Source organism: Ensifer sp. KUDG1, assembly GCF_050434285.1.
Taxonomy (GTDB): Bacteria; Pseudomonadota; Alphaproteobacteria; order Rhizobiales; family Rhizobiaceae; genus Ensifer.
On the sequence record NZ_JBNDIG010000007.1, the window covers coordinates 1 to 55329 of the forward strand.

A 55329-nucleotide genomic window follows, 5' to 3' on the forward strand; every position below is an offset into this window, starting at 1 on the left:
TCTCACCCGCCTGCTTCGAGGTGATCACACGCTCCGACTTGTACAACCCGGCCGTCTTCAGGCCCTCGAGTTCGCTGCGGAGATGGGACAGGAAGGCTGAAGTCATGGCGCTCTCGCTTCAAGAAAACATCGCGTGGCTGACGAGTATCATGACGGCTTTTGACTTGCAGCAAAATCCGGCGCTCGGCCGGATCCAGCGCAAAAACGACAGGGCATTTCACGCTGCGATGGCGCAGCGGAAATAATGTGTCGCCAGCAGCGGAACAAGCGACGCTTTCTTTCCGGTGACGACAGCCATGTCTGCTTCCCTCGCGCCGCGTCGGCGGCGCGAGAGACCATCAATTACGAAACCACAGTCGCTTCAGCCGTTTGCGATCGGGAAGCTGCGCGAAGGGACGATCGTGAATGCGACCGCCCTTAGCCGTCGAGATAGCCGTCGATGACCGCGAGGAATGCCTCGCCGTAGCGTTCGCGTTTGCTTTCACCGATGCCGGGAATGTCGAGCAGTTCGTCGAAGCCGCGCGGGCGCTCCTTGGCAAGCGCAATCAAGGTCGCGTCGGGGAAGACGACATAGGGCGGGACGTTCAACTCCTTGGCGATCGAGAAGCGCTCGGCGCGGAGCAGTTCGAAGAGTTCGAGATCGGAACCGGCGAGATCGGCGCGCTCGCGTTGCGCACCCGACTTGGCACCGCGCGCCGCCTTGCCCGAGGTCGGGCGGTCCTTGCGGAAAAACACCTGGCGCTCGCGCTTGAACACGGCGCGTGCGTCCGGTTCGAGCTTTATCGCCCCGAAGGCGGCATGGTCGACGCTGACCAGGCCTGCCGCCAGCAATTGGCGGAAGACCGATTGCCAGGTGCGGGCCGGCAGGTCCTTGCCGGCGCCGAAGACCGGCATGTCGACATGGCCGAAACGCTCGGTCTTCTCGTTGACCGTGCCCATCAGCACATCGACCACATGACCGGTGCCGAAACGCTCGCCGGTGCGATAGACCGCCGCCAGCGCCTTGATCGCCGCTTCCGTCCCGTCCCAGGTCTCGACCGGTTTCAGGCAGGTGTCGCAATGGCCGCAGCGGCCGGGATGGGCCTCGCCGAAATGCGCGAGGATCGCCTGGCGGCGGCAGCCGGCGGTCTCGCAGATCGCAAGTAACGCGTTGAGCTTGCCGCGCTCAATGCGCTTGATGTCATCCGCCGCGCCACCCTCGTCGATCATCCGGCGGCGCTGCAAAACGTCGGCCATGCCATAGGCCATCCAGACCTCCGACGGCTGGCCGTCGCGCCCGGCGCGGCCGGTCTCCTGGTAGTAGGCCTCCACCGATCCCGGCAGATCGAGATGGGCGACATAGCGCACGTCCGGCTTGTCGATGCCCATGCCGAAGGCGACGGTCGCAACGAGGCAGAGGCTCTCTTCTTTCAAGAAAGCGTCCTGGTGCTTGTCGCGGAGCGTCCGGTCCATGCCGGCGTGATAGGGCAAAGCCCTGATGCCCTGCGCGTTCAGCCATTCGGCCGTATCTTCGACCTTGGCGCGCGACAGACAATAGACGATACCGGACGAACCCTTGAAGCGGGAGAGAAAGCGCAGCAATTGCTGCCGTGGTTGGTCGCGCTCGACGATTTCATAGGCGATGTTCGGCCGGTCGAAGCTGGTGGTAAAAACCTCGGCATTGTTGAGCGCCAGCCGCTCGACGATGTCGTCACGCGTATGCGGGTCAGCCGTGGCGGTGAGCGCGATGCGCGGCACGCCGGGGTAACGCTCGGCAAGCAGCCCGAGCGCGCGGTACTCGGGGCGAAAATCATGGCCCCACTGCGAAACGCAGTGCGCCTCGTCGATGGCAAAAAGCGCGATGCGGGCATTGCCGATGAGATCGGAAAACCCGTCGGTCACGGTCCGCTCCGGCGTCACATAGAGAAGGTCGAGCGTGCCGTCGTGGATCTGGCGCCTGACCGCAATCGCCTCCTCGCGCGTCAGCGACGAATTCAGCGCCGCCGCATTGACGCCGAGCTGTTTCAGCGCCTCCACCTGGTCGCGCATCAGCGCGATCAGCGGCGAGACGACGACACCCAGCCCGGGGCGGCAGAGCGCCGGGATCTGGAAGCAGAGTGACTTGCCGGCGCCGGTCGGAAAGAGAACGACCGCATCGCCGCCAGCGGTCACATGCTCGACCACTTCCTGCTGCTTGCCGCGAAAGGCGGAATAGCCATAAACGCGCTTCAGCACGTCGAGCGGTGCCTGACCGGCTTCGTCGAAAAGCTTGCTGGCAGCGCTTCTTGAGGGCGTCGCCCTTTCGACGAACTCCATCACATCTCCTTCGGGAATCAGCTTAGGCCATCATGGCCACATGCGCAGGCAATGCCATAGCCGTTGCCGCAACTGAAGAGACAAGGGCTGTTTTTCCCCGAAGGCCCTGCTGCGCTTCATCGGGGATTGCCCGGTTTGCCAGCTTGACCTTGATAACACATCAGTACTTTAGTGACCCGCAAAAATCAGGAAGTCACCATGGCGAACATTCTTGCGGCGAGCGGCGGCGTCAAGCAGGTCATTTGCATCAACTGGGGTACGAAGTACGGCGCACCGTTCATCAACCGGCTCTACGCCATGGTGGCGCGCAACATCACCCCACCCTTCACCTTCACCTGCTTCAACGACAATTTCGAAGGGTTGCGTCCGGAGATTCTCTGCGAGGACCTGCCGCCGCTGGACATCGGCGAAATGCCCAAGAACACGCCCGGCATCTGGCAGAAGTCGCGGCTCTGGGGGCCGAAGCTCGGCAATCTCAAGGGCCCCGTCCTGTTCCTGGACCTCGACCTGGTCATCGTCGGATCGCTCGATGGTTTCTTCGAGCAGGGGGAACCGGACGACGTCATCCTCGCCCGCAACCAGACGACGCCGTTCGAGCGCCTCGGCCAGACCTCGATTTTCCGCTTTCCGGTCGGCAAGCTGGTGCCATTGCAGGAGAGGTTCCGCGCCGACCCGCAAGGCATTGCAGACGAGTACCGTTTCGAACAACGCTTCGTCACGCGCAATGCGCCGGGCGGAGCCAAACTCTTCCCCCGCCGCTGGGTCCTGCATTTCCGGCAGGACTGCCGCCGGCCGTTTCCGCTCAACTACTTCCTGGCGCCGCGCCTGCCGAAGGACGCACGCGTCGTGCTGTTCCCGCGCAACATCCTGCCGCAGCATGCGATCGAGGGGCGCTTCGGCAAGAAGGACAAGGTCTCCACGCCGCTCGGCCATATCCTCGGACTGTTTGCATCCGACCGATACGAGAAGAATGCGTTTCGCTACCTGCGCCACTACATTCGCCCATCGCCGTGGGTGGCCGAACATTGGCGCGAATAATCGAAAGCCCGTTAAGAACAGGCCTGCTTTCGCCGTGCGGGCCGGAAAAACCCAGCTGCTAGCGCGCCGCCGGCCCCTTCACGCGGCCTGACAGCACGCCGAAGCCCTCGATGATCGCTTCCTGGTTTTCAAGCCGCGTCACTTCGTGCTGCACCTCCTGAAGCGTGCGCAAAAGCTGCGGCACGGCTTCGAGGTCGCCCTCCTCGGTCGCATAGGCCAGTTCACGTTCAAGCTCGCGCACCTGCCAATGCAATGCCTTCGAGCGTTGGTGCAGGGCCAGCGCCTGCAGATAGCCTTCGCGGGCGTCCTCAGGCGCGGCCGCCGTCGTCGCGGTCCAGAGCCTGGCATAGCGGATCTGCTGGTCGATCGCGCCGATCAGCGCGCCAAACCCCTCGCCCTGCAACTGTTCAAGCAGATCGTCGCGGTTGAGCCGTGGCCCCTGCGCGGCCGCAGCGTTCAACACCGCCGCCCAGCAGCGCTGCAGCTCGCGGTGATCGAACTCGATCGTCGAGATCTCGTCATACTCGTCGAACAGCAATTGCGGGTGGTTGACGATCGTAAGCGCCAGCACGCTCTCTCTCAAAAGCGGGGCCACCTGTTGTCCGCTGACCAGCGTCGAACGCGCCAGCCGATCGGAGATCGCCGTCGGCCCGCTCGCATTCGGTCCCCGTGGCTGACCGGCGCCGCGCGCTCCGCCGCCGCCCTGCCTGCCGCCACGCTCGAAGGGACGCCGCTCGCCCCGCCCTGCTCCTGACGATTGCAGGAAGGCGTGCAACCGGTCACGCATGTCCTGGCCATAGTGCCGACGCACGCTTTCATCGGCGATCACGGATGTCACCTGCTTCAGCCGCGCTTCAAGCTCGGCGCGCTTTTCCGGCGTATCGAAGGCGCCGCCCTGGACCTCGCGCTGCCAGACCATCTCGGCCAGCGAACGGGCGTTGGCAAGCACCTTGTCGAAGGGCCCGCGGCCCTCCTGGCGCACGAGATCGTCCGGATCCTTGCCATCGGGAAGCATGGCGAAGCGGACCGAACGGCCGGGCTTCAAGTGCGGCAGCGCCAGGTCGACGCCGCGGTTGGCGGCGCGAATGCCTGCGCCATCTCCGTCGAAGCAGAGCACCGGCTGCGACGTCATCTTCCACAACAGATCGAGCTGGTTTTCGGTGAGCGCCGTGCCGAGCGGTGCCACGGCGTTTTCGACGCCTGCCTGGTGCAGCGCGATCACGTCCATGTAGCCTTCGACGGCGATGATCGTTCCGGCCGCATCGTCGCCGCCGGCGTCGCGGGCGCCGCCTTGCGAAGCACGGCGCGCACGGGCGAAATTGTAGAGAACGTTGCCCTTGTGGAAGAGCTCCGTCTCGTTGGAATTGAGATACTTGGCCGGCGCGTCCGGCGACATGGCGCGACCACCAAAGGCGATGACCTTTTCGCGCGACGACAGGATCGGGAACATGATGCGGTCGCGGAAGCGGTCGTAGGAAACCGGCACGTCCGCCCCGTGCACGACAAGGCCACAGGCCTCGATCTGCTCCTTGGCGACGCCCTTGCCGGCGAGATGTTCCTTGAGCGCATTGCGGCTGTCGGGCGCGTAGCCCAAACGGAAGGTCTCGATCGTGCGCCCCGTAAGCCCGCGCTCGCGCAGATAGGCGCGCGCCTTGGCGCCACCCGCCGTCTGGAGCTGGTCCTCGAAATACGCGGTCGCCATTTCCATCACGTCGAGCAGGCTCGTGCGTTCCTTCTCCCGGCGCTCGGCCTGCGGATCCGGCTGCGGCATGGCAACGCCCGCCATGTCGGCGACCTGCTGGACGGCTTCCGGAAAGCTCAGGCCTTCGAGATCGGTGAGAAAACGGAAATGGTCGCCCGAGACACCGCAGCCGAAGCAATGGTAGCGGCCCTTGCGGTCCTCGCAGTGGAAGCTCGGCGACTTCTCGCCGTGAAAGGGGCAGCAGGCCCAATAGTCGCCGCGCGAGACGTTGGTCTTGCGCCGGTCCCAGGTAACGCGCTTGGCAATCACGTCCGAAATCGGAACGCGATCGCGTATCTCGTCAAGAAAGGACTGTGAAAAGCGCATGGATACCTCTGGTCGATCCTCCATATAGGCGGCATGGCCGGCGGGCGCTACAACGGTGATCCTGCTTGCACGCTATTCACAGGAGCGAAACGGGAATCGCACGGCGAATCACCAATCAAAAGTTGTGTATGAATATTTTCTAAAGACCAAAAGTAGCGCTTGACACCCCTTTGACGAAAAGGATCAATTCGCCGTCTCGAATTGGATCACTTGCCATGGCCGTCTCCGTCAAAGTGCTCGCCTCCAGTCCGGCTTTCTTCAGCACGGTGCTGAGCTATGCGCGCGGCATGGTGGAGATGTATGCGGCAAACCCGCGGCTCGCCTCGATCTTTGCCTCGCAGCAACGCTGGCTGATGGCCCAATCCGGCCTTGCGCTCTATCACGACCGCGATCCAGATGATCCCTCGAGCGGCCTCTACAGCGGCCGCTTCATCAACTATGCCGTCATGCACGGGATCGCCAGCCGCAACACCGCAGCATCCTTCGTGCAGGAAATGGTCGCCTACCGCTTCGCCCGCTACATCACGGTGCAGCCGGACAAGCGCAGCCGGCCGCTGGAGCCTACCGAGGCAGCACTCGACTATGTCTGGAAATGGATGCAGTCCCATCTGGCCATCCTCGACGCCTTTGACGGCCAGTCGCGTCTGGCGCGGCTTAACGAAGAGCACGACCGGTTCGGTCGGCTGCAGGCCGCGGTCGCCCAAGCGCTTGTGGGCAACGACACGGTCCGCCGTCCAGGCCCGACCTTCGACCTCTTCACCTGGGTCAATTCCGGCGGCGTGGTGATGGATGATCTCTTCTCGCGCATCGGCGACTTCGACCCCGAGGCGGAGCGCCACGCGATCGGGCCGGTTTCGCCGAGCGATCTCAGCGAACGCTTCATCATCTCCAAGACCCACCTCAAGCGGATCTTCGACAAGGCAGCGCTTTTGGGAAATATGGGGTGGGAGCGGACGCCCGGACGCGGCGCGGTCTGGCTGTCGAAAGCCTTCATTCGCGAATACTGGGATTACCAGGCAGAGAAGTTCGCCCTGATCGATCGCGCATTCGAGGCGACGTTTCCGGCGAAAGCCGAGGTGGCGGCGCCCGTCCTATCGCGACGGGCGCCGGCACTCACTTGAGCGGAGCTACTTGAGCAGTTCCTTCACCAGGCCGGAGGCCTTGGCGAAGTCCATCTGGCCGGGATAGCGCTCCTTGAGCACGTTCATGCACTTGCCCATGTCGCGCAGGCCATGTGCGCCGGTTTCGGCGATGACCGAGGCGCAGAGTTCCTTCACCCTGGCTTCCGGAAGCTGGGCCGGCAGGAACCGGTTGATGATGACGATTTCCTCACGCTCCTGCGCGGCAAGCTCCGGCCGGCCGGCGTCGTCGTAGATACGAGCCGATTCTTCGCGCTGCTTGATCATCTTTGCGAGGATCTGCAGGATGTCGTCATCGCTGACCGGGTCCTTGCCGAGGCCCCGATTGGCAATGTCCCGATCCTTGATCGCCGCCTGGATCAGCCGCACGGTCGAGGTACGCCGTGCGTCCTTGGCTTTGAGGGCTTCCTTCAGTGCGTCAGCGAACAGGTCGCGCATGTCTATACTCCATGTCGAAACCGGCCCGCGGTGCTCTGCCCGGAACCGGTTCGAAACCATTATTGTTGTCGCCGTCTTAAACCAGTGTGACAGGTGCAATCAAACGGAATACGCAACCGCTTGAATTATAAGGAATTTTATTTCCAGACAATTCACAGCGGCTGGTTGACCCGGCTAAGCGCTTTGGGTATTTTCCCGCACCTGCACAACATCGGCATGAGAGCACTTTTCCGCGGGGTCTCCGCGCGTCCATGCCTGAGCAAAGAAATGGCGATCGACTGCCGGGCTTTCAAGCCCCCGCGCTCCACGCCGCAACGGGATAGGAACGATGACCGCGACACCCGCATGGACCACTGAAAAACCAACCGCACTGCTCGTTCTGGCCGACGGCACCGTGATCGAGGGCAAGGGCATCGGCGCGACCGGCAAGGTGCAGGCGGAAGTCTGCTTCAACACGGCGCTGACCGGCTACCAGGAAATCCTGACGGACCCCTCCTATCTCGGCCAGATCGTCACCTTCACCTTCCCTCACATCGGCAACATCGGCGCCAATGACGAAGACATCGAAGACCTGACGCCGGCAGCACGCCACGGCGCGGTCGGCGTCATCTTTAAGGCCGACATCACCGAACCGTCGAACTACCGCGCCGCCAAGCACCTCGACGTCTGGCTGAAGGCCCGCGGCATCATCGGCCTTTGCGGCATCGACACCCGCGCGCTCACCGCCTGGATCCGCGAAAACGGCATGCCGAACGCCGTCATCGCCCACGATCCCTCGGGCGTCTTCGACATCGACACGCTGAAGGCCGAAGCCAAGGCCTGGAGCGGCCTTGAAGGCCTCGACCTCGCCAAGGTCGCGACCTCCGGCCAGTCGTCGCGCTGGGACGAGCAGCCCTGGGTCTGGAACGAAGGCTATTCGACGCTCGGCGAAACCGATGCGGCCTACCATATCGTTGCGCTCGACTACGGCGTGAAGCGCAACATCCTGCGCCTCTTTGCCGGCCTCAATGCCCGCGTCACGGTCATGCCCGCCACGACCAGTGCCGACGAAGTGCTGGCGCAGAAGCCGGACGGCATCTTCCTGTCGAACGGCCCCGGCGACCCGGCAGCAACCGGGAAATACGCCGTGCCGGTCATCCAGGACCTCTTGAAGACCGATATTCCGCTCTTCGGTATCTGCCTCGGCCACCAGATGCTGGCGCTGGCACTCGGCGGCAAGACCGAGAAGATGCACCAGGGCCACCACGGCGCCAACCACCCGGTCAAGGACCACACCACGGGCAAGGTCGAGATCGTCTCGATGAACCACGGCTTCGCGGTCGATTCGAAGTCGCTGCCACAGGGTGTTGAAGAGACTCACATTTCGCTGTTCGACGGCACCAATTGCGGCCTGCGCGTCGATGGCAAGCCGGTGTTCTCGGTGCAGCACCACCCGGAAGCCTCCCCCGGCCCACAGGACAGCCACTACCTCTTCCGCCGCTTCATGAACCTCGTGCGCGAGAAGAAGGGCGAACCGGCGCTCGCGGAGCGCTAAGCGACCGACCGACACAAGCTTCCAGGGCCCGCTTAGAGCGGGCCTTTTCTTTTCAAGCGTGCGCCTTCGTTGCCGCCGAGCTCACCCTTCCTGCAGATGCGCGACGATGAAGTCGACGACGGCACGGACCGACGGCAGTTGCCCACGCCGGTGCGGCATCAACAGCGTCGTCGTCACGTTGCCTGCCTCCCAGTCCGCAAGCACGCGCACCAGACTTCCAGCTTCGATTGCCGCCCGACAGATCTTTCTCGGCAACGCGGTGATGCCAAGACCGGAGACGGCAGCCTCGAGCAACACGTTGGATTCGTCCGCGAGGAACCGCGGCATTGGCCGAGCCCTGACGACCACGCCCGCATCGTTGCGCATCGTCCATCCCTCTGTACTCAACGAGGCGAGCAGCCCGTCGTGACGCGAAAGGTCGCTGGGCTCGCGCGGATGCCCGCTGCGTTCCAGATAGGCCGGCGCCGCCACCAGGAGGATCGCATCCGTTGCCACCCGCCGCTGTACCATGCCGGAATCGGGCAATGGCGCGAAGTGATCGCGCACCGCGATATCGAAGCCCTCCTGCACGACATCGACGAAACGGTCCGTCGCGTGCAACATCACCTTCATCTTGGGATAGGTCTTCGCCAGCGGCGGCAGCAGCCCTGCCAGCATCATCTGCGCCGTCGGCACCGAGGCGGTGATCCTGACCGTGCCGCTCGGCTCGGCAAGGCGGCCCTTGACGATGGCTTCGGCCGCCTCCGCCTCTATCAGCATCGCCGAGGCATGCCGGTAGAAATCCTCGCCTATCTCCGTCACGGTGAAGCGGCGCGACGTTCGGTTGATCAGCCGGACGCCAAGTGTCTTTTCCAGCTCGGCCACGCGCTTGCTCAGCGTCGATTTGGGCACGTTCAGCGCCCGCGCCGCCGGCGCGAACCCCTTGTGATCAACCACATGGACAAAGACGATGAAGTCGTTGAGATTGCGCATCGCGGCTCCCAATGTCTGCAAATGTGAACGATACATCCACATTTGCCCGTCTTACGCAACATCGTCCATAAAATTATCTTCCTCATCGAAGCCTGATATCGAAGGAAGAGAGACAATGGGTATCTATCAAGACAAGAAAGCCGTGATCATCGGCGGCACGCATGGCATGGGCCTGGCGACGGTCGAGCGTCTCGTCAACGGCGGCGCCGAGGTGCTCCTGACCGGAAACAACGAAGAGAACCTCACCCGGATCCAACAGCGCTTCGGCGACCGCGTTCATGCCGTAAAATCGGATATCGCCGACCTCGGCGAGATCGCCGTGCTCGGGGCGACGGTCGGGCAGAAGCTGGGTTCGATCGACCTCCTGCACGTCAACGCCGGCACATCGCTGCTCGAGCCGTTCGACCAGGTGACGGAAGCATCCTACGATCGCCAGTTCACCATCAACACCAAGGGCGCCTTCTTCACCGTCCAGCGGCTGGCGCCTCTGATCCGCGACGGCGGCTCGATCGTCTTCACCTCGTCGGTTGCCGATGTCGGCGGCCATCCGGGAATGGCGGTCTATAGCGGCAGCAAGGCGGCGCTGATCTCGTTTGCCTCCGTCTTTGCCGCCGAACTTCTGCCGCGCGGCATAAGGGTCAACTCAGTCAGCCCCGGCTTCATCGATACGCCGACCAAGGGCGTGGCAGGCGTCACCGACGCCGAGCGTGCCGAGTTCAAGGCGCTCGGCGATGCGATCACGCCGATGGGGCGCAACGGCACGGCGGACGAAGTCGCCCGCGCCGTGCTGTTCCTCGCCTTCGACGCCACCTTCACCACCGGCGCCCGCCTCACCGTCGACGGTGGCCTTGGCCAGCACTTGTCGCCTGCCGCCTGACGCGGCCCGGAGCGGAGAGACAACATGTCCAGATCCATCTCGATCATCGGGCTCGGTGCCATGGGCGCAGCCCTCGCCGGCGCCCTCATCGATACGGGCAATGCCGTCACCGTCTGGAACCGCACCCCCGCACGGGCAGACGCCCTCATTGCCCGTGGCGCCCGCCGGGCGGCAACGGTCGCCGATGCGATTGCGGCCAGCGATGTGCTCGTCCTGTGCCTCACCGACTACGCCGCCGTCGAAACAACGCTGGCGGACGTCGGCGCAGCCATCGCCGGCAAGACAGTCGTCAACCTCACCAATGGCCGTCCGGACGAGGTCCGGGCGATCGCCGCCCGGCTTGATGGACTTGGCGCGCGCTATCTCGACAGCGGCATCATGGCAACGCCGCCGATGATCGGCACGCCGCACGCCTTCGTTCTCTATAGTGGGGACAGCGCTGCATTCAGGGATGCCGAGGAACAACTCGCTGCCTTCGGCCAAAGCCACTATCTCGGCGAGGATCCTGTTCTCGCCGCGGTCAGCGACCTCGCCTTGCTGTCGGCGATGTACGGTCTCTTCGGCGGCTATCTGCACGCAACCGCGCTCGCCGGCAGCGTCGGCTTCACCGCCAAGCAGTTCCTGCCGCTGGTCGAGCCCTGGCTTGCCGCGATGATGACGGCGCTGCCCGATTACGCCGAACGGATCGACAGCGGCGACCATGCCCGCGACGTGATGTCGAACCTTCAGATGCAATCGGTAGCGATCACCAACATCGTGGCCGCAAGCCGCAGCCTGGGCATCGATCCGGCTTTCATGGAGCCGATTGAAAGGCTGGCGAAAAAGCGCCTCGCCGCCGGCTTTGGCAGCGACGAGGCCTCGGGCCTGATCGAGGCGATGCGGGGCAAATAGATGCCGTCGGAGAGGTCTGGATGCGAGTACGCGCCGATGGTGCTCGCCAAGCAAGCGACATGCCGATGGCCCGCGGTCGAAACGTCGCGGGCCACCGGCTTGTTGTTGACCCTCGGGCGCCCTTCGCGCATCCTCACCGCAACTGGAGGTGACGATGATTACAGGTCCACAGTGCCGCGCCGCCCGGGCGCTGATCGAAATTTCGCGCGAGATGCTTTCGAGCTTTTCGGGCGTCGACGAAGAGACGATCCTCAGGTTCGAGCGCAAGCTGGAAAAACCGGCCGACGCGGTAATCCTGTCGTTGAAGCATGCGCTCGAAAATGCCGGCGCGGTGTTTCTGCCGGAGGGCGAACGCGGGATCGGCGTCCGGCTGAAGTTCACCCGCTCCGAAGCCCGCCGCCTCTCGATCCTCGAAAGCGAGGGCGGCGTCGTTGGCGACGACGAGGTTCCCGGCGCCTGAGAATGTACTCTGATTTCAAGGCCTTAGCCGGCTGACTTGAATCTGCATGGCCAGCCGTTGAATCGCTTTGCGAACGAAAAAACCCGCCGTTTCCGGCGGGTTCTTTTGTCAGGTGCGGTTGCTCGCGCTTACTTGCAGGCGGCGCAGAAGCGCTGGATGCGGCGGCAGGCTTCCTCGAGCTGGGCTTCCGAGGTCGCATAGGAGATGCGGAAGTTCGGGCCGAGACCGAAGGCCGAACCGTGGACGACGGCGACGCCTTCGGATTCCAAGAGTTCGGACACGAAGTCTTCGTCCGTCTCGATGACCTTGCCCGACGGCGCGGTCTTGCCGATCAGGCCGGCGCAGGACGGGTAGACGTAGAAGGCGCCTTCCGGCGTCGGGCACGAGATGCCCTTGGCCTGGTTCAGCATCGACACCACGAGATCGCGGCGGCCTTCGAAGATCTTCTTGTTTTCGGGAATGAAGTCCTGGGTGCCGTTCAGTGCCTCGACGGCCGCCCACTGGGCGATCGAAGTCGCGCCCGAGGTCTGCTGGCCCTGGATCATGTCCATGGCCTTGATCAGCTGCAGCGGGCCGGCGGCGTAGCCGATGCGCCAGCCGGTCATGGCATAGGCCTTGGAAACGCCGTTCATCGTCAGCGTGCGGTCATAAAGGCTGGGTTCGACTTCGACCGGGGTCGCGAACTTGAAGTCGCCATAGGTCAGGTGCTCGTACATGTCGTCGGTGAGGATCCAGACATGCGGATGTTTCATCAGCACGTCGGTCAGCGCCTTGAGCTCGGCATGGCTGTAGGCAGCGCCCGACGGGTTGGACGGCGAGTTGAAGATGAACCACTTGGTCTTCGGCGTGATCGCCTTGTCGAGGTCCTCGGCCTTGAGCTTGAAGTTGTTCTCCTGCTTGGTCGAGACGGTGACCGGGGTACCGCCGCACAGCGCCACCATTTCCGGGTAGGAAACCCAGTAAGGCGCCGGGATGACGACTTCATCGCCCGCGTTCAGGGTCGCCATGAAGGCGTTGAAAAGAATCTGCTTTCCACCGGTGCCGACGATCGTCTGGGCAGCCGTGTAGTCGAGGTTGTTCTCGCGCTTGAACTTCTTGGCGATCGCTTCGCGCAGTTCCGGGATACCGGAGACCGGCGTGTACTTCGTCTCGCCGCGATTGATCGCGTCGATGGCGGCCTTCTTGATATTGTCGGGCGTGTCGAAGTCCGGCTCTCCGGCGCCGAGGCCGATGACATCGCGGCCTTTCGCTTTCAGCTCACGGGCTTTCTGCGAAACGGCGATGGTGGCGGAAGGCTTTACACGGGAAAGGGCATCGGCAAGGAAGGCCATGGGTGAAGGTCCTGATCGTTTCGAGACGAGGTGATCGCTACGGAACTAAAAAGCCAGGCTCCATAGCGGTTAGGTCTATGTCGAAAGACGTCCGGTCTTGCAAGCGCCGGAACGGCAAAAACGCCGGAAACGCGGGCAAAAAGCGTTACCATGACAAAGTTTCATGAATGCGATCAGCATCGTCGATCGCAGGTCACGACACGGCGCGACGCATGACCGGCCGTCGAGCGCTGCGAAAACGGATTGTGGCGCCCGTTTGAACGACCACGAAACGTAACGATCAGAAACGGTTGTTGATCGCAATTTATTCAAAAAAAACAGCGCAGTCCGCCGAATTTGCAAATGCCATAATTTAGCCACGACAACTGTCGCGGAACGCCGCAATTCCGTCGCGCAACAGCCGGCTTCCGGGCTTTTCCTCCGATGATCCGAACACATTCGCATTACGGGGGTTGTGCAATGTTTCTCGACGACGAAATCGCTTCCATGAAGACACGGCAGAGCGAAGCACGCTGGGGCATGTATCTGGCGCTTGCGGCCCTTGCTGCCTGCATCCTGATGTTCATCGGGCTGATGACCCAGGCCGCCGCGCAAACGGCTGATGCCAAGCCGCGGCAGATGGCGGGTTACGTTCGCCCCAACGACGTCGGCGCCGGCGCCCTGCTCTTCCCGTCGAAGGAACCGGGCTATTTCGTCGAGGCGCCGCGGCTTGCGACCGACGTCCAGATCGACGTCAACGGCCCGATCATGCGCACCCGCGTCACCCAGCGGTTCGAGAACCCGAGCAAGGGCTGGGTCGAAGGCACCTATGTCTTTCCGCTACCCGAAGATTCGGCTGTCGATACGCTGAAGATGCAGATCGGCGACCGCTTCATCGACGGCCAGATCAAGCCGCGCCAGGCCGCCAAGGAAATCTACGAACAGGCAAAGGCCGAAGGCAAGAAGGCAGCGCTTCTCGAACAGCAGCGCCCGAACATCTTCACCAACCAGGTCGCCAATATCGGCCCGGGCGAAACGGTGGTGGTGCAGATCGAGTACCAGAGCGCGGTGCGCCAGTCGAACGGGCTCTATTCTCTCCGTTTCCCCATGGTCGTGGCGCCCCGCTACAATCCGCAGCCGATCGTCCAGACGGTCGATCTCGACAGCCGCACCGGCTACGCCGTCAGCGACCCGGTCCCCGATCGCGCGAAGATCGAAGCGCCGGTCCTCGACCCCAAGGAAAACGCCAGGATCAACCCCGTCACGCTGACGGTGAACCTCAAGGCCGGCTTCCCGCTCGGCGAAGTGAAATCCGGCTATCACGACGTCGATATCGCCAATCTTGACGATCCCAGCCGCCGCGTGACGCTGAAGGGCGACAGCGTGCCGGCCGACCGAGACTTCGAACTGACCTGGAAGGCGATCGAGGGCAAGAGCCCCTATGCCGGCCTGTTCCGCGAGACGGTCGGCGGCAAGACCTATCTGCTTTCCTTCGTCACCCCGCCGGCCGCCGCAAGCGAGGCCGACGCCAAGCCCGTCAAGCGCGAGATCGTCTTCGTCATCGACAATTCCGGCTCCATGGCCGGCCCCTCGATGGAGCAGGCCAAGGAGAGTCTGGCGCTGGCGATCTCCAGGCTGAAGCCCGAGGACCGTTTCAACGTCATCCGCTTCGACGACACCATGTCGGTGCACTTCCCCGAACTGGTCGAAGCGACGCCGGACAAGCGGGAAGATGCGATCGCCTATGTGCGCGGCCTGACGGCCGATGGCGGCACCGAGATGCTGCCGGCGCTGGAAGCGGCCCTTCGCACGCAAGGACCGGTTGAGGCCGGCGCCCTTCGCCAGGTGGTGTTCCTGACCGACGGCGCGATCGGCAACGAGACGCAGCTTTTCGACGAGATCCAGAAGAACCGCGGCGACGCCCGCGTCTTCACCGTCGGCATCGGCTCGGCCCCGAACAGCCACTTCATGACCAAGGCCGCCGAATATGGCCGCGGCACCTTCACGCTGATCGGCTCGGAGAGCGAGGTCGCCGCGCGCATGGGCGAACTCTTCACCAAGCTCGAAAGCCCCGCCATGACGGATATCTCGGCCGCCTTCGAGGGCGCATCGGCCGGCGACATCACACCAAACCCGATGCCCGATCTTTATCGCGGCGAGCCCGTGGTGCTGACGGCCGAACTCGATGGCACCGCCCCCGAAGGCAAGCTGCAGATCCTCGGCAAGGCCGGCGACCAGCCCTGGCGGGTGGAGATGGATATCGCCAAGGCTTCGACCGGCGAAGGCATCGCCAAGCTCTGGGCCCGCCGCAAGATCGACGACCTTGAAGCGAGCGCGTCGACGATCGCCGACCCGGCGACCCTCGACAAGCGGATCGAAACGGTGGCTCTAGCCCACCATCTCGTCTCCCGCGTCACCAGCCTCGTTGCCGTCGACGCGACGCCATCGCGGCCCAGCAGCGAGAACCTCAGCGAAACGAAGCTGCCGCTCAATCTCCCCGCCGGCTGGGACTTCGGCAAGGTCTTCGGCGAGGCCCCTGTCGAGGTCGTCCCCGGCAAGGTCGACAAACGCGCCGCGCTCGAAAGCCGAACCAAGCTTGCGATGGTCACGGCCGACCGCATGCTCGCCGCACCGACGGCGCGGGCGGCCGGTCTGATCGCTGAAGCCAACAACCAGGTGTCCTTGCCGCAGACGGCAACGGAAGCCGACAAGCAGATCCTGATCGGCCTGATGCTGCTTGCCTTCGCGCTTCTTGCCGGCACGACCTTCGTCTTCTGGCGCGCGCCGATCGCCGCCGTGGTCACTGCCGGAGTGCGCCGCCGTGGCCGCTGACAACGAAAGGCCCGAGCCGCGCCCGGGTTTTCTCGCCCGCCTCTCGGCGGTCGAAACGATCGTGCTTGCGATCATCGCGCTCATTGCCCTTGCCGGTCTGCTTCTGATCGGCAAGGGCTTCTACATGAAGGCCAAGGCCGAGGTCTCGCAAGTGCTGTTGAAGCGCACCTTCGAGGCGCAGCTTCATGGCAGCCCTGATGGTAAGCCCTGGCCCTGGGCCGATTTCCAGACGGCCGCCGAAATCTCGGCGCCACGGATCAACCGCTCGGCGATCGTGCTGGAAGGCGCAAGCGGCGAAGCGCTTGCCTTCGGACCCGCCTGGCTGACGACGACGCCGCTCCCCGGCGACGAGGGCACCTCGGTCATTGCCGCCCATCGCGACACGCATTTTCGCTGGCTGAAGGACGTCAACCCTGGCGACCTCCTGGTGCTGACGCGCAAGGACGGCCGCCGCTTCCTGTTTCGGGCCGGCGAAAGCCGGGTTGCCCGCTGGGATGAAAGCGGCATCAACGCATCTGCCAGCGGCCACCACCTGGCGCTCGCCACCTGCTGGCCCTTCGATGCGATCGAGCAGGGACCGATGCGCTACATCGTCGACGCCGAACTCATCGGCGAACAGCGCCCGGTGCCGCTGACGACGGGCTCGATCTCCAAATAAACCGCTTTTGATCGGATGTGACTTGAACCGCTCCCTCGATCGCCCCAGCTTGCCCCTTGGACGAGTCTGTGTAGGAGAAGCGGAATGCGGCAAACGGGCGCTGGAACATCGGGACGGGCCGGCAAGCGGTCGAGTGCGGTCGCCATCCTGACCCTTTCCGTTGCACTGGCAGCGTTCGCGCCTGCGAGCGCAAGCGCACAGGATGCCCGCGAATTCCCGAGCGAGAACGGCACCCTGCGCGTCGAGACGCTCGCGACCGGGCTCGAACACCCCTGGTCGGTGGAGGCGCTCCCCGATGGCGGCCTGATTATCAGCGAACGTCCGGGTCGGCTTAGGATCCTGCGCGACGGCAAGCTCTCGAAGCCGCTGACCGGCGTGCCCGAGGTCGCCGAGCGCGGCCAGGGCGGCCTGCTCGACATCGCGCTCGATCCCCGTTTTGCCGAAAACAGGACGCTCTACCTGACGATGGCTGCCAACGGCAAAGGCGGCTACGGCACTGCCGTCGTCCGGGCGAAACTCGCCGCAGACGGAACCGGCCTTACCGACGTCAAGGAACTCTTCCGGATGAGCAAGTTCACCGGCAAGGGCCAGCATTTCGGCTCACGCATCGCCATTGCGCCCGATGGCAGCCTGTTCTTCGGCATCGGCGACCGCGGCGAAGGCGAACGCGCCCAGGACCCGCGCGATCATGCCGGCGCCATCCTGCACATCAATGCCGATGGCAGCATTCCCGGTTCGAACCCCTATCGCGGCGGTACCGGCGGCCTGCCGGAAATCTGGTCGAAGGGGCACCGCAATCCGCAAGGCATCGCCTTCGACCCGAAAGACGGCACGTTGCTGACCGTCGAGCACGGCGCGCGCGGTGGCGACGAGATCAACAATCCGAAGGCCGGCCACAATTACGGCTGGCCTGTCATTACCTACGGCAAGGATTATTCCGGCGCCGAGATCGGCGAAGGCACGTCGAAAGAAGGCCTCGACCAGCCGCTCTTCTATTGGGATCCCTCGATCGCGCCGGGCGCGCTTGCCGTCTATCGCGGCAAGATGTTTCCCGAATGGGACGGCGACCTTCTGGTGGCGGCGCTGAAGTACCAGTTGCTCGCCCGGCTCGAACGCGACGACAGCGGCGCGATCGGCTCCGAGGAGCGCTTGTTCGATGGCGAATTCGGCCGCATCCGCGACGTCGTCGTGGCACCCGATGGCGCCTTGCTGATGGTAACGGACGAGGAAGACGGCGCCGTGCTCAGAGTCTCCAAGGCCGCAGAGCAATAGGCGGCGTCCGCCACCGGCTCACGACAGCCGGTCGCGCACCTCGCGCCGGAACATGAATTTCAGCCCGGACCAGACCGCGTCGACGGCGCAAACCTTCACATCGACAAGGCCGAGCGGCAGGAAGACCTCGCGCAATACATCCTCCGTCAGTGTCGTCGGCCGTTTCGACGCCTTCTTCGGCCAGGAGATCCACAACATGCCGTCCGGCTTCAACCTCGCAGCCAGCTTCGGCGCAAGCTCTTTTAAAGCCGATCGCTCCGTTTCGAACACATGCGCATAATCGATGTCGCGCGCGGCCACCGCGCCGATCTCGGTCTCGCACCTGCGAAAGCCGGGAAAACCGCCGATCGCGTCAAGCCCGGCTGGCACCCCGAGAAGCAGGGCCTGCTGCCCGTCCTTCAGCCCCAGCTTGCGCCCGAGCGGCGTGCCGGAATAGCCGGCATCGCTCATGGCCGCCGATCTCCGATGGGTGATAGGAGCTGAGCCCCCCTCGGCGCCCTCTCCCGGCGCCGTGTCTCCGGCCGTTTCCGCCAACGACAACTCCGCCCAACCTTGGCGACGATGAGCCTTGCCCGGCGAAAACGCAACTGCTAGACGCGCCTGTCCGAGGAGAGAACGACATGCCGCGCATTCAGGCCAATCTGCTGCTTTTGATTTCAGGCGCCATCTGGGGCGCCGGCTTCGTCGCGCAGTCGACCGCCATGGATAAGATCAGCCCGCTCTGGTTCATCGCGCTGCGTTTTGCGATCGCGACACTGGTCGCCATGCCCTTGGCCATCATCGAAACGAAGCGTGCCGCCGAACCGATCAAGCTTTCGACCGTCCGCAACTTCATCTTCATCGGCCTTGCGCTCTTTGCCGGCGCGGTGACGCAGCAATTCGGCTTGCTCGACACCAGCGTCACCAATTCCGGCTTCCTCACCGGTCTTTATGTCGTCTTCGTGCCCGTGCTGATGGTTGTCTTCCTGCGCCGCAAGCCGCACTGGATCATCTGGCCGGGCGCGATGATGGCGCTGTTTGGCATTTTCCTGCTGAGCGGGGGAACGCTCTCGGCGCTCACCGGAGGCGACTATCTGACCATCCTTTGCGCCCTGTTCTGGGCCGTGCAGATGCTGCTGATCGGCCTCTTTGCCCCGAGCAGCGGCCGGCCGATGCTGCTTTCGATGACCCAGTTTGCCGTCTGCGCCGTGCTCGGCTTCGTCCTCGCCGTGACGACCGAACCGCTGAGCTTTGCCGCCATCGAGGGCGCGCTCCTCGAAATCCTCTATGCCGGCATCTTTTCGAGCGGCCTCGCCTTCATTCTCCAGGTCGTCGGGCAGCGCTACACCACGGCGCCGCAGGCTGCGATCTTCCTGTCGAGCGAGGCGCTCTTTGCCGCCCTCTTCGGCGTTCTCCTGCTTGGCGAAGTCATCACCCCGATCGGCTATGCCGGCTGCGCCATCATCTTTGCCGCCATGCTGACGGTCGAGATCGTGCCGGAACTGACGAAGGGCCGCCGCGCCGCAGCCGCCGCCTGAGGGCGCTTCAGGGAACTATAAGCACCCGCCGCCAAGACGCTGGACTGAGGCTTTACTTGCTATTGCTCAGGGCAACAGGCCCGTTGCTTCGCGACGAAGGCGTGGCTTCGCCGTGCGTTTTCGCCCCGAAACGGTAGTTGTAGATTTTCTGCAAGAAATCTACGTAAGAAACCGCCGACATGAGAAGCCTCAAACATATCAGGGAGTTGCCGACGGCATGCCTGATATGCGATTGGCCTGCTTTGCCAGCGCCGCACGGGAAATCGGCGAAAACCACTCAATTTTGCAGCAATTGTTTTCAAAAAGCTGTGATTTCAACAGCTTGCGATATATTTTGCGCAGCGCCCCGCAAAGCCGCAAATGACCGATTTTTGAGCAATGACAAGACGCAATACCAATCCCGAAAAGTTTTGCTTGCCAATTCAAAATAAACCCATCAATCTTACTTCCGTTCGGGCAATCTGCGAACACGGGAAGATCTTGAAATAAAAGCGGGCCGGAGACGCAAAAACTCCGGGCGGCCAGACCGATGGGAAGCAGCAATGCGACCTTTCCTATGGCTGGCTGCGGTAACCAGGACCCTTTCCTCAAACGTCGAGACCTGCCTGCCAACGCCCATTCGGGCAAAACTGCAATGCTGCCCGTCCGTCAAACGGGTGGAGAGAAAAGGACCTGACGCATGGCCGAAACTGGCACTGTAAAATTCTTCAACACCGACAAGGGCTTTGGTTTCATCAAGCCTGACAACGGTGGTGCAGATATCTTCGTACACATTTCCGCAGTCCAGGCTTCCGGCCTGACCGGTCTGACGGAAAACCAGAAGGTAAGCTTCGACACCGAACCGGATCGCCGCGGCAAAGGCCCGAAGGCGGTCAACCTGCAGATCTCCGGCTAACGCCGTTTTCTGCTGACAGATTCCAAGTTGAAGCCCGGCATTCTTGCCGGGTTTTTTTGTTCAGGCTCGGTTCAGTTTGGCCGCGTTAACCTTCCTGCATCATGAAGACCGGGTTGATCCGGTCCATGCGAAGGATTGAAGCCAAATGAACAAGTTCATCAAAGCCGCCGTTCTCTCGATCGCCGCAGCCGCTATGGTCATCCCGACCTTTGGCGCCGCCGAGGCAGGCGGCAGGCATCACCACAACAATGACGACGCATGGGCAGCCGGTGCAGCAGGTCTCGTTGCCGGCGCTCTGATCGGCGGCGCGATCGCTTCGCAGCCGCGTTACAACGGCGGCTACAACGAGCGCGTCTACATCGATCCGGAACCGGAATACGATTACTACGAGCCGCGTCCGGTCTATCGCCCTCGCCCGGTCTACCAGGCACGCCCTGTCGTCGTCGACAGCTACGGCGGCGGTTACCGGTCGCTCGAGCCCTGGACCCCGTCCTGGTATCGCTACTGCGCCCAGCGCTACCGCTCGTTCAACCCGGATAGCGGCACCTTCCGCGGCTACGACGGTCGCAGCTACTTCTGCACCGCCGGCTGATCAGGCTCGGCGCAAGAATCGAAAAGCCCATGTCTTGATCGAGACATGGGCTTTTTTCATGCGCATGTACGGAGGCTCAGAGCCCACGCAGATAGGGATTGGTGCGGCGCTCGTCGCCAATCTGGCCGCCTGGGCCATGGCCACAGATGAAGCCGACATTGTCTCCAAGCGGCAGGATCTTGTCGCGGATCGAATCGAGCAATTGCTGGTGATTGCCGCCGGGTAGGTCGGTGCGGCCGATCGAACCGTGGAAGAGCACGTCGCCGACATGGGCGAAGTTCTGCGCCCGGTTGAAATAGACCACGTGGCCCGGCGCATGGCCCGGGCAATGCAAGACTTCGAAGACATGGTCGCCGAAGGAGACGGTGTCGCCCTCTTCAAGCCAGCGATCGGGAATGACGTTCTGGACCTTCATCGCCAGCCCGAAGCGCTCGGCCTGGCTTTCCAGCCTTTCGAGCAGCGGCAGGTCGTCCTTGTGCGGACCGATGATTTCGAGCCCGAGCGCGTCCTTCAGTTCTTTGGCACCGCCGGCATGGTCGATATGGCCGTGGGTGATCCAGATCGCCTTCAGCGTGATGCCGTTTTCGCGGACGGTCTGCAGGATGAGATCGACATCGCCACCGGGATCGACGATCACGCCTTCCTTGGTCTCGCTGTCGAACAGCACGGTGCAGTTCTGCTCGAAATGGGTAACCGGGATGATGCCCGCCTGTAACATGCGCGTCTGCCTCTCTAGAGCATGTCGCGCAAAACTGTGCAGCGATATTGCGATAACGACATGCGATAAATCAGGAACCTAAAGCGTAGGAAGCGAATCTGGAAGATCGCAACGCGCTTTGGGATCTCGTCATCTTCCTATAGCGGCAATTGGCGGCGGTGACAGCGCCAATCAGCGAAGCGAGGCTATCTGCGGCGCAGACAGCTGGTGCGCCGGCCACTGCACGGTGGTCATCAGCAGCGCCGAAATCGCGATCTCGGCAGCGACGACGATCCGTACCACCGGCTTGAGGCTGCGCGCGGCGACGTTGGTCTGATCCGGCTGAGCATTCTGCATTGTGTCCCCTCTCCCGTCGCCTGTTCTCCTGGCGTGTCCTGCCCTCGGCGACGGCTGGAGAATGTCACAGCGTCATATTTCGTGACGTTCCCGGGGGAACATCCGCGCGCTTGCCGGCGTTTGGCCCTCGTCAATATAAGGAGAAACACAATGGTGAAGCTTACCCGCCCCCTGTTGCGAGCCGCTGCGGCCGCGGGTTTGGTGTTGGCGATCGGTACCCCGGCCGCCTTTGCAGCCATGACCGCGACCACGGTGACGGACCTGAATATCCGCACGGGTCCGGGCCCTCAATATCCGACAGTCGGCCTTGCGGCCCGCGGCAGCACCGCGGTCATCGACGGCTGCGTCGAAGGCAGCAAGTGGTGCCGCATCGACGTCGGCGGCGTGCGCGGCTGGGTCTATGCCCAGTATCTGACAACGGATCTTGGCGGCTCGGCCGTCGTGGTCCAGGAGCGTCGTGCCGACCTCGCCATTCCCGCGGTCACCTACGAAGCGCAGCCCAATGATCCCGTGATCGTCAGCAGCGGCGACGAATTGATCGGCCCGGTCGAACAGATCGACCCGATCGTGCCGCCGGACAACGTGCGGACCTACGTCACGTCCAACCCCGGCGAGACCGTCTATCTCGATGGCGAAGTCGTCGTCGGTGCCGAACTGCCACAGACCGTGGCCGTTCACCGCGTGCCTGACTACAGCTACGACTATGTCAGCATCAACGGCCAGCCCGTTCTGGTCGAACCGGCAACGCGACGCATCGTCTACGTCTACCGCTAACAGCCGAGATCTCCGGCAGCCATTCGGTTGCCGGAGGTTCCCTCATGCGCCTGCATCACGCTCCCTCGGCCTACCGACGGCACGAATCATCCACGGCAAGGCCAATGCCTCCAGCCGCCGGCCTCATTTTCCCGCTTTGCCTGTAAGATATTGCCGTTGCCTAAAATCGAGCCATTTCAATTGGCTACGAAGCAGTCGCGGGAACGTCATTTCACTCAAATTGACAATAAACCAGAATAGGCTTCAACCTATTGATGCCGGATCATCGGCTTTTAGTGGCGCGTCCACGACGAGCCACGACACGGAGGGATCAATGGAAGCATTAATGCCTATCATTACCCAATTGATCGCGGGGGCGGCCGGCGGCAACGCGGCCAGCGCAGTGTTGAAGCAGCAGGCATTCGGTATCGTCGCACGCACCATCGTCGGCGCGATCGGAGGCCTCGGCGGCGGGTTCCTCATTCAAATGCTCGGCGGAGAAGCAGCCGCGACCGGTCTTGCCATGCAAGCAATCGGCGGCCTTGTCGGCGGCGGCGTGCTGAGCGGAATCGTCGGGCAGTTCTTGGGGAAGACCGCCTAACTCTGCGATCATATCCGTAGCAAGACAAAAGGCGGCCCCGGGGGGCCGCCTTTTCTGCATTCGAGAGTATTCCGGATGCCGTTGTTACTCGGCGGCTGCGGCAACCGGATAGACTTCCTTCATGTAGTCGTTCATCAGCGTTTCGCAGATCGTTGCCGGCGTGAAGCGATAGGGACCGATTTCGGAAACCGGCGTTACTTCGGCGGCCGAGCCGGTGAGGAAGCATTCGCTGAAACCGGACAGTTCCTCCGGCATGATCGCCCGCTCGACGACTTCATAGCCGCGGCGCTTGGCAAGCTCGATCACGGTGCGGCGGGTGATGCCGTCGAGGAAGCAATCCGGCACCGGCGTGTGGATGACGCCGTCCTTGACGAAGAAGATGTTGGCGCCAGTCGCCTCGGCCACGCGGCCGCGATAGTCGAGCATCATCGCATCCGCATAGCCCTTGGCCTCGGCCGCGTGCTTGGAGATGGTGCAGATCATGTAGAGGCCGGCAGCCTTCGACTTCGAAGGAGCGGTCTGCGGATCCGGGCGGCGATATTCTGCGATATCGAGCCGGATGCCCTTCAGCTTCTCGGCCGGATTGAAGTAGCTGCCCCACTGCCAGATGGCGATGGCGACATTGATACGATTGTTCTGCGCTGAAACGCCCATGCTCTCGCTGCCGCGCCAGGCGATCGGCCGCACATAGGCCTCGGAGAAGCCCTGGCGCTTCAGGAGTTCGACGCTGGCGGCATCCAGTTGTTCCACCGAATAGGGAATCTTGAAGCCGAGGATTTCGGCGGACTGATGAAGGCGCTGGTTGTGCTCGGTCAGCTTGAAGATGCGCCCGCCATAGGCGCGCTCGCCCTCAAAAACCGCGCTGGCATAGTGCAGGCCGTGGGTCAGCACGTGTACCTTGGCGTCCTTCCACGCGACGAACTCGCCGTTGAACCAGATTTGTCCGTCCAACTGATCAAAAGGAACCGCTGCCATGGTGTCATCCTCCGGCGCATGCGCGCCATTCTTAGTTGATTATCGTCCTGCTTTCAGTCTATCGGCAAACTGATTGAGGGAAAATTCAATTTCGTGATTTTGGATTTGCGATCGGAACGGCACGGCATATCCTTTCCAGATGTTGCCAATGCCAAATGTCTCGCTTACCGAGCATGGACGCTAATGCTATGGTAAAAATATGTCAACAAAGCTGACATATTTTTTCGAAAGTTTCGCAAGTTGCAATCAGGCTGAAAGGAAATGACCGCGTGGCCGGCCAATCCAAAGAGAACACCCGGTATCTGACCGATGCCGCCGCCGATGACGATACGATCGATTTCGAGATCATCGAGCTGCTCTTCTTCGCCTATCGCGACTTCACCTCCGACCCGGACGCGATCCTGGAAAAGAGCGGCTTCGGACGGGCGCACCACCGCGTCGTGCACTTTGTCGACCGCGAGCCGGGCATGACGGTCGCCGACCTCCTGGACACGCTGAAGATCACCAAGCAGAGCCTTGCGCGGGTGCTGAAGCAGCTGATCGATTCCGGCTATATCCGCCAGGAAACCGGCCCTGAAGACCGCCGCCAGCGCATGCTCTATACGACGGAGGAAGGCCAGGCGCTGGCGCGTGCGCTCGCCGAGCCACAGTCCCGCCGCATAGCCGATGCATTGGCAAGAACCGGTCCGGGCGCGCGCGAAACGGTCAAGCGCTTCCTCGCCGGTATGAAGAACAACGCCGCAGACTGACGCCCGCCGCAGCGCGGGTCTGACCTGCAACTTGGGAAGCGTGGAATGACGACAAAAGCGACTGTCTCGGACGATGCGGCTCACCTTCTGGTCGTCGACGACGACCGGCGCATCCGCGATCTGCTCAACCGCTACCTAGTCGAACAGGGTTTTCGCGTGACGACCGCGTCCGATGCGGACGAGGCCCGCCGCAAGCTCGTCGGCCTCGACTTCGACCTCCTGATCGTCGATGTGATGATGCCGGGCGAAAGCGGCATTTCGCTCACCCAGAGCCTCCGGCAGATCAAGACCGTGCCGATCCTGATGCTGACGGCGCTGGCGGAATCCAATTCCCGCATCGAAGGCCTCGAGGCCGGCGCCGACGACTATCTGTCGAAGCCGTTCGACCCGCGCGAACTTGTGCTGCGGATCAACAACATCCTGCGCCGCAACCAGCCGGCCCAAGCGCCCAAGGTCGATCAGGTGATCTTCGGCCCCTACACCTTCTCGGTGGTGCGCAAGGAACTCCGGCGCGGCGCCGACCATATCCGGCTGACCGACCGCGAGCAGGAGATCATGACGCTGTTTTCGCAGCGCGCCGGCGAAACCATTCCGCGCCACGAACTGATCGGCGACGATGCCGAAGTCGGCGAGCGCACGATCGACGTGCAGATCAACCGCCTGCGCCGCAAGATCGAGGACGACCCGTCCAACCCCGTCTGGCTGCAGACGGTGCGCGGCATCGGCTACCGGCTGAGCGTGGACTGAAATGGCAGCCCTTCCGATGAGCGCGGCAGATCATGGCAAGCTTTGACGGCATAGAGCACGGCGCGTCCGGGGCGAACGACAACGCCTGGAGGCGTTTCACCCGCTGGTTGCGCCGTCGCCTGCCCATGGGGCTTTACGCCCGCTCGCTGCTGATCGTCATCATCCCGATGGTGCTCCTGCAGTCGGTGGTCGCCTTCATCTTCATGGAGCGTCACTGGCAGCTGGTGACGCAGCGCCTGTCGGCCGCCGTCACCGGCGACATCGCCGCGATCGTCGATCTCATCGACACCTTCCCGGCCGACCGCGACATCTCCGAGATCATCCGCATCGCCCGCGATCAGCTCGATCTCAGCATCTCCGTGGATCCGCCCGGCGAACTGCCGCCGCCGCGGCCCAGCCCCTTCTTCGAAATCCTCGACCAGATCCTCGGCGAAGAGATTTCCAACCAGGTCCGCCGCCCCTTCTGGATCGATACGGTCGGCAACTCCAAGCTCGTCGAGATCCGCATCAAGCTCGACGACGGCCGCATCCTGCGCGTCTACGCCCGGCGCAACCAGGCCTATGCCTCCAACACCCACATCTTCCTCGTCTGGATGGTGGCGGCCTCGCTGGTGCTGCTGACGATCGCGGTCCTCTTCCTGCGCGGCCAGATCCGGCCGATCCTGGCCCTGACCAAGGCGGCCGAAAGCTTCGGCAAGGGCCAGAAGATCGACGACTTCGCGCCGCGCGGCGCCGACGAAATTCGCCGCGCCGGCCTCGCCTTCATCCAGATGCGCGAGCGCATCGAACGCCAGATCGAACAGCGCACCGCAATGCTGACCGGCGTCAGTCACGATCTGCGCACCATTCTCACCCGCTTCAAGCTGCAGTTGGCGCTTGCCGGCAACAACCCGGATCTCGAGGGCCTGAACCAGGACGTCGAGGACATGCAGAACATGCTGGAAGGATACCTCGCCTTCGCCCGCAGCGAAGCGGAGGAGGACGTCGGCCAGCTGAAACTTTCGGACCTGATGACCCGGCTCGCGGCCGAGGCCGAACTGCTCGGCAAGACGCTCACCACCTCCGTCGAGGGGGAAGACGATATCCGCGTCCGGCCAAACGCCTTCACCCGTCTCATCGCCAACATCGCCTCGAACGCCTATCGCTACGCCAACACCGTCAAGATCGATGCGCGCCACAGTGCCAAGTGGCTGACAATCACCATCGACGATGACGGCCCGGGCATTCCCGAACGTTCGCGCGAGGACGTGTTCAAACCGTTCTTCCGCCTCGACGAAGCGCGCAATCTCGACAGCTCCGGCACCGGCCTTGGTCTGGCGATCGCCCGCGATATCGCCCGCAGCCACGGCGGCAACGTCACGCTGGGCGACAGCCCGCTCGGCGGCCTCAGGGCAACGGTGCGCGTGCCGGCTTGACGTCCCTGCCCGGGCGGGCCACTTCTGCCCGCGAACGGGGCTGAGGGGAGCGGCATGGTAGACGTCATCGATTGGGCTGACTGGGAACGACGGGTGGCCGAACTCTGGGCCGCCTTCGACACGATGGATGGCGAAAGCTTTGTCGCCCGCATCGATGCTCTCGCCGCCGAACTGCCGGCGGGACATGCCGTCGGGCTGTTCGAGCGAGCCTCGGCACAGGATTCCACCGGCCATGAGACGAAGGCGGAGCCGCTCTACCGGCAGGCGCTGGAAAACGGCCTTCAGGGAATTCGCCGCCGACGCGCCACCATCCAGCTCGCCAGCACCCTGCGCAATCTCGGCCGCGCCGACGAAGGCGTTGCCCTGCTCACCGCCGAGCGCGACAAGCCATCGGACGAACTCGACGATGCGGTCGTCGCCTTCCTGGCGCTTTGCCTCGTCGATACCGGCCAGGCGCAACAGGCGGCAGCACTCGCTCTCGGCAGCCTGTCGCGGCACCTGCCCCGCTACAATCGCTCACTCAAGCGCTACGCCGAAATGCTGATGCCGGAGAGCTGAGCCCGTCAGCGCTGGTAGATCGAGGTCAGGCCGCGTCGTTCGTTGAAGCGGTGCCAGGCGTCGATGCGGCGCGGATGACGGGCGCGCATGACATCGAGCGGTGCCAGCAGCCGGCCGTCGCGGCCAAGGGCGGCATCAAGGATCTCGATGATGCGGCGGTTCGGCCAGGGCTTGCGCGTGATGGTCAGCAGTGCCTGGAAGGCTTCGTCCTCTCGTCCCGCGCCGAGCTGGTGCGCAATCAGACCATAGGCAAAGGCCGTCGAGCGGCTGACGCCGGCATGGCAATGGACGAGAATGCGGCTCTCAGCATGCTCGGCTGCCGGGCGCATCGCCTCGAAAACCTCAAGCACCAGATCCGGGAAATGCTGGGTGGCTTTCAGGTTTTCCTGGTCGCGCATGCGCACGACCCGGTGGCTGGCGTCCGCAATCACGGGCACGTTGGCATCCGGCAGTTCCGGATCGAGCAGGGACAGCACATGACTTGCGCGCCAGTCGCGCGCGGCATCGGCGGCGCGCCAAAGGCATGACACCTTGACGCGCTCGGGGATCACTTCGAAAGCAATGTTCATGGGATCACATCAACTTCTTGCCGTTGGGGACCGGCCGTTCGGTGGCAGCCAGCACGATCGCACCGGCCTCGTCTGCAAAGCCCAGCGTCAGCACTTCAGAGCGCACAGGCCCGATCTGGCGCGGCGGAAAATTGACCACACCCAGCACCTGCCGCCCGACGAGTTCCTCCGGACGATAATGCACGGTGATTTGCGCTGATGACTTTTTTATGCCGATTTCCGGGCCGAAATCGATCTTCAGCTTGATCGCCGGCTTGCGCGCTTCCGGAAAGGGCTCGGCCTCGACGATGGTGCCCACGCGGATATCCACGCGCTCGAAATCAGCAAATTCAATAGTTTCAGCCATCGTCATTCCCTATGTGAAATCTTCTCCGACGAGGTGGATTAAAGCATCGGGCGAGATTCCGGAAGCATGGCGTCCCCGGCAGGCTCCCCGCGAAATCTGGCCTCCTCCCACGGGCGGCGCGCAAACTGCTCGGCCAGGAAATCGACGAAAACACGCACGCGCGGCGGCAAGAATCGCCGGTGCGGATAGACGACCGTGATCGGCTCTGCCTCGGCATAGTTGCTGCCGGTCAGAAGCGGCACCAGCAATCCCGCCTTGATATCTCCGCCCACGAGCAGTTCGGAAAGGCGCACGATGCCGATGCCCGCGAGCGCAAGCCGTCGGAGCGCTTCGGTGCTGTTGGCTTCGACGGAGCCACGAACACGGATCGCACGCCGGCCGTTGCCATCCTGAAATTCCCAAACGTTGAGACGGCCGCGGGCGGTGATGGCAAGGCAGACATGCCGCTGCAGGTCGTCAGGCGTTTGCGGCGCGCCGTGCCGCTCAAGATAGGCGGGTGCAGCGCAGATGACGCGACGGTTTGGTGCGAGCCGCCGCGTCACCAGCGTGCTGTCGCTCTGTTCCGCGACCCGCAGCGCAACATCCGCCTCACCGTTCATGAGGTCGACGACCGCGTCGCTGAAATCGAGTTCCAGGTCGATCTCCGGAAACCGTTCGATGAAATCAGGCAGCATGGGCACGATCAGGCGGTGACCGAAGGCGCTGGGCAGGCTCACCCGCAGCCGCCCGCGCGGCACCGCCCCCGGCTGGATCGCAACCTCCGCATCTTCCATGTCGCCGAGGATGCGGCGGCTCGATTCCGCATAGGCGCTGCCTTCGCTCGTCAAACTGATGCTGCGGGTCGATCGCTGCAGCAGGCGCACGCCGAGGCGCGCCTCCAGCCGGCCGACGATCTTGCTGACCGCCGATGGCGTCATGCGCAACCGCCGCGCCGCCGCCGAGAAATCGCCCTCCTCGACGACGGCGAGAAACACCGCCATGGCTTCCTGTCGATCCATCTTATCTATTCCATTTCGTCACAGATAAACGGAATTTAACATGGATTATCGCGGCAGGCGACAGGCTGTAGCTTGAGCCGGAACTCAGACAGCGAAGCTTGAGGAGTGACGGAAATGGGCAATCAGCAAGACGGTCTGCCGATGAGCTATGCGCTGCATTGCTGGGCGCGGCGTCAACGCGCCATTGCGATCGGCGACATGGGCCGCAGCGCGATAAGTGCAATTTGGAGAAGTCTATTCAACCGCCAGCCAAGCCGCGATCATGAGGCTTGCACTGGCGCTTACCCGACGCGAACGCCATAGGCCAGGCGCCCGCCGGCCCCGACATGGCGCCGGCCGCGTTTGATGTTCAGCCTGCGAGTTCTTCCGCGCGCTTGCGCGCCGCAGCGATCGCCTTGTCGAACAGCGGCTGCATCCCGTCGTCGGCCATCAGCACTGACAGTGCCGCAGCCGTCGTGCCGCCGGGCGAGGTCACGTTCTGGCGCAGCCGTGCGGCCTCGTCGGGCGACTGGTGCAACAGTTCGCCAGCCCCCGCGACGGTTTCCCGCGCGAGCCGCATGGCGAGGTCCGCCTCAAGGCCGGCCTTGCGGCCCGCCTCCGCCATGCACTCGACGAGGTAGAAGACATAGGCCGGGCCACTGCCGGAAACGGCGGTGACGGCATCGATCTCGGCTTCGGTGCGGACCCATTCGACCGGGCCGCTGACCTTCAGGAGATCATGCACCTGAGCGCGCTGCTGGTCGCTGACGCGGGCATTGGCAAAGGCGCCGGTGACACCGCGGCCGATCATGGCCGGCGTGTTCGGCATGGCGCGGACCGTGGCGGCGGCACCAAGATGGGTTTCGATAAAGGCCAGCGTCTTGCCGGCGGCAACCGATACGATGACCGTCTCCGGGCCAACGAGCGATTTCAGCGGCGGCAGCACCGCGTCCATCACCTGCGGCTTGACCGCAAGGAAGATCACGCCCGCCTGAACACCCGACGGTGCGGAGGTCGCATGCGTCACGCCGTTGGCGGCGATCAGCTGCGCCATGGCCGGTGGCGGACCGGGATCGACGACGAGAACGTCCGCGCCTTTAACACCGCTCTTCAGCCAGCCGGAAAGCATGGCGCCGCCCATATTGCCGGCGCCGACGAGCACGATGGGACCGGAAGCGGCGTTCGTCATGATCAGGCTTCTCCAACCGTTTCGAACAGCACGGCATCGACGGCGCGCTGCGCGTCCATGCCGGACCAGACGACGAATTGAAACGCCTGATAATAGGATTCGCAAGCGTCGAGTGCGCTCGAAAGCAGAACTTCGACCTGCTGGTTGGTGGGCTCGGCGCCGCCGGCGAGCAGCAGCGACTGGCGGAAGATCACCACTTCCTCCTGACGCCACAGATCGAAGTGGCCCATCAGCACCTGCCCATTGATATGGGAGAGCAGACGGATGACTTCGTTGACCCGGCTTTCCGGCACCTTGATGTCGAAGGCACAGGCCAGGTGCAGCGCCTCGAATTCCTCCATCCAGGAGAAGGAAACGTGGTAGTCCGCCCACTTGCCTTCGACCGTCATGGCGATTTCGTCTTCGCCGGATCGTTCGAACGACCAGTCGTTATTGGCAGCCACGAACTCGATCATATCGACCGGGTTGGATTGGCGCTCGACTTCCATTTCCAAAAGGCTCATGCATCACCCTGCATAGGTGTGGCACGGGCATGCATCATCACGCTCACAAGACGCAACGCTGCAAACCCAACACCGATTACAAACACACTATGATTGCTGAACTCACATCCATCCTGGCTGACTTACCCTGCCCGGAGCTTACGTGGTTCGTTTCGAATCATCATTTAAAATCAGTGTATAATGGCGGAGTCAGGCTGCCAGCCCCTCGGCCCAAAAATAGCCGTGAACAATCGCGTCCACGTTGTCATGTGAATGAAGCGGTTGAGCTTAACTGACTCTGCCATAAGGGTTTTTTGGCAGTGTCCACAGGTGGAAAACTTTTCAGGTTTTATTAACCACCGATCATGCCGTTTCAGACCTGCGCGGCTGATCGACAGCAAAACGCCCGCGGAAGAGGTCCGCGGGCGAAGTAAAAACGCTGAAATGCCGTTATTTCAAGGGAATCGCGTTACTTGCCCGTATCGACGAGACGCGCTTCAAGAGCCTCAATACGGGCCAGAAGCGCATCGTTTTCCTCGCGCGCCTTGATGGCCATTTCCTTGACCATCTCGAACTCTTCGCGCTTGACGACGTCGAGCGAATTCAGCGCCCGCTCGGCCTGCGCCCGGAAGGCCGTTTCAACCTCGCGGCGCACGCCCTGGGCGGCGCCTGCAGCATCGGTCATCAGCTTGGCGAAGTCATCCAGCATGCGGTTGGTGCCTGTGCTCATCGTCGCGATCTCCATTTCAGCCATCGCCTCTTAAAGAGCGATGCGGTCCATGGGTTTCAGGTAGGGTCACCGGCCGCCCGATGCAAGAAAAATCACGCGCGCCTTCACGACCCGCTTCACGACCCTGTGTCCGGGGCGCAAATCGTCGCCCTTGACCGGGGTGCAATCGCTCGCCATGTTCCGCCGAAACAACCGGCCCGGCACGAGAACAATAAATTGGAAACATTAGCGACCCGCCTCGCCATCCTCCCCTTCCCTGAAATCGATCCCGTCATCGTCCAGATCGGGCCGCTGGCCATCCACTGGTACGGGCTCGCCTATGTGGCGGGCATCCTCCTCGGCTGGTTCTACGCCCGGCGCCTGGCAATGAACACCGCGCTCTGGCGCGACGACAAGCCGGCGATCACCCTGCAGCAACTCGATGATTTCCTGCTGTGGGCAGCCGGCGGCATCGTGCTCGGCGGCCGCATCGGCTACATCCTCTTCTACGATCTCGGCTCCGTGCTCGCCAATCCGATCCGCGCGCTGGAAATCTGGAACGGCGGCATGTCGTTCCACGGCGGCTTCCTCGGCACCACGCTCGCGATGATCCTGTTTGCCCGCAAGAACAAGATCGCCATCTGGAGCCTGTTCGACATCGTCGCCGCCGTCGTCCCGATCGGCCTGTTCTTCGGCCGCATCGCCAACTTCATCAACGGCGAACTCTGGGGCCGCCTGTCGTCGATGCCCTGGGCGATCGTATTCCCGACCGGCGGTCCGTTCGCCCGCCACCCGAGCCAGCTCTACGAGGCCGCCCTCGAGGGCATCGTCCTGCTCGCCGTGCTTGCCTGGTTCATCTACCGTCGCCACGCTTTGAAGTCGCCGGGGCTCGTTACCGGCATCTTCGTGCTCGGCTATGGCCTGAGCCGTATTTTCGTCGAATTCTTCCGCGAACCGGACGCGCAGATCGGCTATCTTGTCGGTGGCTGGCTGACCATGGGCATGCTTTTGTCGCTGCCGATGGCGCTCGCCGGCATCTGGGCTATTGCCCGGGCGCGGCGCGCAGCCGCCTGAGAGCGGATGGGGCAAGGGCGCGCGGCTTTTCCGGCCGCCGCCCGGCGAATTGGACGAAGGCATGACGACACCACTTGCGGACAAGATCAAGGCGCTGATTAAGGCCCACGGGCCGATCAGCGTCACCGATTATTTCTCGCTTTGCCTGGCAGATCCGGAGCATGGCTACTACCGCGTGCACGAGCCCTTCGGTAAGGAGGGCGACTTCACCACGGCGCCGGAAATCAGCCAGCTCTTCGGCGAGATGATCGGCATCTTCCTCGTCCATGCCTGGCAGCAGCACGGCAAGCCCGAGGGTGCCGTGCTTGCCGAAATCGGCCCTGGCCGCGGCACGATGATGGCCGACATGCTGCGCGTCGTGCGCCGTCTCGCGCCCGATCTCTATGCCTCTGCCGGCGTGCATCTCGTCGAGACCAGCGAGCGGCTGCGCAAGGTCCAGTCGGAAACGCTCGCCGCCCATGGCCACAAGGTCGAGTGGCACACGAGCTTCGAGACCCTGCCGGAAGGCTTTCTGCTGCTGGCCGCCAACGAGCTGTTCGACGCCATCCCGATCCGGCAGTTCGTGCGAACCGCGCAAGGTTTCCGAGAACGCATGGTCGGGCTCGATGCCGATGACGAACTGACCTTTGCCGTCGGCATTGCCGGCATCGATCCCGATCTCCTGCCGACGCCGGCCCAAGGTATCGCCGAAGGCACGATCTTCGAGATCGCCCCGGCCCGCGACGCAGTCATGTCGGCCCTGTGCGAACGGCTGAAGGTCAGCGGCGGCACCGCCGTGATCATCGACTACGGCCATATGGCCACCGGCTACGGCGACACGCTGCAGGCCGTGCGCGACCACGAATACGATCCGCCGCTGGCCAGCCCCGGCCGCGCCGATCTCACCAGCCACGTCGATTTCGAGCAGCTCGCCCGCCGCGCCAAGACGGACGACGTGCAGATCAACGGCCTTGCCCACCAGGGTGATTTTCTTGTCGGCCTCGGTCTTCTGGAACGCGCCGCATCCCTTGGCCGCGACAAGGATGCGCTGACACAGGAAACCATCCGCCAGGACGTCGAGAGGCTTGCCGGCGCAGGCGCGGGAAAGATGGGCGAACTGTTCAAGGTCCTGGCCGTCAGCAGCCCGCCGGTTCCGCTCTCGCCGTTCCGCAAACCGAAGCCCTGAACCGCCACCGGACGGCACCCCTGCCGTTCGGGAATTGACAGCCCTGCCGTCGCGGGTCAACATCGCGCCGGCAAATCAAGAGCCAGTCGCCGGGCCGGAGCGCGCCCCCAAACCCATTGATTTTCCTGATAAAGCAAAGGCGAATATACCAATGCAGCATGACGCCGCGCTCTCTCCTGTGCAAAGCTCGCTCTTCAGCGAGAAGGCCGGACCGGCAATCGCCCATGGCTATTTCACCCGAACGGGCGGCGTTTCGGAAGGGATCTATCGCGGCCTCAATGTCGGGCTCGGCTCCAAGGACGAGCGCGCCCATGTCAACGAGAACCGCGCCCGCGTCGCCCGCTGGTTCGGCGCCGCGCCCGAGCGCCTGGCAACCGTGCACCAGGTCCATTCCCCAGACGCCGTGGTGGTCGACGAAAGCTATGACGGCGCCCGCCCCGAGGCCGATGCGCTGGTGACGGCAACGCCCGGTATCGTGCTCGGCGTGCTCTCGGCCGATTGCGGCCCTATTCTCTTTGCCGATGCCGAAGCCAATGTCATCGGTGCGGCCCATGCCGGCTGGAAGGGCGCGCTCGGCGGCGTGCTCGAAAGCACGATCGACAGGATGGTTTCGCTCGGCGCCCAGCGCGAGCGCATCGTCGCCTGCCTCGGCCCGTCGATCAGCCGGCGGAACTATGAGGTCGGCTCCGAGTTCGTAGAACGCTTCGTCGCGGCGAACGAAAGCTACGCCACGTTCTTCCGGCCTTCGGAGCGCGACGGCCATGCGATGTTCGACCTGCCGGGGCTGACGATCAAACGGCTGGTCGAGGCGGGCGTTGCCGCCGAGAATCTCGACATCTGCACCTATGCCGACGAGGAGCGTTTCTTCTCCTATCGGCGCACGACCCACAGGCAGGAACCGGACTACGGCCGACAGATTTCCGCCATTTGCATACGAGGGACCTGACATGGCGCTTCATTTTGCCCAGGAAGAATATGCAAGCCGCCTCGAGCGGCTGACGGAGAAGATGCGCGAGGAGAAGCTGGATGCGGTGCTGCTTTTCGCCCAGGAAAGCATGTACTGGCTGACGGGTTACGACACCTTCGGCTACTGCTTCTTCCAGACGCTTGTCGTCAAGAAGGACGGCTCGATGGTGCTTTTGACGCGCTCGGCCGACCTTCGCCAGGCCCGTCACACATCGAACATCGAGCGCATCGAGATCTGGGTCGACCGGGCCAATGCCGACCCGACCATGGACCTGAAGAACCTCCTGAGCGAACTCGACCTGCTCGGCTGCCGCATCGGCATCGAATATGACACACACGGCATGACCGGCCGCGCCGCGCGGCTGATCGACCGGCAGCTGCAGACCTTTGGCGAGCTGATCGACGCCTCGCACCTCGTCGGCCGCCTGCGCCTGATCAAGAGCGATGCGGAAATCGCCCATGTCGAAAAGGCCGCGAGCCTTGCCGACGACGCGCTCGATGCCGCCCTGCCGCTCATTCGCCCCGGCGGCAACGAGGCCGACATTCTGGCCGCGATGCAGGGCACGATCCTTGCCGGCGGCGGCGACTATCCGGCCAATGAGTTCATCATCGGCTCCGGCGCCGATGCGCTGCTGTGCCGCTACAAGTCCGGGCGTCGCCTGCTCGACAGCCAGGACCAGCTCACGCTGGAATGGGCCGGCGTCAGCGCCCACTATCATGCGGCAATGATGCGCACCGTCGTCATCGGCGAGCCGACCAACCGCCATCGCGAACTCTACAGCGCCTGCCGCGAAACGATCCAGGCGATCGAGATGGTGCTTCGCCCCGGCAACACCTTCGGCACCGTCTTCGACGTGCATGCCAAGATCATGGACGAGCGCGGCCTTGCCCGCCACCGGCTGAACGCCTGCGGCTATTCGCTCGGCGCCCGCTTCTCCCCCTCCTGGATGGAGCAGCAGATGTTCCACCTCGGCAATCCACAGGAGATCGAGCCGAACATGTCGCTGTTCGTGCACATGATCATCATGGATTCCGACAGCGGCACCGCCATGACCCTCGGCCAGACCTACCTCACCACGACGGACACGCCGCGCGCGTTGTCGCGTTACGGCCTGGACTTCATTTCTGCTTAGGGAAATCCGCCTAGACTTGCGTTCGTACTGGCAGACGACAGGAGACGTTTCAGGAAACTGCCGCGAAGAAACGGACGGACGGTTTGAACATGCGAAAGCTCACCACGCCCATCGTAGCTCTTGGCCTCGCCATTGCGCTCGCCGGCTGCAACAGCACCGAGATGCTGACGCCACAGGTTGACGTCGGCGGAGGGACCTTCCGCTCGCCGCCGGTGACGCAATCCGACCTCGATGCCATGTCCACGCAGACGGCGATGGCGCCGGTGCAGCGCGAACCCGTCAGCCAGACCACTGCCTATTCGCCGCAGCCGGCCCCCTCGAACACGCCGACGGCCTATGCCAGCGGCGACGCGACCTATACGGATCCGGCCGGCACATTCGAGGGACAGGCAAACCGGCTTGCCGCCGGCTCGGCGCCGGTCCAGAACGCGATCGAGAGCCGCCAGGCACCGGTCGAACAGACGCCAGTCCAGCACACACCCGTCCAGCAGACGCAGGCCGCGGCCGAAGAAATCCAGAGCCAGCCGACCGTCGCCGCCCTGCCGAAGGCAAGCTCAGCCGCAAGCGGCACGATCCGCTTCCTGCCGATCATCGGCGCGCCGGTCCAGGCCGTGACACCGCTTTCCAAACAGCTCGGCGCCGACGCCCGCGCCCGCGGCCTGACGATCAAGGGTTCGGCAGACTCAAGCAGCGAGCATATCCTCAAAGGCTATTTCTCGGCGCTGAAGGATGGCGACAAGACGACCGTCGTGTATGTCTGGGACGTGCTCGACGGTAGCGGCAACCGCCTGCATCGCATCCAGGGACAGGACTCTGTTCCGGGCGGCGGCACGGATTTGTGGAGTGGCGTTCCGGCCACAACCATGCAGGGAATTGCGACGAAAACTATCGACGCCTATCTCGAATGGCGGCAATCTCAAGCCGGTTGACACAAAGTTTTTAGGATATTGGCCTTCGCGGCGCAGCATTCCCCTTGCATTCAAGTTCAGTCTCGCTAAAAAGCGGCCGATCAGCTCTGAACGGCGGCCATCCGCAAAGAATGACCGCGATTGGAATGGCTCTCGGAATCTGCGCGGAAAACACCGCTACCGGAAAAGTACCGGACGGTGACCGCGCCAGCTCAAGGCGGTCCGTCAATGAAGGTTTTCGCAGGTAATTCGAACCGGCTCCTGGCCGAAGCGATCTGCAACTATCTCAACCTGCCTCTCGGCAAAGCGACGGTACGCCGTTTCGCCGATCAGGAAATCTTCGTCGAGATCGGCGAAAACGTACGCGGCGAGGATGTCTTCATCATCCAGTCGACCTCGTTTCCCACCAACGATCACCTGATGGAACTGCTCATCATGATCGATGCGGTGCGCCGCTCGTCCGCTCGCCGCATCACCGCCGTGCTTCCCTATTTCGGCTATGCCCGCCAGGACCGCAAACCCGGTCCGCGCACGCCGATCTCCGCCAAGCTGGTCTCCAACCTGATCACCGAGGCGGGCGCCGACCGCGTGCTGACCCTCGATCTTCATGCCGGCCAGATCCAGGGCTTCTTCGACATTCCGACCGACAACCTCTATGCGATCCCGATCCTGGCGCGCGACGTCAAGGAAAACTACGATCTCAAGAACGTCATGGTCGTTTCGCCCGACGTCGGCGGCGTGGTTCGCGCCCGTGCGCTTGCCAAGCGTCTCGACTGTCTGCTGGCGATCGTCGACAAGCGTCGCGACCGTCCGGGTGAATCCGAAGTCATGAACGTCATCGGTGACGTGAAGGGCAAGGACTGCCTGCTGATCGACGATATCGTCGATTCCGGCGGCACGCTCTGCAACGCGGCCGAAGCGCTCCTGAAGAACGGCGCGACCAGCGTTACCGCCTACATCACCCACGGCGTTCTCTCCGGTGGCGCGGTTGCCCGCGTTACCTCGTCGATGCTCAAGGAACTGGTCATCACCGACTCGATCCAGCCGACGACCGCCGTCCAGTCCGCCCACAACATCCGCGTCATCTCAACCGCGGGCCTGCTCGGCGAAGCCATCAGCCGCACGAGCCAGGAAGAATCGGTATCGAGCCTCTTCGACTGAGTTCGTCCGGAGCACCCGAATTTCCTAGACGCCGGCGCCCCACGCGCCGGCGTTTTTCGTTGCCGAACGCGATTACGTCTCCAGCGCCTGCGCCAGCGGCTGGTCGACGAGGTTGTCGATGAACCAGTTGGGATAGACGGGCACCGGCACGGTCGCTGCATCGAGCGCCGAGATCTCCGCTTCCGTGAGCACCAGATCCGCCGCGCCGAGATTGTCCTTCAGCTGGTGCGGCTTGGAAGCGCCGAGCAGCACGCTGGTCACCGCTTGTCTCGAAAGCAGCCAGGCGATCGCCACCTGGGCGACGCTCGCTCCGTGTGCGCCGGCGATGCCGCGCATGCGCTCCACCAGCTTGAAGCCCTGCTCCTTGTCGAAGGGCAAAATGTCGAAGCCGGAATAGCGGTTGTCCGGATCGCCGAGATTGTCGCGGGTGTACTTGCCCGAAAGGAAGCCCGAAGCGAGCGGGCTCCAGACGGTCAGCCCCAGCCCATAGCGCTGCATCATCGGAATGACATCGCGCTCGACGTCGCGGCCGAGCAGCGAATAGTGCATCTGGCCGTGGCTGAAAGGTGTCAGCCCGTTGGCCTTCTGGATCTCGGCTGCTGCCGCCACCTTCCAGGCCGACCAGTTGGAAAGGCCTATGTAGCGCACCTTGCCGGAGCGCACGACCGCATCGAGCGCGACAAGCGTCTCCTCAAGCGGCGTATGCGGGTCTTCCTTGTGGACGATGTAGACGTCGATCCAGTCGGTACCGAGCCGCTGCAAACTCTGGTCCACCGACCAGAGGATATGGCGGCGCGACAGACCGGCCTGGGTCAGCGGCGTCCCCGTGCGGAAGCCGACCTTGGTGGCGATCACCACCTCATCGCGATGGGACTTGAGCGCCGCACCCAGGATCCGTTCCGACTGGCCGGAGGCATAGGCGTCGGCCGTGTCGAAGAAGTTGATGCCGGCATCGAGCGCCTGCCCGACAAGGGCGCCGGCAGCTTCGGCATCGGTCTTGTAGATCGCGCCGAGGCTGCGGTCGCCGGCGGTAAAGGTCATCGCCCCGAAGGCGAGGCGCGAGACCACCAGGCCGGTATTTCCAAGCGTCGTATATTGCATGTCGATCTCCATCCTCTGCGAGACAGGTTGCTATTGGACAGACCATGCCAAAATGGATTGCCGCGAAAAACCGATGCTCCCTTGATAGGCTTGGAAGAATTGCTTCATAATCAGCAGATGGCGAACGACCCTTTCAACGGACTAAGAGAATTTCTGGCGGTGGCGGAGGCAAACAGCTTTACCGCGGCGGCGGCGACGCTCGGCGTCACGCCCAACGCCGTCAGCCAGACGATCAGGGCGCTCGAAGCCCGCCTCGGCCTGCAGCTCTTCGTGCGCACCACCCGGCGCGTCGCGCTCACCGAGGCAGGCCTTGCCTTCCTGAAGCGCGTGCGTCCGGCAGCCGCCGAGATCGCGGACGCCTACGAGTTGCTCGGCGACTTTCGCGACCGGCCGATGGGCAATCTCCGGCTGACCGTGCCGCGCATGGCGATCCCGCTGGTGCTGACGCCGCTCCTGCCGCGCTTTCGCCAGGCCTATCCTGATGTTTCCGTCGAAGTCTCCATCGACGATGCGGCCGTAGACATCACCGAACACGGCTTCGATGCCGGTATCCGCATCGGCGAAGCGGTCGAGCGCGACATGATTGCCGTCCGGCTGACGCAGGATATCACCTGGGCCGTGGTCGGCTCGCCCTCCTACTTCGTCAAGCACGGGCGGCCGGCAACGCCCGAGGAACTGACGCGCCACGAAGCCATTCGCTATCGTTATCCGGGATCCGGCACGATCTACCGCTGGGAGTTCGACCGCGAGGGACGCGACGTCTCGGTTGATGCTCCGGGCGCCCTTACCGTCAACGACTTTCAGATGCTGGTGGAGATGGCCGAGGCCGGCACCGGGCTTGCCTATCTCCCGGATCTTTCGGTGCGGGATGCCGTCACGAGCGGCCGCCTTGAACGGGTGCTTGAGGCCTATCTCCCGACGTCGCCGGGTCTCTTCATCTATTTCCCGGCCAAGGCGCAGACGCAGCCGAAGCTGCGGGCCTTCCTCGACCTGGCGGCAAAAGTCATGCGGGAACGGAAATAGGCCCGCGACCTACCGTCCGCGGAAGACGACGGCACAAGCCTCGCCGCCGCCAAAAAGCCGCGAGCGCGTCAGGAAGCGCCTCTCCCGTCCGTTGTCCAGCGAGAACATGCCGCCCCTGCCCGGCACCACGTCGATGATCAGTTGCGTGTGCTTCCACACTTCGAACTGGCTGGCGCTGATATAGACAGGCACCCCGCCGATCTCGCCGAGCTTCACATCATTGTCGCCGACGATGTAGTCATCAGCCGGATAACACATGGGCGACGAGCCGTCGCAGCAGCCACCGGACTGGTGAAACAGGATATCGGGGTGATCCCGCTGGATTTCGGCGATGAAGGCGAGCGCCGCATCGGTCGCCAGCACGCGCGGCTCGTCTCCGTCGGCTCCCGTCAGTTCCGTGGACATTTGCGCGCCTCGCTGTAGATTGCGGTCAATGGGCCGGCTGAGGCGCGGGTGGAGAGCACGCCTCAGCCGTCGATCAAGCCGGAGGGAAAGGTGGAGAATACCGTCCCTCCGGCTCCTCACCTTCCCCAGGCGGCGGGGAAGGCAGATCCGATCAGAAGAAGCCGAGTGCCTTGGGGCTGTAGCTCACCAGCATGTTCTTGGTCTGCTGGTAGTGGTCGAGCATCATCTTGTGCGTCTCGCGGCCGATGCCGGACTGCTTGTAGCCGCCGAAGGCCGCATGGGCCGGATAAGCGTGATAGCAATTGGTCCAGACGCGACCGGCCTGGATCTCGCGGCCGAAGCGGTAGCATCGGTTGGCGTCGCGGCTCCAGACACCCGCCCCGAGGCCATAGAGCGTGTCGTTGGCGATCTCCAGTGCTTCTGCCTCGGTCTTGAAGGTCGTGACGGAGACGACGGGCCCGAAGATTTCCTCCTGGAACACGCGCATCTTGTTGTGTCCGCGAAACACCGTCGGCTTGACGTAGAAGCCTTCCGACAGCTCGCCCTCGAGCACGTTGCGGCCGCCGCCGGTCAGCACTTCGGCGCCTTCCTGCTTGCCGATGTCGATATAGGAGAGGATCTTTTCGAGCTGTTCGCTCGACGCCTGTGCACCGATCATCGTGGCGCTGTCGAGCGGGTTGCCCTGGCGGATCGCCTCGACGCGTTTCACCGCCCGCTCCATGAAGCGGTCATAGATGCTCTCCTGAACCAGTGCCCGGCTCGGGCAGGTGCAGACCTCGCCCTGGTTCAGCGCGAACATCGCAAAGCCTTCGAGCGCCTTGTCGAAATAGTCGTCGTCTTCGGCAAGCACGTCGGCGAAGAAGATGTTCGGCGACTTGCCGCCAAGCTCCAGCGTAACGGGAATGAGGTTCTGGCTCGCATATTGCATGATCAAGCGACCGGTCGTCGTCTCGCCGGTAAAGGCAATCTTGGCGATGCGCGGGCTGGTCGCAAGCGGCTTGCCGGCTTCAAGGCCGAAGCCGTTGACGATGTTGAGCACGCCCGCCGGCAAGAGATCGCCGACGAGATCGGCCCAGACGAGGATCGAGGCCGGCGTCTGTTCGGCCGGCTTGAGCACGACGCAGTTTCCTGCCGCGAGCGCCGGCGCCAGCTTCCAGGCGGCCATCAGGATCGGGAAGTTCCAGGGAATGATCTGGCCGACGACACCGAGCGGCTCGTGGAAGTGATAGGCGACGGTGTCGTGGTCGATCTCACCGATCGAACCTTCCTGGGCGCGGATGCAGGACGCGAAGTAGCGGAAATGGTCGATGGCGAGCGGAATATCGGCGGCCATGGTCTCGCGGATCGGCTTGCCGTTGTCGAAGGTTTCGGCCCGCGCAAGCAGTTCGAGATTGTCCTCCATGCGCCCGGCGATCTTCATCAGGATGTTGGAGCGCTCGGCGGCCGACGTGCGCCCCCATTTCTCCCGCACCGCATGGGCAGCATCGAGCGCCAGCTCGATATCGGCGGCATCCGAGCGCGCCACCTGGCAAAGCACACCACCGGTCACCGGCGTCGTATTGTCGAAGTAGCGCCCAGCCACCGGCTCGCGCCACTGGCCACCGATGAAGTTGCCGTATTTCTGCTTGAACGGGCTTTCGACGATCTTCTGATGCAACATGGTCATTCCTCCCTGAGACCCAGCAATGGAGCTGTGGGAGGAAGGTGCGACCGAATGTGCGTCTTCGATAGTGAGGCGCAAGCGGCTGCCCCGCAATCTGTTTCAGATATGAGACAGCTTGGTTCGATCGAGCGTGCTGCAATGCAGCAAGGCGTGAACGGAGTGCCGGCGCCGCCCCTCATCCCCCTGCCGGGACCTTCTCCCCGTGATCACGGGGAGAAGGGGGGCAAGCCGCGCACTCTGAGCCAAACAGCTACCTGGCATTCATCTGCCCGGCATCTCAGGGGGCAAACGCCGTCACTGGCTTTATGAAACCAACCCGGCGGCACGTTGTGTGGCTGCCACCGGCCACGTCCCCTCTCCCCGCGTGCGGGGAGAGGGCTAGGGTGAGGGGCAACCCTCGCCGGGACGGATCAATTCACCTGGAGCCGCTTCATCTTGCGGTAAAGCGTAGCGCGGCTGATGCCGAGCAAGTCGGCTGCCATGGAGACATTGCCGTTGGCGCGCGACAACACGCGACGGAGCGCCGCACGCTCCGCATCCGGAAGCTCGCCGGCATCACCCGACGTATCTTCCCGCAGCAGATCGGAGGCCGGAACGCCGGCAGCGATGCGTTTGTCGTCGAGGTCGAGCCATTGCCGGGCCGCGCGGGTTGCGCCGAGCACCAGGTCGTCGCGGTCTACGGCGAGCAGCGCGGGGCCGGCGCGGTCGACCGGCACCAGCACGATGCGGGCACTGGCAAAGGCGCGTCGGAAAAGCCCGGCCTCGATGCGCGCGGCCGCGTCGCGCACGGCCTGCGACAGGAGCGACATGGTCATTTCGGAGGCGTCCGCTCGGCAGGTGGAGATATCGATGGCCGCGGCCAACCGGCCGAGATGGTCGCGGATCGGCGCCGTGGTGCAGCTGAGGCCGATATTGCTGCTGAGGAAATGCTGGTCGCGCTGGATGACGACGGCGCGCTCGTCGGCGATCGCGGTGCCGATGCCGTTGGTGCCGACGCTTGCCTCGCTCCAGACCGTACCCGACCAGAGCCCGACATCGCGAAAATCGGCATCGTCGCCGACGGCGCCGCGGCGTTCCAGCGCCACGCCCTTGTCGTCGGTCAAAAGCAGGCAGCAGCCGGCCCGGCCGACGGTGGCGAACAGCCGGTCGAGTTCACCGCCCGCTTCCAGGATCAGCTCGGCCGACCTCTGCCGGGCAAGCTCGAACTCCATGCCGGACAGTCTGAGCGGCTGACGCCCCTCCTCAGGTGCCAGCCCATGCAGCGTCATGCACCGGCGCCACGAAGCGGCGATCGGCGAACTGGCAGCCGCCGACGGCTGGTGCGCAACCTTGTAGACATAGTCCGAATGTTCCCTGACGGCAGCCATCGGCTTCCTCCCTGAAAGCGTCGTCCGGCGAAATGTCGACACGGCCGATCTCCCAAGCGAGCCGCATCCACGGGGCCACTATAGCCGTCGTTTTCCGCGAAGGTCCAGCCAGACGAAGGTTCGAGAACCGGCGCCCGTCAACGAGTTTGATCGGTGGATCACGCCGCCGATATCGACAGAGCGCCCGAATGTGCTACGCGAAAGGATCAAATTGCCGCGACTCAACCTCACAACAGCCGGTTGCCGCTATGCTTCGTGACTTTTCGCTCCAGAGCCTGTTCATGGGCCTGCTGATCGCCTTCGTCGGCTTCGCCAGTTCCTTTGCCGTCGTGCTACACGGCCTGACCGGCGTCGGCGCCAGCGAAGCGCAAGCCGCCTCCGGGCTGATGGCGCTGTCGATTTCCATGGGCCTCTGCGCCATTGTCATCAGTGCCGTGACTCGGCTGCCGGTCAGCATCGCCTGGTCGACACCCGGTGCTGCGCTGCTTGCGAGCGCCGGCGTCGTCGAGGGCGGCTTCAACGCGGCCGTCGGCGCCTTTCTCGTCTGCGGCCTGCTCGTCGTGATCGCCGGCCTCTGGAAACCGCTCGGCCGGCTGGTCTCCTCCATCCCGGCGCCGCTTGCCAACGCGATGCTGGCCGGTGTCCTGCTCAGCCTCTGCTTCGCGCCGGTCAAGGCGATCGCCTTCAATCCGCTTTTCGGCCTGCCGATCCTCATCGCCTGGGCGCTGGTCGGCAGCATCAACAAGCTCTATGCGGTGCCGGCCGCGCTGATCGCCTTCGTGTTCGTCATCACCTTCGGCGTCGAAATCCCGGCCGGCGCCTTCTCCGCCCTCTCATCGGCGCTGGTACCGACCGTCGAATTCGTGGTGCCGCAGTTCAATGTCGCGGCCATGATCAGCATTGCCCTGCCGCTCTTCATCGTCACCATGGCCTCGCAGAACATTCCCGGCATCGCCGTTTTGAAGGTCAACGACTATCATCCGGAACCCGGGCCGCTGTTTGCGACGACCGGCGTCTTTTCGATGTTGAGCGCCCCCTTCGGCGGCCATGCGGTCAATCTGGCTGCAATCACCGCCGCCATGTGCGCCGGCGGCGATAGCCATCCTGATCGCAACCGGCGCTACTGGTCGGCGATCAATGCCGGCGCCTTCTACATTCTCTTCGGCCTCCTGGCCGGCGTCGTCACCACCTTCGTCAGCCTTGCACCGTCGGTCCTGATCGAGGCGGTGGCGGGCCTTGCCCTCGTCGGTGCCTTCGCCGGCTCCGCCATGGCCGCCTTCACGGACGCAAAGACCCGCGAGGCCGCGGCGATCACCTTTTTGGTGACTGCGTCCGGCGTCAGCTTCGGCGGTGTTTCCGGCGCCTTCTGGGGTCTGATTGCCGGCGGGTTGATGCTGGCACTTGCGCGTTTCACCGCTAAAAAGAGCTGAAACCGCGGCAAAGCTTGCATTTGCAGGGGATCTCGTCTAAGGAGCGCCCGTCCGCGTAGACACCCTTGGAGGCAACGCGGATGAAGTCCTTGCGGCTTCAGTTCTTCCGCATGGCGGTCGAACTCTCCAGCATTAGACATTAGAAAGGTCTATCCATGAGCCACGCATCCTACGAGCTCAAGGCCGAGACGCGCGAACGGGTTGGTAAGGGGTCCTCCCGTGAACTTCGTCGCAACGGTCTTATCCCGGCTGTCATCTACGGTGACAAGCAGGCCCCCCTTTCCATCGCGCTCTCCACCAAGGAAGTGACGATGAAGATCCACGCCGGCGGTTTCATGACCACCGTTGCAACGATCGACGTCAACGGCGAAAAGATCCGCGTCCTGCCGAAGGACTACCAGCTGGATCCGGTCCGTGACTTCACGATGCATGTCGATTTCCTGCGCGTCTCCAAGGACAGCCAGGTTACCGTTGCAGTTCCGGTTCACTTCGAAAACGAAGAGAAGTCCCCGGGCCTCAAGGCTGGCGGCGTTCTCAACATCGTTCGTCACGACGTCGAACTCAACGTTTCGGCCAACGACATTCCGGAATTCCTGACCGTTGACCTCTCCGGTCTCAAGGTCGGCGACGCCATCCACATCTCCAACATCAAGCTGCCGAAGGGCGCGACCCCGGTTATCACCGACCGCGACTTCACCGTTGCAACGATCGTTGCTCCGGCCGGTGGCGTGAAGGAAGAAGCTGAAGGCGAAGCAGAAGCCTGATTGGCCTCTGGGCGACCGGCGAAAGCCGGTCCCGCCGCACTTCATTCAAGAGCCCGTCCCATTCGTTTGGGGCGGGCTTTTTGCATTGGCGATAGCCCTCCGGTGCCCGAATGCATCTATGCCGTGCCCCACGAATTATCATGAAGCGATTTCAGCAACATTTAAGGTTTTGATGATGTTCTTCTGACGGGGAAATTGGGCTTGTCTGAAGAGAATTCTGATATGAGATGGGTGGCAGCTGCTTCTGGGGCGTGCATGCGATGATGCACTCCGTGGAGAACCGGTTTATTGCGATTGTCTGCGGCGCGATGCTCGTCTTCATTGCCCCGCTGCTTGCACTCTTTCTCAGCATCTCGAGCGATCGCATCGCACGCGAGCGCCTGCACAACATCGAACTGTTGATGGCTGCAAGCGCCGAGGCGCTCGGCAAACCGATCTGGGACTTTGACAGCGACGGCATCAAGCACATCGCCCGCTCGCTGATAAACGGCACCGACATCCTCTCCGTCACCATTCGCGACCAGTCCGGCTCCATCCTCGCGCAGCTGCCGATGGGCGGCGTGCAGCCGAGCACCAAGGACCGGGTTCTCATCCTGCCCATTTCCTACCAGTCGGTGGATGGCATGAAAGAGGTCGGACGCATCGAAGTCAGGGTTCCGACGCCGGGTCTGCTGTCGCAATTCAGCAAGGACGAGCTGGCGATCCTCGCCATCCTGCTCTTTGCGGTCGCGATCGTTTTCGCCGCAGCGCTCGTCGGCAATCGCTTCACGGTGATGCGCCCGCTGATGCGCCTGACCGCCGCGATCGAGGCCACCCGCCGGCTCGGGTCTCGCCACCGCGTCGACTGGACCTCCGACGACGAAATGGGCGCGCTTGCCGCCAACTTCAACGAGATGCAGGACCGCCTCGAGCGCGAAGAGACCGAGCTGAAGAACGCCCACGAGCGCGTCACCGACATCTACAACCTGACGCCGGCCATGCTGTTTTCACTGGATGTCGACGGGCGCCTGCTCGCCGTCAGCGACTACTGGCTGCTGGCGACCGGGTACAGCCGCGACGACGTCGTCGGCCGCGACTTCATCGATTTCGTCGATCCGCACTGGCACGAGACCTATCGCAGCCATGCCAAGACGATCGCCGTTGCCGATCATGCGATCCGCGAAGTGACCGTCCCCTTCCGCAAGGCGGACGGCGAAGCGATGACCGTGCTGATCCAGGAGACGAAGGCCACCGGCGAAAGCAGCCTGTCGCTGTCTGTCATGACCGACGTGACCGCGCTGAAGCAGGCGGAAAGCCGCAACCACACCCAGGCGATCACCGATCACCTGACCGGCCTGTTGAACCGCCAGGGCTTCGAGGCCGCGCTCGACGAGGCGATCATCCAGGCCGACCAATGCGCCATGCAGCTCGGCTGCCTGTTCATCGACCTCGACCGCTTCAAGTGGATCAACGACAATTTCGGCCATGCCGCCGGCGACGAAGTGCTGCGCCAGACGGTCGAGCTCATTCAGGCCGCCCTGCCACATGGCGACATCATGGCCCGGCTCGGCGGCGACGAATTCGCCATCCTGCTTTCCGATCCGAACGCCGCTACTCTGGCGGCCGAAATCGCCGAGCGCATCGTCACGGCACTGCACGAACCGATGGCGATCGCCGGCAACGAGCTTTTCGTCAGCGCCAGCGTCGGCATCGCCGTCTACCCGACCCATGCGGAAAACGCCTCCGACCTGCTGCTGAAGGCGGACATGGCGATGTATGCCCGCAAGCACGACGGCAAGAACGGCCTGCAGGTGTTCGACGCCGGCATGCTCGACGCCTCGCGCGAGCGCCATGAGATCGAGCAGTGCATCGAAGCCGGCCTGAAGGACGACCACTTCGAAGCGTGGCTGCAGCCGATCGTCAGCCTCGCCGACGGCCAGATCGCCGGCTTCGAGGCCCTGATGCGCCTCAACCACCCGGAAAAGGGCCTGATGCCGCCCGGCAAGATCATCGGCATCGCCGAAGAAACCGGCATGATTGCCCGCATCGGCGATCAGATCCTCGAAAAGGCGATACGCCATCTGGCGGCGATCTCCGAGCTCGACGGCACCCAGAACACCTATCTCGCCGTCAACTTCTCGCCGCTGCAGTTCGAGCTGACACTGCCGCACAAGCTCGCCGCCCTGCTCCTGAAGCACCATATCTCGCCGAGCCGGATCGTCGTCGAGATCACCGAAGCGGTGCTGATGCTCGACAATCCCGAGGTCCACTCGGTGCTGAAGCAGCTCAACGAATTCGGCTGCCGCATCGCTCTCGACGATTTCGGCACCGGCTACTCGTCGCTGAGCTACCTCAACCGTTTCCCGGTCGATATCGTCAAGGTCGACCAGTCCTTCACCCGGTCGCTGAGCTCCGGCACCGCCGACATCCGTCGCAAGAGCCGCATGCTGATCAAGGGCATCCGCACGATCTCGCACCAGATGGGCTGCACCGTCGTTGCCGAAGGCATCGAGACCAAGGAGCAGTGGCAACTCTTGCGCAAGCTCGGCGTCGATTGCGGCCAGGGCTACCTCTTCAGCCGGCCGATGCCGGTCGACCGGATGCTGACCATGCTCGAAAGCGATTCCGAGGCAAAGGCGGCTTCCGCACCCAGCATGCGGGCATGAGTGCACCCACCTGGTTCCCTGGGGCGCGGGAGGCTTCGGGGGCTCAAGGTCGAGCACGAGCCGGGGATAGAAAGAAGGATCCGTCGCAAGGCGGACGCAGAAGAGGAGGAAAAGATGTGAAGGCGCTGATCGCAGCATTTTTCCTCGGCCTCGTAACGACGGCCGAGGCCCAGACGATCAAGTTCGTCACCGAGGAATATCCGCCTTACAACTTTTCGACCGAGGCCGGCCCGAGTGGTGCGGCCGTCGACCAGATCAAGCTCATCATGGAGCGCCTGAAGCAACCCTATACGATCGAGGTTCTGCCCTGGGCGCGGGCTTTCATGCTGGCCGAGACCGATCCCGCCTATTGTGTTTTCACCACCGGCCACGACGCCGAGCGCGACGGAAACTTCCAGTGGGTCGAGCCGCTGCTGATCGACCACATGGTCATGGTCCGGCAGGCCGGATCCGCCATCGCGCCCAAATCGCTGGAGGACGCGCAGCAATATACCGTCGGCACCCAGCGCGAGGATTTCTCGGCGTCCTATCTCAAGGAGCACCGCTTCCCCAAGATCGACTATGCCGCCAATCTCGATTCCAGCCTGAAAAAGCTGCTCGCCGGCCGGGTCGATCTGTTGATGACGTCCGAGAAGACCTTCGAAAGCATGCGTACCGAAGGCAAACCGGTGGAGGCCGCGCTGGTGCTGGAAGGCAAGCTCTACGGCATCGCCTGCCACCGCGACTTTCCCCGCGATATCGTCGCGGCCATGCAATACGAACTCGACCGGCTGATCGGCAACGGCACCCAGGATGTGATCTTCAAGCAATACGGGCTCAAGCCCAATGCCAGCCTGCAGGCGGAGAAATAGGCGTTGACTTCCGGGGGGTGCGGTGTTTTTGGATGGCATCACCCCGAAATCATGAATGCGCAGCACCATGTTGATCATCGTAGGGCTTGGCAATCCAGGTTCGAAATACGCCGCCAACCGGCACAATATCGGCTTCATGGCGGTTGACGTCATTCATCGCCGGCACAGCTTTTCTTCCTGGTCGAAGAAGTTCAAGGCCGAGATCGCCGAGGGCGATATCGGCGGCGAGCGCGTTCTGTTGATGAAGCCGCAGACCTACATGAACCTGTCCGGCGAAGCGGTCGGCGAGGCCATGCGCTTCTACAAGCTGCAGCCGAAGGACATCACCGTCATCTATGACGAGCTCGACCTGCCGTCCGCCAAGGCGCGCATCAAGGTCGGCGGCGGCCATGGCGGGCATAACGGCATCAAGTCGATCGACGCCCATTGCGGCAAGGACTACCGGCGCATGCGCCTCGGCATCGGCCATCCCGGCGTCAAGGATCTGGTGCACGCCCATGTGCTCGGAGATTTCGCCAAGGCCGACCAGGCCTGGCTGGTACCCCTGCTCGATGCCATCGCCGACAATGCCGATATGCTGGTACGTGGCGAGGATTCGCAACTCCTCAACAAGATCGCGCTAGCGACCGGCGGCAAGCCGGAGGCGGAAAAGCCTGAAGGCCCGAAGAAGCAGGGTGCGCAATCGCATGTCCATCAGGCGCGCAATTCCGCCCAACCGAAGAAGCTGCCGGTGACCGGCCCCATGGCCGACATGCTGAAGAAGATGTTCGGCTCGAAGAACGACTAGCTTCCCCTATCCGCAAAGCGCCCTAGCTTGTGCGGTCGGAATGGGTCAGATCGACCCGATGGCATAAGTCTGGAGCACGCCCGTGGCCGACGCGGTGATTGACTGGCTTCTCGCATCGGATCCCGCAATCCGCTGGCAGGTGATGCGCGACCTGCTGGACGCTCCAGTGTCTCTGTGGAAAGCCGAAAGGGCCAAGGTGGAGACCGAAGGCTGGGGCGCCAGGCTTCTCTCGCATCAGGACGATGACGGCCAATGGGCGGGCGGCGCCTTCATCCCCGCCGGTTTCGACGAGCACGAGTGGACCGCGCAGGGCCAACCCTGGACGGCAACCTGCTTTTCGCTGTCGCAGCTCCGGGAATTCGGTCTCGACCCTTCGTCCGATCGGGCCCGACGAACCGTCGACCTGATCGGCGCGAATTCCCGCTGGGACGAAGGCGGCCAGCCCTATTGGCAAGGCGAAGTCGAGGAGTGCATCAACGGCCGCACCGTTGCCGACGGGGCCTATTTCGGCGTCGACGTTTCGCCGATCGTCGAAAGGCTCGTCGGCGAGGTCCAGGCCGATGGCGGCTGGAACTGCGAACGGGCAAACGGTTCGCTCCGGTCTTCCTTTGCCACCACCATCAACGTGCTCGAAGGCTTGCTTGGGTTCGAAATGGCGACCGGTGGCACGCCACAGTCGAAGGCGGCGCGCCGGGCCGGCGAGGATTACCTGCTCAAGCGGCATCTGTTTCGCAGCCTGAGCACGGGCGAAGCCGCCGACAAACGCTTCCTGTGCCTTTGCCACCCGAGCCGCTGGCGCTACGACATCCTGCGGGCGCTCGATTACTTTCGTGCCGCGGCGCTCTTTTGCCATGCGGCACCCGATCCACGGCTCAGCGAAGCGATCGACCATCTGCGCTCAAGGCAGCTCGAACGCGGCGCATGGCCACTCGACTGGCGCCCCGCCGGACGGGTGTGGTTCGACATCGACGACGGGGTCGACGCCCCTTCGCGGTGGGTGACGCTGAAGGCTATGCGCGTGCTCAAGTGGTGGGACGCCCACGTGCGGTGAAGACCGCGCGCCTGAGCGCAACCCGCGGCCATCCATCACCCCGGCTTATGGGCCGCCAGAAAGATCCGCACCGCCTCGGCCGCATGGGCCCGCAGCACCTCCGGCGTCGGAATGGCGCCGTCGCCGAGCAGCATGGCGTCATTGACCGGCCCGCCCATGACCAGCCAGTTGAAAAAGCCGCCAGCGACATCTGCATCCTTCACCCGGATGTCGCCCTTCTCGCCATAGCGCTTGAACGCGACCGCCAGCCGCCGGATCGAGCGCATGGGCCCGCGCTCGTGCAGCGCCTCGCCAAGCTGCGGAAAGCGCTCCACTTCGGCGATCACAAGGCGGCGAACCTGCATCAGTCGCGGCGTCATGACGATCGTCAGCAACTGCGTGGCATAGTCGAGCAGGAAGTCCTCGATCGGCTCGTCGCCATCGGGGTCGGCCACCTGCTCCTGGAACTCGTCGCCGGCTCCCCCTGTCATGCTGCGCACGACTTCGAGAAACAGCGCCTCCTTGTTGTGGAAGTGGGAATAGACCGTCTGCTTCGACACCTCCGCCGTCGCGGCGATCTCGTCCATGTTGGTGCCGAGGAAGCCGTGCTTGAGGAAGAGATCGCTGGCTGCGGCCACGATCAGTTTGCGGGTGCGCTCCATGCGCGTCTTTGCGCCGTTGCTCAAGCCTGCCCTCCCCCTGCCGTATCTCGCCAAATCACTCGGCTTGCAGAATAGGCCAGTCGGATTGACAAATCAAACTGGACGGTCCAGTCTAGTTAGTGAAGCCAGATCAGGAGATGGCCATGGCCAAACCACAGGGAAGACATCGCATTGCCGCCTGCCGCTGCGGGCTGGTTGCCTTTGAAGCCGTCGGCGAGCCGATCGTCGGCGCCGCCTGCTACTGCACCAGTTGCCGCACCGCCGGCGAGCGCTTCGAAGCCTTGCCGGAGGCGTCGCCGGTCATGGAAGCCGACGGCTCGACGCGCTTTGCGCTCTACCGCAAGGACCGGATCCGCTGCATCAGGGGCAGCGATCTCCTGCGCGAACACCGGCTGACGCCGGAGGCGCCGACGCGCCGGGTCATCGCCAGCTGCTGCAACGCCGCCATGTTCCTGGAATTCAAGGGCGGTCATTGGCTGAGCGTCTACAATCAGCGTTTTGCCCCAGACGAACAGCCGCCGCTGGAAATGCGCACGATGACGAAGGACCGCAGGGCCGGCGTCGAGTTTGCCGACACGCTACCGAGCTACAAGACCCATTCGGGCCGCTTCATGTGGCGGCTATTGACCGCCTGGGCGGCGATGGGATTCAAGGCGCCGAAGATCGACTATGTGAAAGGCGAGGCCAATGGCATCCCCGGCTGAGAAGATCGAGATCGAAAACATCGTCTCGCCCGGCCACAAACATCGCGTCGATCGGGTGAAATACGAGGCGATGCGTGAAGCCCTGCTCGCGGTGCTGCCGCCCTCAGCACCCGGCCTGAGCGTGGCGGAAGCGAAGGAGCGGCTGCTGCCGTTGCTGCCACAGGACCTTTTTCCCGAGGGCGCGAAGGCGGGCTGGTGGCTGAAGGCGGTTCAACTCGATCTCGAGGCCAAGGGCACGATCGAGCGCGAAGCGAGCAAGCCGCTTCGCCTGCACCGGAAGGCGTGAAGCCGGCCGGCCGCGGGGCATCCCTCCGGCCGCCACGCCTATTCATGAGGCTTGTTATTCCTCTGGCTCTGTGGTGAAAAGCAGCGGGAAGCCCGCTTCCTTGGCGAGGTCGGTTGCTTCCTTGGCCTTGGTTTCGGCGATGTCGCGGGCGCAGACGACCACCACGCAGCTTCCCATCTTGTGGGCGGTCATCATCACCCGGTAGCCCGCCTCCTCGCTCATATGGAACACGGCCTTGAGCACGCCGACGACGAACTCGCGCGGCGTGTAATCGTCATTGAGCAGCATGACCTTGTAAAGCTTCGGCCGCTCGAGCTTCGGCTTCACCTTCACTTTAACTTTTCTGGCAACCTCGTTGTCACTCATCGGAACCACCCCGTTGATGACAGATTGGCTGGCGCTGCCGCGGCTCGCCTTGCGGACAAGGCCGTCTCGGCGCACCGGCCCCGTCGGCGCACTATCCTACGGCCGCAGTGGCCGATCAAGCAAAAGCAGGCGCACGGACGCAGGCGGAAATCAACGCTTTGCCCAATAGCCGACGAACATCGATGCCGCTTCGTCATAGGAGCGGGCTTTTTCCAGCGCCGCCCTTGCCTCTTGCTTGCGCGCCAGAAGCGCATGGAAGAAGCAATGCACGAAAAGCGGCGCGTCCGCCCCTTCGGGCGAGCCGTCAGGCGCAACGTAGAGGGCGGCCCCTCCCTTTTCGACGAAGGCTTCGCCGTAGCGCTTGCCGCCGGTCTCGCAGCAGGTGCTGAGCACGATCTTGCCGTCAAGCCTGGCGTGTTCGGCGATAACGGCTGGCGGCAAGCTGCCCTCGACCAGCATCGATGTGTCGATCTCCTCGATATAGTCGCCAAAGACGAAACCGTTCTCGTCGCCGTGTCCGGAAATGATCAGGTGCTGGTGCACCAGCTCGCCGCCGGCAAGCAAGGTCAGGAAATCCCCGGGCGTTCCCGGCAGATGCAGGGTGACGACGGCGCCCATGCTTTCGAGCGTCGCGCGGATCAACAGCGCCTCGAGCGTATCGCCGATATCGACGACGGCAACCGGCACGCGCGGGAACATGAACTTCTGGTCGATCAATGCGGAAATCCTCAATAATGTCCTGGCCGCCGAGCAGGTCGACGGAAAGCTGAGCGCATATGCGGCCCGAAGAGCACCGGTTCAACGGGCGTGGCCCCTTATTTACCGTGAACAGGGCCTGCGCCCTTGACCGGGGAGCGCCCTTCCCGCATAGCCACGCCAACGGAATTTTAAGATACGGACGAGACCCCATGGGCTTCAAATGCGGTATTGTCGGACTGCCGAACGTCGGCAAGTCCACGCTCTTCAATGCACTCACCAAGACGGCAGCGGCGCAAGCGGCCAACTATCCCTTCTGCACCATCGAGCCGAACACCGGCGAAGTGGCGGTGCCGGATCCGCGCATGCGCAAGCTTGCCGACATCGCCAAGTCGAAGGAAATCATCCCGACGCGCATCTCCTTCGTCGACATCGCCGGCCTGGTGCGCGGCGCGTCGAAGGGTGAAGGCCTCGGCAACCAGTTCCTCGCCAACATCCGCGAAGTCGACGCCGTGGTGCACGTGCTGCGCTGCTTCGAGGATGACGACATCACGCACGTCGAAGGCCGCATCAACCCGGTCGCCGATGCCGAGACGATCGAGACCGAGCTGATGCTCGCCGACCTCGAAAGCCTCGAGCGCCGCACCGAGCAGACCCGCAAGCGCGCCGGCGGCAAGGACAAGGACTCCGTTGCCCAGCTGCCGATCATGGAAGCTTCGCTGAAGCTTCTGCAGGACGGCAAGCCGGTTCGCACGATGCTCGCCAAGCTCGACGCCGAAGAACTGCGCATTCTGCAGGGCCTGAACCTTTTGACCGCACACCCGGTTCTCTACGTCTGCAACGTCGCGGAAAGCGATGCGGTCGACGGCAACGAGCACACCCGCGCGGTTGCCGAAATGGCAAAGGCACAAGGCGCCGAGAGCGTTGTCATCTCGGCAGCGATCGAATCCGAAGTGGCCCAGCTGCCGGAAGAAGAATCCAAGGAGTTCCTGAGCGCACTCGGTCTCGAAGAAGCCGGTCTCGACCGCCTGATCCGTGCCGGCTACAAGCTGCTCGACCTCATCACCTATTTCACCGTCGGTCCGAAGGAAACGCGCGCCTGGACAATCCAGCGCGGCACCAAGGCGCCGCAGGCGGCCGGCGTCATCCACACTGACTTCGAGCGTGGCTTCATTCGCGCCAACACCATCGCCTATGAAGACTACATCGCGCTCGGCGGCGAAGTGGGCG

58 protein-coding genes (1 of these 58 only partly in view) are annotated in these 55329 nt (G+C 63.5%); 35 read left to right on the forward strand and 23 right to left on the reverse strand.

All coding sequences use genetic code 11. From position 1 onward, the window contains the following. Nucleotides 1-104 precede the first annotated feature (104 nt). Nucleotides 105-245 (forward strand): hypothetical protein, encoded by a 141-nt coding sequence (locus M2267_RS17870; RefSeq protein ID WP_429115925.1) that lies wholly within the window; start codon nucleotides 105-107, stop codon nucleotides 243-245. A 172-nt stretch (nucleotides 246-417) separates the two neighbouring features. Here the strand turns inward: M2267_RS17870 and recQ are convergent, their stop codons facing one another. Then, nucleotides 418-2295, reverse strand: coding sequence for a DNA helicase RecQ (gene recQ / locus M2267_RS17875; RefSeq protein WP_429115927.1), 1878 nt, complete (start codon nucleotides 2293-2295; stop codon nucleotides 418-420). Nucleotides 2296-2493: 198 nt separating this feature from the next. On the opposite strand from recQ, the gene M2267_RS17880 reads away from it, so the two are divergent. Beyond that, the gene (locus M2267_RS17880; RefSeq protein WP_043624522.1) at nucleotides 2494-3333 is read left to right on the forward strand and encodes a hypothetical protein; all 840 of its coding nucleotides are present in this window, start codon (nucleotides 2494-2496) and stop codon (nucleotides 3331-3333) included. Between the two features lie 58 nt (nucleotides 3334-3391). Here M2267_RS17880 and dnaG read toward each other — a convergent pair whose 3' ends face one another. Next, on the reverse strand, nucleotides 3392-5401 hold the full coding sequence (gene dnaG / locus M2267_RS17885) for a DNA primase (RefSeq protein ID WP_429115929.1): 2010 nt from the start codon (nucleotides 5399-5401) through the stop codon (nucleotides 3392-3394). A gap of 215 nt (nucleotides 5402-5616) precedes the next feature. On the opposite strand from dnaG, the gene M2267_RS17890 reads away from it, so the two are divergent. Further along, on the forward strand, nucleotides 5617-6522 hold the full coding sequence (locus M2267_RS17890; protein ID WP_429115931.1) for a hypothetical protein: 906 nt from the start codon (nucleotides 5617-5619) through the stop codon (nucleotides 6520-6522). A 6-nt stretch (nucleotides 6523-6528) separates the two neighbouring features. Here the strand turns inward: M2267_RS17890 and M2267_RS17895 are convergent, their stop codons facing one another. Continuing rightward, nucleotides 6529-6978 (reverse strand): GatB/YqeY domain-containing protein, encoded by a 450-nt coding sequence (locus M2267_RS17895; protein WP_192446875.1) that lies wholly within the window; start codon nucleotides 6976-6978, stop codon nucleotides 6529-6531. A 328-nt stretch (nucleotides 6979-7306) separates the two neighbouring features. On the opposite strand from M2267_RS17895, the gene carA reads away from it, so the two are divergent. Beyond that, a complete protein-coding gene (gene carA, locus M2267_RS17900; RefSeq protein ID WP_429115933.1) occupies nucleotides 7307-8512 on the forward strand; it encodes a glutamine-hydrolyzing carbamoyl-phosphate synthase small subunit in 1206 nt (401 codons plus the stop codon). A gap of 81 nt (nucleotides 8513-8593) precedes the next feature. On the opposite strand, the gene M2267_RS17905 is transcribed toward carA, so the two are convergent. Further along, nucleotides 8594-9484: a LysR substrate-binding domain-containing protein gene (locus tag M2267_RS17905; RefSeq protein WP_429115935.1), complete on the reverse strand. Its 891-nt coding sequence runs from the start codon at nucleotides 9482-9484 to the stop codon at nucleotides 8594-8596. Nucleotides 9485-9599: 115 nt separating this feature from the next. Here M2267_RS17905 and M2267_RS17910 point away from each other — a divergent pair, with 115 nt between their 5' ends. From M2267_RS17910 to M2267_RS17920, 3 genes are all read left to right on the forward strand, one after another. Beyond that, on the forward strand, nucleotides 9600-10361 hold the full coding sequence (locus M2267_RS17910) for an SDR family oxidoreductase (protein ID WP_043624506.1): 762 nt from the start codon (nucleotides 9600-9602) through the stop codon (nucleotides 10359-10361). Nucleotides 10362-10385: 24 nt separating this feature from the next. Next, on the forward strand, nucleotides 10386-11252 hold the full coding sequence (locus M2267_RS17915; RefSeq protein WP_429115937.1) for an NAD(P)-dependent oxidoreductase: 867 nt from the start codon (nucleotides 10386-10388) through the stop codon (nucleotides 11250-11252). Between the two features lie 154 nt (nucleotides 11253-11406). Then, complete coding sequence (locus M2267_RS17920; RefSeq protein WP_043624500.1) at nucleotides 11407-11712, forward strand: hypothetical protein; 306 nt, start codon at nucleotides 11407-11409, stop codon at nucleotides 11710-11712. Between the two features lie 128 nt (nucleotides 11713-11840). Here M2267_RS17920 and M2267_RS17925 read toward each other — a convergent pair whose 3' ends face one another. Next, a complete protein-coding gene (locus M2267_RS17925) occupies nucleotides 11841-13043 on the reverse strand; it encodes a pyridoxal phosphate-dependent aminotransferase (protein ID WP_429115939.1) in 1203 nt (400 codons plus the stop codon). Nucleotides 13044-13502: 459 nt separating this feature from the next. Between M2267_RS17925 and M2267_RS17930 the strand changes: the two genes are divergently transcribed. The 3 genes from M2267_RS17930 (at nucleotide 13503) to M2267_RS17940 (ending at nucleotide 17784) form a co-directional block, all read left to right on the forward strand. After that, on the forward strand, nucleotides 13503-15854 hold the full coding sequence (locus tag M2267_RS17930; RefSeq protein WP_429115941.1) for a marine proteobacterial sortase target protein: 2352 nt from the start codon (nucleotides 13503-13505) through the stop codon (nucleotides 15852-15854). After that, complete coding sequence (locus M2267_RS17935; protein WP_429115943.1) at nucleotides 15760-16512, forward strand: class GN sortase; 753 nt, start codon at nucleotides 15760-15762, stop codon at nucleotides 16510-16512. Before M2267_RS17930 ends, M2267_RS17935 begins: the two co-directional genes overlap by 95 nt. Nucleotides 16513-16596: 84 nt before the next feature. Next, entirely contained in the window at nucleotides 16597-17784 is a 1188-nt protein-coding gene (locus M2267_RS17940; protein ID WP_429115945.1) for a PQQ-dependent sugar dehydrogenase, read from the forward strand. 18 nt (nucleotides 17785-17802) lie between these two features. Here M2267_RS17940 and M2267_RS17945 read toward each other — a convergent pair whose 3' ends face one another. Beyond that, on the reverse strand, nucleotides 17803-18234 hold the full coding sequence (locus M2267_RS17945) for a hypothetical protein (RefSeq protein ID WP_429115947.1): 432 nt from the start codon (nucleotides 18232-18234) through the stop codon (nucleotides 17803-17805). Nucleotides 18235-18404: 170 nt separating this feature from the next. Between M2267_RS17945 and M2267_RS17950 the strand changes: the two genes are divergently transcribed. Continuing rightward, nucleotides 18405-19301, forward strand: coding sequence for a DMT family transporter (locus M2267_RS17950; protein ID WP_429115949.1), 897 nt, complete (start codon nucleotides 18405-18407; stop codon nucleotides 19299-19301). A gap of 198 nt (nucleotides 19302-19499) precedes the next feature. Here M2267_RS17950 and M2267_RS17955 read toward each other — a convergent pair whose 3' ends face one another. Next, entirely contained in the window at nucleotides 19500-19844 is a 345-nt protein-coding gene (locus M2267_RS17955) for a hypothetical protein (RefSeq protein ID WP_402319744.1), read from the reverse strand. A 136-nt stretch (nucleotides 19845-19980) separates the two neighbouring features. Between M2267_RS17955 and M2267_RS17960 the strand changes: the two genes are divergently transcribed. Then, entirely contained in the window at nucleotides 19981-20196 is a 216-nt protein-coding gene (locus M2267_RS17960; RefSeq protein ID WP_043618050.1) for a cold-shock protein, read from the forward strand. A gap of 145 nt (nucleotides 20197-20341) precedes the next feature. Continuing rightward, the gene (locus M2267_RS17965; protein WP_043618053.1) at nucleotides 20342-20788 is read left to right on the forward strand and encodes a BA14K family protein; all 447 of its coding nucleotides are present in this window, start codon (nucleotides 20342-20344) and stop codon (nucleotides 20786-20788) included. A 76-nt stretch (nucleotides 20789-20864) separates the two neighbouring features. On the opposite strand, the gene M2267_RS17970 is transcribed toward M2267_RS17965, so the two are convergent. Continuing rightward, nucleotides 20865-21506 (reverse strand): MBL fold metallo-hydrolase, encoded by a 642-nt coding sequence (locus M2267_RS17970; RefSeq protein WP_429115951.1) that lies wholly within the window; start codon nucleotides 21504-21506, stop codon nucleotides 20865-20867. 171 nt (nucleotides 21507-21677) lie between these two features. Next, nucleotides 21678-21842, reverse strand: coding sequence for a hypothetical protein (locus M2267_RS17975; protein ID WP_429115952.1), 165 nt, complete (start codon nucleotides 21840-21842; stop codon nucleotides 21678-21680). A gap of 150 nt (nucleotides 21843-21992) precedes the next feature. Between M2267_RS17975 and M2267_RS17980 the strand changes: the two genes are divergently transcribed. Both M2267_RS17980 and M2267_RS17985 read left to right on the forward strand, forming a co-directional pair. Continuing rightward, nucleotides 21993-22616 (forward strand): DUF1236 domain-containing protein, encoded by a 624-nt coding sequence (locus M2267_RS17980; RefSeq protein WP_429115954.1) that lies wholly within the window; start codon nucleotides 21993-21995, stop codon nucleotides 22614-22616. 313 nt (nucleotides 22617-22929) lie between these two features. Further along, complete coding sequence (locus M2267_RS17985) at nucleotides 22930-23196, forward strand: hypothetical protein (protein ID WP_043618063.1); 267 nt, start codon at nucleotides 22930-22932, stop codon at nucleotides 23194-23196. A gap of 84 nt (nucleotides 23197-23280) precedes the next feature. Here M2267_RS17985 and M2267_RS17990 read toward each other — a convergent pair whose 3' ends face one another. After that, nucleotides 23281-24171, reverse strand: a complete 891-nt coding sequence (locus M2267_RS17990; protein WP_429115956.1) for a branched-chain amino acid aminotransferase — start codon at nucleotides 24169-24171, stop codon at nucleotides 23281-23283. Nucleotides 24172-24440: 269 nt separating this feature from the next. On the opposite strand from M2267_RS17990, the gene M2267_RS17995 reads away from it, so the two are divergent. Genes M2267_RS17995 through M2267_RS18010 form a run of 4 tightly spaced genes read left to right on the forward strand, consistent with a single transcriptional unit; the run spans nucleotide 24441 to nucleotide 27640 of the window. Beyond that, on the forward strand, nucleotides 24441-24920 hold the full coding sequence (locus M2267_RS17995; RefSeq protein ID WP_429115958.1) for a MarR family winged helix-turn-helix transcriptional regulator: 480 nt from the start codon (nucleotides 24441-24443) through the stop codon (nucleotides 24918-24920). Nucleotides 24921-24965: 45 nt separating this feature from the next. Beyond that, nucleotides 24966-25667, forward strand: a complete 702-nt coding sequence (locus M2267_RS18000; RefSeq protein WP_043618070.1) for a response regulator — start codon at nucleotides 24966-24968, stop codon at nucleotides 25665-25667. A gap of 32 nt (nucleotides 25668-25699) precedes the next feature. Next, the gene (locus tag M2267_RS18005) at nucleotides 25700-27082 is read left to right on the forward strand and encodes an ATP-binding protein (RefSeq protein ID WP_043618073.1); all 1383 of its coding nucleotides are present in this window, start codon (nucleotides 25700-25702) and stop codon (nucleotides 27080-27082) included. 54 nt (nucleotides 27083-27136) lie between these two features. Then, on the forward strand, nucleotides 27137-27640 hold the full coding sequence (locus M2267_RS18010; protein WP_043618076.1) for a tetratricopeptide repeat protein: 504 nt from the start codon (nucleotides 27137-27139) through the stop codon (nucleotides 27638-27640). 5 nt (nucleotides 27641-27645) lie between these two features. Here M2267_RS18010 and M2267_RS18015 read toward each other — a convergent pair whose 3' ends face one another. The 6 genes from M2267_RS18015 to M2267_RS18040 form a co-directional block, all read right to left on the reverse strand. After that, nucleotides 27646-28209 (reverse strand): protein-tyrosine phosphatase family protein, encoded by a 564-nt coding sequence (locus tag M2267_RS18015; RefSeq protein ID WP_043618079.1) that lies wholly within the window; start codon nucleotides 28207-28209, stop codon nucleotides 27646-27648. A gap of 4 nt (nucleotides 28210-28213) precedes the next feature. Continuing rightward, entirely contained in the window at nucleotides 28214-28555 is a 342-nt protein-coding gene (locus M2267_RS18020) for a tRNA-binding protein (RefSeq protein ID WP_043618157.1), read from the reverse strand. Nucleotides 28556-28593: 38 nt separating this feature from the next. Continuing rightward, a complete protein-coding gene (locus tag M2267_RS18025) occupies nucleotides 28594-29553 on the reverse strand; it encodes a LysR family transcriptional regulator (protein WP_429115961.1) in 960 nt (319 codons plus the stop codon). A 349-nt stretch (nucleotides 29554-29902) separates the two neighbouring features. Beyond that, nucleotides 29903-30721, reverse strand: a complete 819-nt coding sequence (gene proC, locus M2267_RS18030) for a pyrroline-5-carboxylate reductase (RefSeq protein WP_429115963.1) — start codon at nucleotides 30719-30721, stop codon at nucleotides 29903-29905. Between the two features lie 2 nt (nucleotides 30722-30723). Beyond that, complete coding sequence (locus tag M2267_RS18035; protein WP_043618087.1) at nucleotides 30724-31224, reverse strand: YbjN domain-containing protein; 501 nt, start codon at nucleotides 31222-31224, stop codon at nucleotides 30724-30726. 448 nt (nucleotides 31225-31672) lie between these two features. Next, nucleotides 31673-31933 carry an accessory factor UbiK family protein gene (locus tag M2267_RS18040; RefSeq protein ID WP_043618160.1) on the reverse strand — a complete coding sequence of 87 codons (261 nt, stop codon included), beginning with the start codon at nucleotides 31931-31933 and terminating at the stop codon, nucleotides 31673-31675. A gap of 216 nt (nucleotides 31934-32149) precedes the next feature. Here M2267_RS18040 and lgt point away from each other — a divergent pair, with 216 nt between their 5' ends. The 6 genes from lgt to M2267_RS18070 all read left to right on the forward strand — a co-directional run bounded on the left by lgt (nucleotide 32150) and on the right by M2267_RS18070 (nucleotide 38319). After that, a complete protein-coding gene (lgt, locus tag M2267_RS18045) occupies nucleotides 32150-32986 on the forward strand; it encodes a prolipoprotein diacylglyceryl transferase (protein WP_205238166.1) in 837 nt (278 codons plus the stop codon). A gap of 61 nt (nucleotides 32987-33047) precedes the next feature. Further along, nucleotides 33048-34151 carry a class I SAM-dependent methyltransferase gene (locus M2267_RS18050; RefSeq protein ID WP_429115966.1) on the forward strand — a complete coding sequence of 368 codons (1104 nt, stop codon included), beginning with the start codon at nucleotides 33048-33050 and terminating at the stop codon, nucleotides 34149-34151. Nucleotides 34152-34302: 151 nt separating this feature from the next. Further along, nucleotides 34303-35097 (forward strand): peptidoglycan editing factor PgeF, encoded by a 795-nt coding sequence (pgeF, locus tag M2267_RS18055; protein ID WP_429115968.1) that lies wholly within the window; start codon nucleotides 34303-34305, stop codon nucleotides 35095-35097. Nucleotide 35098: 1 nt separating this feature from the next. After that, complete coding sequence (locus M2267_RS18060) at nucleotides 35099-36250, forward strand: M24 family metallopeptidase (RefSeq protein WP_043618095.1); 1152 nt, start codon at nucleotides 35099-35101, stop codon at nucleotides 36248-36250. A gap of 89 nt (nucleotides 36251-36339) precedes the next feature. Beyond that, complete coding sequence (locus tag M2267_RS18065) at nucleotides 36340-37179, forward strand: hypothetical protein (RefSeq protein ID WP_429115970.1); 840 nt, start codon at nucleotides 36340-36342, stop codon at nucleotides 37177-37179. A 207-nt stretch (nucleotides 37180-37386) separates the two neighbouring features. Further along, nucleotides 37387-38319: a ribose-phosphate pyrophosphokinase gene (locus M2267_RS18070; RefSeq protein WP_034788749.1), complete on the forward strand. Its 933-nt coding sequence runs from the start codon at nucleotides 37387-37389 to the stop codon at nucleotides 38317-38319. Nucleotides 38320-38391: 72 nt separating this feature from the next. Here M2267_RS18070 and M2267_RS18075 read toward each other — a convergent pair whose 3' ends face one another. Beyond that, nucleotides 38392-39420, reverse strand: a complete 1029-nt coding sequence (locus tag M2267_RS18075; protein ID WP_429115973.1) for an aldo/keto reductase — start codon at nucleotides 39418-39420, stop codon at nucleotides 38392-38394. Between the two features lie 117 nt (nucleotides 39421-39537). On the opposite strand from M2267_RS18075, the gene M2267_RS18080 reads away from it, so the two are divergent. Beyond that, nucleotides 39538-40443 (forward strand): LysR family transcriptional regulator, encoded by a 906-nt coding sequence (locus tag M2267_RS18080; RefSeq protein WP_429115975.1) that lies wholly within the window; start codon nucleotides 39538-39540, stop codon nucleotides 40441-40443. 9 nt (nucleotides 40444-40452) lie between these two features. Here M2267_RS18080 and M2267_RS18085 read toward each other — a convergent pair whose 3' ends face one another. The 3 genes from M2267_RS18085 to M2267_RS18095 all read right to left on the reverse strand — a co-directional run bounded on the left by M2267_RS18085 (nucleotide 40453) and on the right by M2267_RS18095 (nucleotide 43878). Then, a complete protein-coding gene (locus M2267_RS18085) occupies nucleotides 40453-40848 on the reverse strand; it encodes a DUF779 domain-containing protein (protein ID WP_429115977.1) in 396 nt (131 codons plus the stop codon). A gap of 151 nt (nucleotides 40849-40999) precedes the next feature. Next, nucleotides 41000-42508 carry an aldehyde dehydrogenase gene (gene adh, locus M2267_RS18090; protein ID WP_429115978.1) on the reverse strand — a complete coding sequence of 503 codons (1509 nt, stop codon included), beginning with the start codon at nucleotides 42506-42508 and terminating at the stop codon, nucleotides 41000-41002. Nucleotides 42509-42921: 413 nt separating this feature from the next. Continuing rightward, a complete protein-coding gene (locus M2267_RS18095; protein WP_429115980.1) occupies nucleotides 42922-43878 on the reverse strand; it encodes a helix-turn-helix domain-containing protein in 957 nt (318 codons plus the stop codon). Nucleotides 43879-44126: 248 nt separating this feature from the next. On the opposite strand from M2267_RS18095, the gene M2267_RS18100 reads away from it, so the two are divergent. From M2267_RS18100 to M2267_RS18125, 6 genes are all read left to right on the forward strand, one after another. Beyond that, nucleotides 44127-45308, forward strand: coding sequence for a benzoate/H(+) symporter BenE family transporter (locus M2267_RS18100; RefSeq protein WP_429115982.1), 1182 nt, complete (start codon nucleotides 44127-44129; stop codon nucleotides 45306-45308). A gap of 155 nt (nucleotides 45309-45463) precedes the next feature. Next, a complete protein-coding gene (locus M2267_RS18105) occupies nucleotides 45464-46072 on the forward strand; it encodes a 50S ribosomal protein L25/general stress protein Ctc (protein ID WP_043618116.1) in 609 nt (202 codons plus the stop codon). A gap of 260 nt (nucleotides 46073-46332) precedes the next feature. Next, the gene (locus tag M2267_RS18110; RefSeq protein ID WP_429116304.1) at nucleotides 46333-48717 is read left to right on the forward strand and encodes a putative bifunctional diguanylate cyclase/phosphodiesterase; all 2385 of its coding nucleotides are present in this window, start codon (nucleotides 46333-46335) and stop codon (nucleotides 48715-48717) included. A gap of 116 nt (nucleotides 48718-48833) precedes the next feature. After that, nucleotides 48834-49568: a substrate-binding periplasmic protein gene (locus M2267_RS18115; protein ID WP_043618119.1), complete on the forward strand. Its 735-nt coding sequence runs from the start codon at nucleotides 48834-48836 to the stop codon at nucleotides 49566-49568. Nucleotides 49569-49635: 67 nt separating this feature from the next. Next, nucleotides 49636-50355 (forward strand): aminoacyl-tRNA hydrolase, encoded by a 720-nt coding sequence (pth, locus tag M2267_RS18120; protein WP_429115984.1) that lies wholly within the window; start codon nucleotides 49636-49638, stop codon nucleotides 50353-50355. Nucleotides 50356-50497: 142 nt separating this feature from the next. Next, nucleotides 50498-51406 carry a squalene cyclase gene (locus M2267_RS18125; protein WP_429116305.1) on the forward strand — a complete coding sequence of 303 codons (909 nt, stop codon included), beginning with the start codon at nucleotides 50498-50500 and terminating at the stop codon, nucleotides 51404-51406. A 35-nt stretch (nucleotides 51407-51441) separates the two neighbouring features. On the opposite strand, the gene M2267_RS18130 is transcribed toward M2267_RS18125, so the two are convergent. Next, nucleotides 51442-52071, reverse strand: a complete 630-nt coding sequence (locus M2267_RS18130; protein WP_429115986.1) for a TetR/AcrR family transcriptional regulator — start codon at nucleotides 52069-52071, stop codon at nucleotides 51442-51444. Between the two features lie 119 nt (nucleotides 52072-52190). Here M2267_RS18130 and M2267_RS18135 point away from each other — a divergent pair, with 119 nt between their 5' ends. Together M2267_RS18135 and M2267_RS18140 are read left to right on the forward strand one after the other, a co-directional pair. After that, complete coding sequence (locus M2267_RS18135) at nucleotides 52191-52751, forward strand: GFA family protein (RefSeq protein ID WP_429115987.1); 561 nt, start codon at nucleotides 52191-52193, stop codon at nucleotides 52749-52751. Continuing rightward, nucleotides 52735-53037 carry a DUF6958 family protein gene (locus M2267_RS18140; protein ID WP_043618126.1) on the forward strand — a complete coding sequence of 101 codons (303 nt, stop codon included), beginning with the start codon at nucleotides 52735-52737 and terminating at the stop codon, nucleotides 53035-53037. The genes M2267_RS18135 and M2267_RS18140 overlap by 17 nt, the downstream gene beginning before the upstream one ends. 54 nt (nucleotides 53038-53091) lie before the next feature. Here M2267_RS18140 and clpS read toward each other — a convergent pair whose 3' ends face one another. Then, a complete protein-coding gene (gene clpS / locus M2267_RS18145; RefSeq protein WP_043618175.1) occupies nucleotides 53092-53403 on the reverse strand; it encodes an ATP-dependent Clp protease adapter ClpS in 312 nt (103 codons plus the stop codon). A 150-nt stretch (nucleotides 53404-53553) separates the two neighbouring features. Further along, the gene (locus tag M2267_RS18150) at nucleotides 53554-54120 is read right to left on the reverse strand and encodes a hypothetical protein (RefSeq protein ID WP_429115989.1); all 567 of its coding nucleotides are present in this window, start codon (nucleotides 54118-54120) and stop codon (nucleotides 53554-53556) included. Between the two features lie 191 nt (nucleotides 54121-54311). Here M2267_RS18150 and ychF point away from each other — a divergent pair, with 191 nt between their 5' ends. Continuing rightward, nucleotides 54312-55329 carry the 5' portion of a redox-regulated ATPase YchF gene (gene ychF / locus M2267_RS18155; protein WP_429115991.1) on the forward strand. Its footprint extends 86 nt past the window's final position, so only the first 1018 of its 1104 coding nucleotides appear in the window; the start codon lies at nucleotides 54312-54314; its stop codon lies beyond the right edge, outside the window.

Bases quoted from the DNA above. Each gene is read 5' to 3' on its own strand.
- M2267_RS18025 (WP_429115961.1), bottom strand. From the start codon at position 29,553: ATGGATCGACAGGAAGCCATGGCGGTGTTTCTCGCCGTCGTCGAGGAG.
- M2267_RS18140 (WP_043618126.1), top strand. From the start codon at position 52,735: ATGGCATCCCCGGCTGAGAAGATCGAGATCGAAAACATCGTCTCGCCC.
- M2267_RS17925 (WP_429115939.1), bottom strand. From the start codon at position 13,043: ATGGCCTTCCTTGCCGATGCCCTTTCCCGTGTAAAGCCTTCCGCCACC.
- M2267_RS17985 (WP_043618063.1), top strand. From the start codon at position 22,930: ATGGAAGCATTAATGCCTATCATTACCCAATTGATCGCGGGGGCGGCC.
- M2267_RS18110 (WP_429116304.1), top strand. From the start codon at position 46,333: ATGATGCACTCCGTGGAGAACCGGTTTATTGCGATTGTCTGCGGCGCG.
- M2267_RS17975 (WP_429115952.1), bottom strand. From the start codon at position 21,842: ATGCAGAATGCTCAGCCGGATCAGACCAACGTCGCCGCGCGCAGCCTC.
- M2267_RS18040 (WP_043618160.1), bottom strand. From the start codon at position 31,933: ATGAGCACAGGCACCAACCGCATGCTGGATGACTTCGCCAAGCTGATG.
- M2267_RS18035 (WP_043618087.1), bottom strand. From the start codon at position 31,224: ATGAGCCTTTTGGAAATGGAAGTCGAGCGCCAATCCAACCCGGTCGAT.
- M2267_RS17960 (WP_043618050.1), top strand. From the start codon at position 19,981: ATGGCCGAAACTGGCACTGTAAAATTCTTCAACACCGACAAGGGCTTT.
- pgeF (WP_429115968.1), top strand. From the start codon at position 34,303: ATGCAGCATGACGCCGCGCTCTCTCCTGTGCAAAGCTCGCTCTTCAGC.
- M2267_RS17870 (WP_429115925.1), top strand. From the start codon at position 105: ATGGCGCTCTCGCTTCAAGAAAACATCGCGTGGCTGACGAGTATCATG.
- M2267_RS18070 (WP_034788749.1), top strand. From the start codon at position 37,387: ATGAAGGTTTTCGCAGGTAATTCGAACCGGCTCCTGGCCGAAGCGATC.
- recQ (WP_429115927.1), bottom strand. From the start codon at position 2,295: ATGGAGTTCGTCGAAAGGGCGACGCCCTCAAGAAGCGCTGCCAGCAAG.
- M2267_RS17965 (WP_043618053.1), top strand. From the start codon at position 20,342: ATGAACAAGTTCATCAAAGCCGCCGTTCTCTCGATCGCCGCAGCCGCT.
- carA (WP_429115933.1), top strand. From the start codon at position 7,307: ATGACCGCGACACCCGCATGGACCACTGAAAAACCAACCGCACTGCTC.
- M2267_RS18105 (WP_043618116.1), top strand. From the start codon at position 45,464: ATGAGCCACGCATCCTACGAGCTCAAGGCCGAGACGCGCGAACGGGTT.
- adh (WP_429115978.1), bottom strand. From the start codon at position 42,508: ATGTTGCATCAGAAGATCGTCGAAAGCCCGTTCAAGCAGAAATACGGC.
- M2267_RS17945 (WP_429115947.1), bottom strand. From the start codon at position 18,234: ATGAGCGATGCCGGCTATTCCGGCACGCCGCTCGGGCGCAAGCTGGGG.
- M2267_RS17890 (WP_429115931.1), top strand. From the start codon at position 5,617: ATGGCCGTCTCCGTCAAAGTGCTCGCCTCCAGTCCGGCTTTCTTCAGC.
- M2267_RS17895 (WP_192446875.1), bottom strand. From the start codon at position 6,978: ATGCGCGACCTGTTCGCTGACGCACTGAAGGAAGCCCTCAAAGCCAAG.
- M2267_RS18065 (WP_429115970.1), top strand. From the start codon at position 36,340: ATGCGAAAGCTCACCACGCCCATCGTAGCTCTTGGCCTCGCCATTGCG.
- M2267_RS17910 (WP_043624506.1), top strand. From the start codon at position 9,600: ATGGGTATCTATCAAGACAAGAAAGCCGTGATCATCGGCGGCACGCAT.
- proC (WP_429115963.1), bottom strand. From the start codon at position 30,721: ATGACGAACGCCGCTTCCGGTCCCATCGTGCTCGTCGGCGCCGGCAAT.
- M2267_RS17970 (WP_429115951.1), bottom strand. From the start codon at position 21,506: ATGTTACAGGCGGGCATCATCCCGGTTACCCATTTCGAGCAGAACTGC.
- pth (WP_429115984.1), top strand. From the start codon at position 49,636: ATGTTGATCATCGTAGGGCTTGGCAATCCAGGTTCGAAATACGCCGCC.
- M2267_RS18050 (WP_429115966.1), top strand. From the start codon at position 33,048: ATGACGACACCACTTGCGGACAAGATCAAGGCGCTGATTAAGGCCCAC.
- M2267_RS18075 (WP_429115973.1), bottom strand. From the start codon at position 39,420: ATGCAATATACGACGCTTGGAAATACCGGCCTGGTGGTCTCGCGCCTC.
- M2267_RS17930 (WP_429115941.1), top strand. From the start codon at position 13,503: ATGTTTCTCGACGACGAAATCGCTTCCATGAAGACACGGCAGAGCGAA.
- M2267_RS17940 (WP_429115945.1), top strand. From the start codon at position 16,597: ATGCGGCAAACGGGCGCTGGAACATCGGGACGGGCCGGCAAGCGGTCG.
- M2267_RS17980 (WP_429115954.1), top strand. From the start codon at position 21,993: ATGGTGAAGCTTACCCGCCCCCTGTTGCGAGCCGCTGCGGCCGCGGGT.
- M2267_RS18060 (WP_043618095.1), top strand. From the start codon at position 35,099: ATGGCGCTTCATTTTGCCCAGGAAGAATATGCAAGCCGCCTCGAGCGG.
- M2267_RS18080 (WP_429115975.1), top strand. From the start codon at position 39,538: ATGGCGAACGACCCTTTCAACGGACTAAGAGAATTTCTGGCGGTGGCG.
- M2267_RS18020 (WP_043618157.1), bottom strand. From the start codon at position 28,555: ATGGCTGAAACTATTGAATTTGCTGATTTCGAGCGCGTGGATATCCGC.
- M2267_RS17920 (WP_043624500.1), top strand. From the start codon at position 11,407: ATGATTACAGGTCCACAGTGCCGCGCCGCCCGGGCGCTGATCGAAATT.
- M2267_RS17915 (WP_429115937.1), top strand. From the start codon at position 10,386: ATGTCCAGATCCATCTCGATCATCGGGCTCGGTGCCATGGGCGCAGCC.
- M2267_RS17905 (WP_429115935.1), bottom strand. From the start codon at position 9,484: ATGCGCAATCTCAACGACTTCATCGTCTTTGTCCATGTGGTTGATCAC.
- M2267_RS18085 (WP_429115977.1), bottom strand. From the start codon at position 40,848: ATGTCCACGGAACTGACGGGAGCCGACGGAGACGAGCCGCGCGTGCTG.
- M2267_RS17990 (WP_429115956.1), bottom strand. From the start codon at position 24,171: ATGGCAGCGGTTCCTTTTGATCAGTTGGACGGACAAATCTGGTTCAAC.
- M2267_RS18010 (WP_043618076.1), top strand. From the start codon at position 27,137: ATGGTAGACGTCATCGATTGGGCTGACTGGGAACGACGGGTGGCCGAA.
- M2267_RS18015 (WP_043618079.1), bottom strand. From the start codon at position 28,209: ATGAACATTGCTTTCGAAGTGATCCCCGAGCGCGTCAAGGTGTCATGC.
- M2267_RS18005 (WP_043618073.1), top strand. From the start codon at position 25,700: ATGGCAAGCTTTGACGGCATAGAGCACGGCGCGTCCGGGGCGAACGAC.
- M2267_RS17950 (WP_429115949.1), top strand. From the start codon at position 18,405: ATGCCGCGCATTCAGGCCAATCTGCTGCTTTTGATTTCAGGCGCCATC.
- M2267_RS18100 (WP_429115982.1), top strand. From the start codon at position 44,127: ATGCTTCGTGACTTTTCGCTCCAGAGCCTGTTCATGGGCCTGCTGATC.
- dnaG (WP_429115929.1), bottom strand. From the start codon at position 5,401: ATGCGCTTTTCACAGTCCTTTCTTGACGAGATACGCGATCGCGTTCCG.
- M2267_RS18095 (WP_429115980.1), bottom strand. From the start codon at position 43,878: ATGGCTGCCGTCAGGGAACATTCGGACTATGTCTACAAGGTTGCGCAC.
- M2267_RS18135 (WP_429115987.1), top strand. From the start codon at position 52,191: ATGGCCAAACCACAGGGAAGACATCGCATTGCCGCCTGCCGCTGCGGG.
- M2267_RS17880 (WP_043624522.1), top strand. From the start codon at position 2,494: ATGGCGAACATTCTTGCGGCGAGCGGCGGCGTCAAGCAGGTCATTTGC.
- M2267_RS18000 (WP_043618070.1), top strand. From the start codon at position 24,966: ATGACGACAAAAGCGACTGTCTCGGACGATGCGGCTCACCTTCTGGTC.
- clpS (WP_043618175.1), bottom strand. From the start codon at position 53,403: ATGAGTGACAACGAGGTTGCCAGAAAAGTTAAAGTGAAGGTGAAGCCG.
- M2267_RS18125 (WP_429116305.1), top strand. From the start codon at position 50,498: ATGCGCGACCTGCTGGACGCTCCAGTGTCTCTGTGGAAAGCCGAAAGG.